Source organism: Dyadobacter chenhuakuii, assembly GCF_023821985.2.
Taxonomy (GTDB): Bacteria; Bacteroidota; Bacteroidia; order Cytophagales; family Spirosomataceae; genus Dyadobacter; species Dyadobacter chenhuakuii.
Genome location: NZ_CP098805.1, coordinates 230,685 through 288,355, shown reverse-complemented (window position 1 = coordinate 288,355; position 57,671 = coordinate 230,685). Strand labels below are relative to the sequence as shown.

Below are 57,671 nucleotides of genomic sequence, written 5' to 3'. Positions count from 1 at the left end.
ATCCTTGGCTTTTTCATAGAACTTATCATCGCTGATAATTCCGTATTTTACAAAAAGACCGATATCGTCAAATTTTTTCTCGAAACCTTCGCGGTCATTTTTGAAAATCTCTGACAGTTTATCAGCCACTTTACGCGTGATATAACCATTGATTTTCTTCACATTACCATCGGCTTGCAGGTAACTTCTTGAAACGTTCAAAGGAATATCCGGCGAGTCTATCACCCCGTGCAGCAGTTGAAGGAAATCCGGAACAATGTCTTTTACCTCATCGGTAATAAAGACCTGGCGGCTGTAAAGCTGGATTTTTTCTCGCTGACCCTGGAAATCGTTTTTAAGTTTTGGAAAATACAAAACGCCCGTCAGATTGAAGGGATAATCCACATTCAAATGGATCCAGAAAAGCGGATCTTCGCTGAACGGATAAAGCTCTTTGTAGAAGGCCAGATAATCCTCATCTTTCAGATCAGACGGATTTTTCGTCCAGATCGGGTTTGGATTATTGATGATCTTTTCTTCAAATTCGATCTCGATTGGCAGGAACTTACCATATTTTTCTAGAATGCCACGCAGACGGTGCTCATCGAGGAATTCCTCGGAATCAGCGGCAATGTGCAGGATAATGTCCGAACCGCGCTCTGCTTTTTCAGCCGGGCCCAGTTCAAATTCCGTAGAACCGTCACATTCCCAGCGAACCGCTTCGGAGCCTTCTTTGTAAGATTTTGTAATGATCTCTACGTTTTCTGCAACCATATAGGCCGAGTAAAAACCAAGACCGAAGTGTCCGATAATGCCTTTGTCACCTTTTCCGTCCTCGCCTTTGTCTTTGTATTTTTCTACAAACTCAGTGGCGCCGGAAAATGCGATCTGGTTAATATATTTTTTGATCTCATCGGCAGTCATACCAATCCCATTATCGCTGATGGTAATTGTTTTAGCCTCCTTATCAAGCTTTACAACAACTTTCAGCTCACCCAGCTCGCCATTGAACTCGCCATAGGAGGCCAGTTTTTTGATTTTCTGAGAAGCGTCTACTGCATTGGATACTAATTCACGTAAGAAGATTTCGTGGTCCGAATAAAGGAATTTTTTGATAATCGGAAATATGTTCTCGGTATGAATGCTGAGGTTTCCTTTTTCCTGAATCACTGATTCCATAGTTATGCCGTTTTTGTTTATAATATTGAAGAAATTGTTTTTTCTGCTCTGCAATACCGAATCCAAATATGCGTTCCAAATACAATTAAATCGCAGGTCGGCTGACAGATTGTCAGGATTGCTGAAATCAACCTCATTAATCAATCGGTTGGTAACTGACTAGCTTTTTTGTTAATATTGCGAACTGTAACCAACTCAACTAAAATTATTCAAACAGTTCATTCAGAACACCAATTAGTAACATGAATCTTATTAAAAAACTCTTCGCAGGCGTATTCTTATTGAGCGCAGTATCAGCTTGCACCACAATGAATTCCGTCCCTCTCTCTAATTATACCGTGTTTACGGAAGATCTTCGCCGCGACCTGGAAGCAGCCAACATTGAAATTGCCAAGGTTCAGTTTTTCAACGACAAGGCAATCAACATTCGCCGTGAAGTTTCTGATCCTAATGACATTAAAGTAAACCCGGAAGGGCAGATCACCATGAGCAACGGTAAGAGCATTCAGACCATCAATGTGCTGCCCTTTACGCCAGGTGTAGCTTTGAGCTCAGACAACGGTGTTATTCATGTTTCCTGGGACGATACCCAGCAAGATACCAAGGGGATGAAGTTTAATTTGAGCGGCCAGAATTATTTCCTGGATGTACTGCCCAACAATAAGTTTGATTATAAAGAAAGGACATTCGATCTGCAAGGCGGAAATGGCGCCCGGTTGTTCGTAAAGAAAGATCTTTTGAAGCAGGTTAAAAATTCAAGAGAAACACTGAAAGGCCGTAAAGTTGGTCAGTAAGAAATCAAGATAAACGAAGAAAGGTCAGGAAATCCTGACCTTTCTTTGTTTATAGCCTTCATTAGTTAAGATTAAAATACTGGTTTTTCTGTCCCGAAATTTTGGGCTTGTTAACAATAGACGAGTTCTGGATCAGCACCAGCAACATAAGCCCGATAACAACGGCGAGCGCGATTTGCAGAAATGAAATAATGCCAAAGCTGGCAATGTCACTTTTAGATTCCTTCATCAGATCCTTTCCAATGCTGGACTGAATGTTTGTCAGCTCGTTGAGATTGGTAATGGTGTTTTTGAAAGTGTTTGCTCCAACGCCAGCGAAAAGTCGCTTACCTTCCTCCTGGGCGCCTGCATTATACAAGCCAAGAATAGACTTTTCAAGGGCCGTGTATCTGTGCACCTCGTTCTTAAATGCAGTCAGACTTCTAGCCTCTTCATCAACCAGATATGTCTGCTCGAAAGCTTTGATCAGCGAGTCAATGTTCTTGTTGTGCGTGCTTAACTGCGCGCGGATCTCGTTTTTATTTCCTGTCCCGTTGGTCAGTAAATATTCTTCCAGGGAAAGCCGCTTTCCATACAGGTTTTCTGTCAGATAAATGATCGTTGTTGCAGGGATCAGCCGGTCCTGGTAAATGGATGAAAAGGACTTGTCAATCCCGTCCATATTGCGCCTGGACAGCAATGTGGCCAATATGATAAGTGCCATAATGCCTCCAAGAAGCATTGCAGCTTTCAGTTTTTGTTGAATTACAAAAGACCATTTCATGAAATAGCATTTAAAATTGTAAATACCGCGATCCGTATCCAGCATTAAAAAAATGCTAAAACTCCTCTGTATTATAACGTTTTATTCACTACAAATATATCGTCAATATAACTAATAATAAGAGATAAACCGGGAAATGTGCATTCATTCCAGAATCGTGGTATAATTTTGTTAGATTGATTATTTTAAAACACTCAGCCGTTCATGAATGAAGTTGCCATTGATTTCAGTAAGGTTCATCAGATCCAGGTTTTTGGAATTACCATTTTAGAACCTTCCACTGTAATCTCCAGTCTGATGATGACTGTGATCTGCATATATGCATTTGTCCACCTCGGGAAATTGGGAAGGGCCCACAGGATGTACAAACAAATCCAGTATTTTTTCTTTTTCATGGGCATTGCCACTGCGATCGGCGGTGTGCTAGGGCATGGATTTCTGTATTTAACGGGTCAGCCTGGCAAAATTCCCGGCTGGTTCGCCAGCATGATTGCCGTAGCGCTCTTTGAACGCGCAGCGATCTGGCACATCAAACCTCTGCTCCAAAAGCGCAGCGGCTTGATCCTGGGCTGGTTGAACTATGTAGAGCTGGCCGTGTTTTTTGCACTGACCTTCATCACCCTGAACTTTGTCGTTGTTGAAATTCACGCATTTTACGGTCTTTTCCTGATGCTATTTCTGATTGAGATTTATGTTTACAGACAGCGTAAAGATCCGGGAAGCATTAATATATTCATTGCAACAGCATTAGGCGCTGTTTCTGCCGGCTTGCATGCACTCAAGTTCAGTTTCGGGCCGTGGTTTAATTACAATGACATCAGCCACATCAGCATGGGCGCATCCATCTGGTTTTATTACCAGGGAGCAAGGCATATGATCTATTATGGAGAAGAAATGATCAAGCCCGAAGAAATACTTGAAAGCGAGAACGAAAGCTAATTTTAATAACAGCATTTGATAACAAAAAAATAGGATGCCGCTTGATGCGACATCCTATTTTTTTGAGCCAGGCTCACTTATTTATTTGGCTGCGGCGTATAACGCAGGTAAGGCTTGACAATGTTGAGACCTTTGGTAAATTTCTTTTCGGCATCCTCTGTGCTCACAGCCGGAACCACGATCACATCATCTCCATCTTTCCAGTCGGCAGGCGTTGCAACACTGTAATTGGCAGTGAGTTGAAGTGAGTCAACGACGCGCAAAATTTCATTGAAATTACGGCCTGTGGACGCCGGGTAAGTCAATGTAAGCTTGATTTTCTTATCAGGACCGATAATAAAAACAGATCTAACCGTAGATTTCTCGCTTGCATTGGGGTGGATCATATCGTAGAGTTCGGCAACCTTGCGGCCCTCATCGGCAATGATCGGAAAATTGACCTCTGTATTGTTAACCTCGTTAATATCGGGAATCCAGCGATTGTGTGAATCAATGTCGTCAACGCTCACGGCAAGCACTTTTACATTACGTTTTTGAAATTCACCTTGCAAAAGAGCCGTCTTGCCAAGTTCTGTGGTGCAAACCGGCGTAAAGTCAGCCGGGTGAGAGAATAGCAATCCCCAGCTATCTCCTAACCATTCGTGAAACTTAATCTGGCCTTGTGTGGTGTTTGCCTCAAAATCAGGGGCAATATCTCCTAGTCGAAGTGACATGATGTATGATGATTTAAGTGGACGATATAATCTATTAATATGATAGAGTTAACGCAAATTTAAATAATAAGTTTCAAAAAAGTGTTTCTCAGTTTGGGATGGTTTTTGTTTAATTTGAACTATAAACAAGGTTTTTGTTTTCTCCAATAAAGATTCACTGCTGTTGCCATGACCTTAAAATTGCCTGTTTACCTGGATAATAATGCAACCACTCCGATGGACCCGGCGGTTTTGGAGGAAATGCTTCCTTATTTCTCGGAAAAATTTGGCAATGCAGCCAGCCGCACGCATTCCTATGGCTGGGAAGCAGAAGAAGCCGTAGATATTGCGCGTGAAAATATTGCCAGCGTCATAGGCGCACATCCGCAGGAAATCGTTTTTACATCGGGCGCAACAGAAGCCGCCAACCTGGCTATAAAGGGTGTCTGGGAAAATAATCCTGATCAAAAAGGCCATATTATTACCGTGGTAAGCGAGCACAAAGCCGTGCTGGACACCTGCAAATACATTGAGCGTAAAGGCGGCTCGGTTACTTATCTGGAAATTCAGCCCAATGGTCTGGTTGACTTAAATGATCTCGAAAAAGCCATTACGGCCCAAACGCTGCTGATCGCTGTCATGTATGCCAACAATGAAACGGGCGTCATTCAGCCGATTAAAGCAATCAGCGCGATAGCCAAAGCGCATGGCGTTATCTTTTTTACGGATGCCACGCAGGCAGTTGGTAAAATTCCAGTGGACGTCCAGGAAGATGACATTGATCTGCTGGCTTTCAGCGCCCACAAATTGTACGGACCCAAGGGAGTCGGCGCCCTTTATGTACGCAAGAAAAACCCCACCGTTACACTCACTGCACAGATCGAGGGTGGCGGCCATGAGCGCAATATGCGCAGCGGCACCCTTAATGTGCCCGGCGTTGTGGCTTTTGGCAAGGCATGTGAGATTTGTGGTGAAAAAATGGCATCCGAAAGTCTTCGGCTCCGCTCGCTACGCGATCATTTTGAAAAGCAGTTACTGGCATTGCAACATATCGATATTAATGCGGTCACCGCCCCGCGCCTGCCGCATGCAACCAACATTTCTTTCCATGATATTGATGGGGAAAAAATGATTTTTGAAGCCGGCAGCGACATTGCTTTTTCCAGAAGCTCGGCCTGCACATCGGCTACATTGGAACCGAGCTATGTACTGAAAGCGATGGGACTTTCCAATGAATTAATCCATAACACATTCCGGTTCAGCTTCGGAAGGTTTTCTACGGAACAGCAAGTAGATCATGCTGTTGCAGTAATTTCTAAAATAGTAAAAGAACACAGGGGGTGAAAGAAATTACGGACATTATTAGATCATACGAATCTGCTGTCAGTGCTGGCAAGAAAACAGCGCTGGCGACCGTCGTACATGTAGAAGGCTCCTCTTACCGGCGGCCCGGCGCGCGTATGCTCGTCACCGACGATGGTCAGCTTACGGGAGCCATCAGCGGCGGATGCCTGGAAGGAGACGCATTAAGAAAGGCACTGCTGGCAATTTCGCAGCAGAAGAACAAACTGGTAACCTACGATACCACAGACGATAACGACACAACACTTGGCGTTCAGCTGGGCTGCAATGGCATTGTTCACATCCTATTCGAACCCATCCACTCCGACGACGAGCTTAATCCAATCGCATTACTTAAAAAAGCGCTTGAAAAACGGCAGAATGCGGTGGTAATCACGCTGTTTTCACTTTATTCCCGCACGGCCATTCAGCCTGGAACCTGTTTTCTGGATCTGGAAACGGATCGCGTAACCATGGATAACCTTTCGCAACCTGCGCTCTTGGAGCAGTTGCTTCCTGAGGCAGCACTCGTCAAAGAGCGTCAGGAGTCGTTTTTTAAAGAACTTGATTTTGAAGGCCAAAAGCTGACGAGTTTCGTAGAATATCTGCGTCCGGCCCCGGCGCTGATCATCGCTGGCGCTGGAAATGACACCATTCCCCTTTCGGAAATGGCTGGTATTTTGGGTTGGAACGTAACTGTTGTCGACGGCCGGAACGGGCATGCAACCAGGCAGCGATTTCCCAAAGCCAGTCAGGTAATCGTAGCAAAGGCATCAGAAGTTTTATCGCATATTCAAGCAGATGCGCGGACGTTTTTTGTGTTAATGACCCATAATTACAATTACGATCTGGCGCTGCTCAAAGAGCTCATTGAGCTTGAAGAATGCATTTATATAGGCGCGTTAGGCCCGAAAAAGAAGCTGGAAAAAATGTTTGGCGATCTCAGAAAAGAGGGCATTGAAGTCACAGAACAGCAAAAGAGCAAAATTTTCGGTCCTGTCGGACTCGACGTTGGCGCTGAAACCTCTGAGGAAATAGCATTGTCGGTGCTTGCCGAGATTAAAGCTGTTTTAAATGGAAGAACAGGTATTTCCCTGCGTGAAAAGCCCGAGCCGATCCACAGCCGAACAGATCAAAAAGTGGACTATCGCAAATCCACACGGGAGGATTTTCTCTGCGAAATACAAACGAGTCAATCCTGAAATGTATGGCCGAGACGTCTGGTTACGGAATCATTATTCTTGCCGCCGGCAATTCCTCACGCCTGGGCAAGCCTAAGCAACTGCTCCGCTATCAGGACAAAACGCTGATCCGCCATGTCACCCAAGCCGCTATTGCCGCAAAAAGCACAAGCGTGACCGTAGTGACTGGCTCAAATGCTGATCTGATTGCAAAAGAGCTTGATTCGCTTCCCTGTCATGCAGTTTACAACCCAGACTGGGAATCGGGCATGGCCTCTTCCCTTGTCACCGGAGTTCAGCATCAAATGGCATCGCAGCCAGGCATTTCAGGCGTTATTTTCGCTGTCAGCGATCAACCTTTTGTTACTGTTGATCTGTTTAATGCTTTGATAGATAGAGCATTGGAAGGCAATGCAGGCATTGTCGCTTCTGCCTATGAGAACACTTTTGGAACGCCTGTTCTTTTTTCCAGCAAATATTTCCCTGCCCTTTTAAAGCTTAGCGGAACCGAAGGCGCTAAAAAGCTCATCACCAAATTTGCCAGCGACGTGACGCCAGTCCCCTTCCCTTCCGGCGGCATCGACATTGATACGCAGGCAGACTACCAAAAACTGCTGGGCAACAGCTAGAATCAATCGCATCTCAAAATATTTTTTGACAAAACCTTGCTTACTCATTTCAGATGTTTACTTTTACAGTGTACTACTTAACTAGAACACTAAACGATTCTGAAATGATCCAGCTAGACCGCGTAACATTTGGATATAGTAAGAAGAAAAAGCTGTTTGAGAATCTGTCGATTAACCTGGAAGCCGGGCACATTTACGGTTTGCTCGGCAGAAACGGCGCCGGCAAATCCAGCCTGCTCAGAAACATGGTCGGTTTGCTTTTTCCCCAGCAAGGCCATATCAATGTGGTGGGTTATGAGCCTAAAAAGCGTCTTCCGGCATTTTTGCAGGATGTCTTCTTTCTTCCCGAAGAGATTTACCTGCCCTCGGTAACGATCCGCAAATATCTTGATATGATCGCTCCGTTTTATCCTAAATTCGATGAAGGACAATTTGACGGCTACATTGCAGAAATGGACATTCCCATGGGTAACAAGCTGACTGACATGTCCTATGGCCAGCGGAAAAAGTTTCTCATTGCGTTTGCGCTCTCTGCCAACACCAAAGTTCTGATCATGGATGAGCCCACCAATGGCCTGGACATTCCCTCGAAAAGTCAGTTCCGCAAATTGGTCTCAATAAATGTTGATAAAAACAGGCTGTTTCTGATTTCAACCCACCAGGTTCGTGACCTGGATAATCTGATTGACTCGATAATTATCCTGGAAGACAGCAAGATACTCATCCAGCACAGCCTGGAAACAGTAGCCGAAAAACTGTGCTTTGGAACGCTTCCCAGCATCGATTACGACAACCGCGTGCTTTACTCCGAGCCATCGCTCAAAGGCTATAAAGCGGTTTTTGAAAATTCGGAGCTGGAAGAAAGCCGTGTGGACCTGGAATATCTCTTCAACGCTGTGCTGGGAAACCCCGAGCGGATCAGACAAATTTTCGGCAAACAATGACCAGGCTCCTTATAACGATGCTGTTGCTTTTGCTGGCAATGCTCACCCGATCCATTCTTCCTATCCTATCTGAACTAATGCTATGAACCAAACATTTGATATCCACCGTTTTGCGCTTGTCTTGAAGCTGGATCTGGTTGAAAGAGGCAAAAATTATTTGTTGATTGCCACGCTGCTGACAATTCTGCTGCTTTCGATGATGCTTCCTATCATTACGTCCAGCAAGCCCGTGGGAACCTATGAAGCCTTGCACTACATGGCCATGTTTATGGTAATGCTTTTTGCGAGCTCCTTTTACACGAGCAATGCAATGACGCATTATGCTTCGCTGCCGACTTCTATCAGCAGCCTGATGTTACCGGCCTCACATTTGGAGAAGTTTCTGAGCGCAATGTTTTTCAATTTGCTCTTTATCGTCAGTTTCCTTATCCTTTATTTCCAATTGCATTACAAGACGATTGATATTGCCAATGCCAAGCTGCCCTCGTGGGGATATAAATATCCTTACATCAAATTCGATCTGGCAGTTTATTTCTGCTTTGCCTATTTCATATTACACAGCATTTTACTTTTAGGATCCATCTATTTCTCAAAACGATCTTATGTCAAAACAGCTGCCTTCATTGTCGCTTCGGTAATCATTGTATTTACGATCCATCTCAGTATGGCGCATTATCTGACGCATTATCCATCGAAACTGAACACATTACCCTTCACCAGCTGGCAAATGTGGTATTTTAAGGATGGTAACTTCACCGTTTTTCGCGGCCTGAACACGTTTCATATCCAATTCCCTAATAACATATATCGCGCCATCCAGGCCTTTATTACATTGTTTATACTGAGCATTTGGTATATCGCTTATTTACGCCTTAAAGAGAAGGAAGTTTAATCCCCGCATTCATGGAATTTAAAGATAAACAGTCCATTTACCTGCAAATCGCCGACTACATCTGCGAGCAGATCTTACTGGGCAAATGGCCTCCTACTGAGCGCATTCCGTCGGTAAGGGAGCTGGGAGGCATGCTGGAAGTGAACCCAAACACGGTGATGCGGACGTATGATTTCTTGCAGAACAAAGAAATTATATTCAATAAAAGGGGCATCGGCTATTCGGTAAGCGAGGATGCGCAAGCGCGCGTATTGGCTTATAAAAAAGAACGTTTCCTCGAATCCGAGCTGCCGGAAGTTTTCAAAACGCTTTACCTGCTTAACATTAGTCTGGAAGAATTACAAACGCGTTATAACCAGTTCGTCACCGACAATTTCCCTGTCAATAACTAGCATAACCTTATGAAAGTCAGTAACATACTACTCATTATCGTGCTATCATTGTTTCTGAGCGCAATGGTTGCCTCCAACCTTGTTTTAAAAAAACAGTTTGATAAAATAGATAGAAAAGACCCCTACTCGGGCTACCTCACACATAGTTTGGAGCCATTTCACTATGTCAGATTACAAGGCGTCGGCTTTGGTGTAACCGAGGTGTCGCAGGGCAAAGATTTTGAGATCAAATTTGTAGTTGATCAAAAATTCATCGACTGGAAAGTTGTCAATGATACATTGACCGTCAATTATAAAAAAGGCTTTCCCGAAGGCGGCCAGTCGCCGCAGCAAATTGTGCATACATTGCCCTCCGTCTACATTTTCGTTCCGACATTGCAGGGTTTGGAGTCAAACACGATCAACTGCAAGATTAAGAACATGAAGCAGCAAAGCCTGGATATAAAACAGATCGGCGGCGCGATGGTCCTGCTGGAAAATCAGGTCGGTGATCTTCGTGCAGATTTTCTTTCAGGCGCTATCGTTACAGCTTATCGTGAAAATGACTTTGGTAAGAGTAAGATAACAGTCCGGGATAGCAGCACTTTCCAGGTCGATAGCAACATTTTCAAATCACTTGATCTGGCAGTCGGCGACAGCGCGCATGTAAAAATGCCTGGAAGCTTGTTGAAGAAGCTCTAATTTTTTCTATGTCTCCGGGTTGAAACCCGGAGCAATGGTTGGGTCGTGCCTGACGGCACTTGTGCTTGCAAGTGCCGTCAGGCACGACCCATCAACTGGCCCCAGATTTCAATCTGGGAAAAGAGGGATTATTTTATTCCAAGCATTAAACTGGTGCTGCCACCGGCGTTGGTGGTGGGCAGAACGCCGTTCCATTTGGAAACCCATTCCTGCTGGATCAGTAGTGGCGTCAACGTTTTCTGGCGTAATTGGTTGGCTTCCGCTTCGGCGCGGGCCTTTATCAATGTCGCTTTCGCCTGTCCTTCCGCGCGGGCAATGATTACTTTTGCTTCCGCTTCGGCCTGTTTTGCCATATTTTCAGCTTTCAGACGAGCCTGGATCGATGTGTTTTTTTCATCGATCATTTGTCGCAGCGATGGCGGTGGCGTGATGGCCGAAGTCAGCTGGTCATAAATAAAGCCATCTTTGCCCAGTGTCTTGGTAAGCACATTCTGAACGCGGTCCTCGAATGCTTCCCGGTTGGACATAACGCTATCCGAACTGAATGAATTGGCAACGATCCGGTATGCATCGTAGATTGTATTTTTCATAAATCCCTGCTGAATTTCACCTAACGGTCGTCTGTATTGGCGGTAAATCTGAGGCACTTTTTCAGGGTTAATATGGTAGTTCAATTTTGGGTCTACCTTAAATTCAGCCGCATCTTTCGTTGTTATTACAAAAGAATCATAATCCACGCTTTGAGTGAATGTCGGGAACTCTATGATCTTGGTAGTCCAGCTGTTGTACCAAACACGGCCTGTAACCAATGTGATGTTATCAACGCCTTTGTCGGTTCCATAAAGGTTTATGCGGATTCCGACATTTCCTGCGTCAATGTTTTCAAAAGTAAAAGGCTGGACAAAAAGCGCGATCACAGCCACAAAGAAACTTACCGAACCTATTATAATTTTTCTAGCCAGCGTCATTATATTTCAGAATTAAGTGAGCTTAAAAAACGATCAAGATCCCGGGCAAGCAAATAGACCGAGCTGCCAACAATGGCCAAACCGCTTAGTACAAGCACATCGGATTGTGAATTGACAAGCCGGAGCGAATAAGTGATGACGATAATGACCGCCAGGATTTTTAGTAAGTATTTCATGTGAGCGAGGTTTGTTTAAATAAATGTAGCATGAACAAATCCGGGCACATAATATTTTTATCCAGTGGTGACTTTGGAATGTTAAACGTATCAAAAAGCCACACAAGCAAAAGAGACGCACCGGTCAGATGCGTCTCTTTATGCGATGAATAAAGCTTAATCTCAGAGCATAGCAGCTGCCGCCTGATCAACAAACCAGTGCAATTGTCCCTTGGTAGGATTTATAATCTGGGATGGATAAAGATCAATATTAGGCTCACCTTTCAAAACATGCTTTAATGTTTCGGCCTTACCGGCTCCGGCTGCCAGAAATGCAACACAGGCCGCATTGTTAACGATTGGCGCTGTTAATGTAATTCTGAACATTTGTTGAGCGGGCAGATAAAATGCTTTAACCCAAGCATCTTCCTCATGAATCACCTCCGTGCCGGGAAACAGCGATAAGGTATGTCCATCATCACCCATGCCTAAAAGAACAAAGTCGAAAGTCGTTTCGGAGTCTTTAAAATACTGTTTCAGAACCTTTTCGTATTCAAGGGCAGCTTCTTGCGGTTCAATATCCGTGCGCATGATGTGAATGTGATCGCCATGAACCGGCACTTTATTGAGCAGTTCATCATAACACATTTTGGCATTATTGCGCGAGTCTTCAAAAGGAACCGCGCGTTCATCTCCCCAGAAAAAATGTACTTTTTGCCAGTCAATCGCCTCTTTATAAGGTGATTCGGCAAGCAATGCATACAGTTGCTTGGGCGTGCTGCCTCCGGATAAGACAAAAGTAAAGCGGTCTTGTTTAGACATCACTTCCTTGATGTAATCACTCAGCCAGGCGGCCAGATCATGACTAAGCCGCCCCGTATCGTTTGCAATGTGAATTTCCATATGTTAAGGAGCCGGTGGAAGGTTAATCCAGGTATGACCGTCGCGTGCTAGCAGTGCGTCGGCGCCATCTGGCCCCCACGAATCGGGAGCATAATTAGGAAAATCCTGCGGTGTTCTGCTCTCCCAGGTTTCCAGAATCGGCATGATAACTTTCCAGGCAGCATCCACCTGATCATTACGCATAAACAATGTTGCATCGCCCTCCATTACATCCAGAAGCAATGTTTCATAAGCCTCCGGCGCATGCTCACCCGCCACTGCGTCGTAATCAAATGTCATATCCACGGGATCCAGCGTCATGGTCTGACCAGGACGTTTCGCCTGGAAGCGAATGCTAATGTCCATATTAGGCTGAATACTGATAGTCAACCTGTTAGAACGCCATGTTTCGGCAGCCTCCGAAGGGAAGGCGTAATGTGGAGCAGGTTTGAACTGCAATGTAATGTGCGTGGCTTTTTGATTTAAAAACTTACCCGTACGCACATAAAAAGGAACGCCCTGCCAGCGCCAGTTATCAATATAGAATTTGGCAGCAGCAAAGGTATCAATGTTGGACTGGGGATTAACTCCTTCTTCCTGACGATATCCAACCACTTTTTCACCCTTTTTCCATCCGCCGGAATACTGGCCGCGGACAGCAAAATCGTGAACCTGTTCCTTGGTAATGCGACGGATCGCATTCAAAACGTCCACTTTTTTATTACGGATCTCATTGGCATCAAAAGAAACAGGCGGCTCCATGGCAATCATGCAAAGGATTTGCAGAATATGGTTTTGCACCATATCGCGCAATGCGCCCGCATGTTCAAAATAGCCTCCTCTGCCCTCCAATCCAACGCTTTCAGCAGCTGTGATCTGAATGTGATCAATGTAGTGACGGTTCCAAAGCGGCTCGAAAAGCGCATTGGCAAAGCGCAATGCCAGAATGTTCTGAACCGTTTCTTTTCCTAAATAATGGTCGATACGGAAAATTTGCTCCTCAGCAAACATGCTTGAAAGCAGCTCATTAAGCTCATGGGCACTTTCCAGATCATGTCCGAAAGGTTTTTCAACAACAATTCTTGTCGTGCCTTTTTCCGAGCATATCTTCAACGCGCCTAATTTCTGGGCAATTGAAGGAACAAGCTGAGGGGCAACGGCCAGGTAAAATATCACATTGGGATGAACGCCCCACTCCTCTTCTTTTTGTTTGACCAGATCCGTGATCAAATGGTAGGCAGCCGCATCGTCGCCATCCATTTGCAGATACGACACGTGCTCGGTAAACTCTGTCCAATGACCGTTTTGCTTTCCCTTGCGGCGCGAAAACTTGGTAACACCGTCTAATAAATGCTCGTGGTATTTTTCATTGGAATAAGCACTGCGGCCAATGCCCGCTATGGCAAACTTCTCGGGCATCCAGTTATCTAAGAATAGATTGTAGAGCGCGGGAGTAAGTTTTCTGTAATTAAGGTCCCCGCTTCCTCCGAAAATAAAGACTACTGAGGCAGGTGGACGTTTAGTGGTTTGCATAAAATTTCAAATTTATTGTTGACCCCACTCTGTATGAAAAGTACCGGGGATATCGATACGTTGATAAGTATGCGCCCCAAAATAATCACGCTGGGCCTGGATCAGGTTGGTTGGCATTTTCTTGGATTTATATGCGTCAAAATAAGCCAGTGACGACATTAACCCTCCAACCGGAATCTCCGCTTTGGCCGCAAACGCAATAAGCGAACGCGTATTATCTTCTATCGATTTAACGACTTCGGCTACCTCTTGGTTCAACAGAATGTTGGATAATTCCGGGCTTTGCGTATATGCCTTGGTGAAGATTTCCAATAACGAGGAACGGATAATGCAGCCGCCTCTCCATACGCTCACAACTTTGGGAAGCGGAATGTCCATAGCCAGGTCTTTCGAAGCCTGAAACAACATGGCTAATCCTTGCGCATAAGCCAGTATTGTTCCAAAATACAACGCATCATGCACCTGCTGGATCAATTCATCCGAGGGAGCCGATGAGCCGTAACCATCTTTTGCATAAATTTCAGCTGCCTGGATACGCTCGTCTTTGTATCCGGACAGTGTCCGCATAGCCACCGCAGTATCAATAACGGGCACAGCCACAGGCAGTTCCATAGAATCCTGCGAGGTCCATTTGCCGGTTCCTTTTGAACCCGCTTTATCAGAAATCACATCCACAAGATGTGCATCACTCTGATCATCTTTTTGCAGGAAAATATCCGCTGTGATCTCAACTAAAAACGATTGCAGATCGCCCTCATTCCAGGTTTTGAACACCTCATGAAGCTGCTCATTGGTTAGTCCGGCGTGTTTTAAAATGGCGTAAGACTCACTGATCAACTGCATAATGGCATATTCAATGCCATTGTGCACCATTTTAACGTAATGGCCAGCCCCTTCTTTTCCAAGGTAAGCAACGCAGGGAGTTCCATCCACTTTGGCGGCAATCGCTTCAAGCATAGGCCTAACATGCTCATAGGCAGCCTGGTCGCCTCCCGGCATGATGCTCGGGCCCGTACGCGCGCCCTGCTCTCCACCGGAAACACCAATGCCCATAAAATGTATTTCTTTCTCGCGCAGATATTTCACGCGCCTTAAAGTATCGGTATAATGCGAGTTTCCACCATCAATGATCACATCGCCCTTTTCCAGTAAAGGAAGCAAAGAAGCGATCACGTCGTCAACAGGCTGACCTGCCGGAACAAGCATCATCACCTTGCGCGGGCGCTGCAAAATCTGGATCATTTCTGCAAGCTCGGCCACCCCTTTTACAGTGGTTCCAGGCGTTGCAGCAGATTCCAATGCTGCGTTTTTGGCTCCGTCCTTATCGAAACCGATAACAGAGAAGCCGTGATCGGCCATGTTCAGCAACAGGTTCCTACCCATTACTCCAAGCCCGATCATTCCAAAATCGAATACGTTATTTGACATAAATTAAGCGTCTTGAATAAAGAAGATGCAATAATAAAGGAATTTACGCTATGGGATTCGCTTTGTAGCTAATTTTATCTAGATAGCATTGCTGCATAGTTAGTATTGACCATACAGACCTTTGAACCTGTTTAATTACCAGAAATCATAGTCAATCTGCGGTGGGAAGCGTTGCTGTCCCCCAATTTGTGTTTGGTGTAGGCCCCATTTCCAGTATCAACGAGCCGCCTTTCAATAAGTCCGAGGCTTTGAACCAGAAGTTGGTCAGTGGCTTTCCATTCAGCTGCGCACTTTGCACGTAGACGTTTTTTCGGGAAGTATTTTTAGCCTCAATGGTAAAATTTTTGCCTCTGCCGAACTGCCCGCCCAAATCAATGACCGCTTTCTCAAACATCGGACTTCCGATTTCATAGATCGGATCTACGCGCGTTCCGCCGTCCGTTTGAAAAAGACCGAGCGTGCTCATCACAAACCACGCGCTCATCTGGCCCTGGTCTTCATCGCCCAGGTAAGCATTGGAAACTTCGTGTCCGTAATAACGGTCCACAACCGAGCGGCTCCATTTCTGGGTCAGCCAGGGCTTTTTCACCCAGTTGAAAAGAAATGCAAAATGCATGGACTGCTGATTTCCCTGAACCACAGGATAATCCCAATATTGATCATTCGGACCATTGTAGCGCCACTTGACGCTTTCATTAAAACCCCAGTCTAATCTTTTTACAAACTCGTTTTCTCCAATCGTTCTGGCCAGGCCTGCTACATCCTGGGGCACAAAAAAAGTGAGCTGCCAGGCATTCCCTTCCACATAATGATGGTTTGCCCCTGATTTGAAAGGATCAAAATCAGCCAGCCAGTTGCCTTTCGCATCTTTCATGCGTGCAAAGCCGGTTTTGGGGTCAATTACATTCTTCCACCATTTGCCTCTTTGGGAAAACTGCTGATAATCCTGCTTTTTATTTAATGCCTTTGCAAACTGGGAGACGCTGTAATCATCGAAACTATACTCCAAGGAGTTGGAAAACCGGCCTTCGTCATAAGGCACATAATGATGTTTGAGATAAGTCGTTAAATCCTCATTGCCGGCGCGCCCGCCTCCTACTGCCTCAGCGGTGGTTGTCTGCATTTTACGGACGGCTTCGTATGCTTTGTTGACATCATAACCGCGGATGCCCATTTGGTATGCGCCTACGATCAGCGGAACTTCGTGCTCGGCCACCATAACCGGAATGTACTCCATGCCTGCTGGCCCTTTTGCCAGCCAACCGCTGCGATCGTACATAGCCAGTTGGGATTTTACCCATCTGTTGGACCATTCCGGTGTAACCAGGTTCCAGAACTGGTTCAAATTCCAGAAAGTATTCCAAAACGCGTCGCAGCCCAATGCCACATCGTCTTTGTTTTCAAATTTGCTAACGACCTCATCCGCATCGCGCCAGCTGCCGTCCACGTCACTGAAAGCATTCCTGCTGGCCAGTGAGCGGTACATATTGGTATAAAACCGCTCTTTTTCGCGCTTATCATTACTGGTAATGGCTACACGTCCCAGCAGCTCATTCCAGACCGTCTCCTGATTGCTTCTTACCTTATTAAAATCCCAGCCGAAGGGCTCTGAAATTTCGGTTTTCAGATTGAGCGCCGCGTTTTCGACGCTTACATACGAAATTCCGGTCCTTACCTGAACAATGTGATTTGTTTTTGTATCAAATTCCAAAAACAGTCCCGCGTTTTTGGCGCTGTCTGCCAGAAGGTTGGCTTGCTGCTTTATCTGGTCATTAAGCCATATGCCGTGATTTTTAATTGGCTGGTCAAACTCTATAACGAAATGGACTTTATACTGCTGGTCAATGCCCCCAGACCAGACATCGGTTGATAGCTGATCACTAAATCCTTCAATGCGGTTTGCGCTGACTTTATCGACCTTGATATTTTTAAGTTTGTAACCGTATTCGGTGGGAATCTGCAAGTCGACCATAATGCGGCCGGTTTCACTGTTGTGATAAGTGTATTTCTGAAAAGATGCGCGTGTTGTAGCCGTCAGTTCTGCCGTAATGTTGTTGTCTGTCAGATTTACCTTGTAGTAACCCAAAGGCGCCTCTTCCGAGCGCTTATCCATGCGCGAACGGTAACCTTCGTCGGGCTTATTTTGATCGCCCATCTTAATTTGCAATGGTCCTGCGGTGGGGAAAATGCCCAGGCCCGTCATTGTCCATTCATGAATGTGACTGAATGTGCCTATGGATTCAAATGTCGGATCATATCCTGCCTGCCAGCCATTATCCTGGTTATCGGGACTCAGCTTCACCATGCTAAAAGGCATCCACGGACCGGGCGCAATCATCCACCGTGAATGTCCGGCGCCCAGCATCGTGTTGACATAACCGGCAGGTGTTTTGAGCTTTTGCTTATCGCGCTGGACTTTGCCCGAACTAATCAGCTGCTTATCAGCATAGACCTGGAATGTGGCCGATGCAGATCGGGTGACGGCAGGCATAGGCGCCTCCAGCATATAGCGATCCTTTTCGATTTTCTGATTCAAAATCGACTTTCCGTCGAGCTTGACCTCGATCACCGGCTCGCCGCTAAGCTGGGTAATGTCAACTAGCAGAGGCTGAACCTGTTTTCCGTTAACGTTTAGCTCATAATCAGCTGCGCTGACGCTTCTGAGCAGGGCTTTACCCGGAGCTGCAAGCATGGCCTGGGCGGGGCCGTCCAGCCTGAGCTGATCAAATGCAAGCCAGCCGCCTTGCAGGGTTGTCATGACAATTTCATTGACTCCGGCTTTGATCAGCTCCGCTGGGATCTCGATTTTGACCAGCTGTTCTTTTGAATGTGTGGGTATTTTATCTGGATCCTTCGAGCCGGATCCCTTCGCCAGCTGAAAACCCCAGGATCGGCCATTGACCATAACCTTAAAAAAAGGCGCAGAGAGCGAATCTGTTTCCAGAACATCTATCAACAACTCCCATTTGCCAGAAGCAGCTTTATTTTTAATGTCAAATAATACGGTCAGAAAGTGCGAGCGGATCCCGGAAGTTCCTCCTGTTCCACCCCAACCATTAACAGGCCCGGGCAAAACGTAAGGCCAGTCTTTCTGAGCGTCGGAGTGTCCTACCAGGAAAAAATTATCTTCATAACCAAAATCCTTTTCCAGAAAACGCTTAAACTGGTCGGGCGCCAGGGCCAGGCCGCCAGGCGAATTATCGGCCTCCCCAATTTTCCAGATCGTTTTTTGCTGGCCGTAAGTCTGGTGAAGACCAAGAAGCATCAGCAAAGACAATAGCTTTATAAAAGAACGGATTCCGGTCAGTTTGAACATCGCGATTTTTGATTTTACTAATTGACAAACACCTCATCGACAAACACCCACGCCTTGTTGCCTTTACCGGAATGCCATGCCGGAAGTTTAGGCAAATGTTTAGCTATCACCTTAATGCAGCTGAGTTGCTGCTGCTCAAATGGCGCTTCATACAGAATCGTTTCCACCCCAGGAATATCTTTGACCGGCATTTGCGGCGTGATGACTTTGAGTAATTTAAGCGAGTTTTCATCGGCGCCTCCCCACACCTCTATACGCGTAGGCGGAAAAATAGAGCCGTTCAAATTTCGGAGCATGCTAAGGGTAACGCGCCTGGCCTGGACAGGCTTTTTGAAATACAGATAACCCTGAAAATCCTCATTGTAGCCCAGCCACTTTCCACTGTTTTGCTCATCTTCACTTTTTACACCGTCTATGAGTGTCGCCCCGGCTTTCCCAGCATACCGCTGATCGGCCGGCTTGACCAATCTTACGCTGTCTATTTTCATACTGGCTTTGAAGAAACGTCTGCTGACGGGCTTGCTGCCATACCAGCCGTCTTTGTAGGCTCTGGCTTTTAAAAGCTTATTTTCAGATAGCTGAATGGGTTTTTTATAGACCAGCGACTGGGTGCTGTCGGGCTCAGAGCCGTCTAATGTATAGCGAATGGTGGTCTGAGGAATCTGGTGTTTGAGAGAGACCAACCCATCAGCTGCAAGGATCTGGCTTTCGTTGACAATGGTAGGCGGCGAGAGCGGAAGAATAACGGTATCGCTTCTAAAACCTGTTTCAAATGCTATTTTCTGACCTTTTCTTAATGCAGCAAGCTCATTGGTAGTCAGGCCGGTGCTCCATATGAAAACCTTTTTCAAAGAAGGAAAAGTTTCCAGCGACCTTACGTGCTGCATTTTCACGGCTGTTCCGCTCAGTGAAAGCTCTCTGAGCTTTTCGAGTTTTTTTAGCTCACCCAGCGTAGCGCCGGTAATGTCTGTGAAGTTCAGGATCAGCTTGCGCAGCTCGGTAAACTGTGTAAGAGATTTAAGATCAGCATCTTTCAATGGCATTTTACTTAAATCCATAGAAACAATCTGGTTCTTTAAGGGCGTCAGGCCTGCTATCTCTTCACTTGTAAAATTAGCGCTGTTGTAAAAGTTCACATACAATGCAGGGGATTCGGCAGAAAGCGACTTGATGAGCCGGTAAGTGGAATTTAGCTTCTTTACCTCGTCTGCATCTGCTGCACTGAAATCGTACTGCTCCTCGGTGCGGTCGCCCCCTAATGTATTCTGGGCATAAGCATAGATGGGATCCTGGCCTGATAATGTGCTGACCTTCTGATCAAAACGAGAACCAGCCTTCACCCAGGCCGCCAGCAAAACCACCTCTTCTTCGGTAAGCTGAACTTTCCCGCGTGGCGGCATGTGTTTTTTGTCGTCCAATGGCAAATGCAGCCTGCTGATCAGTAAACCCAGGTCTGCTTTGGTTGTATCCCATAGCGCGCCACTTTTACCTCCTTTTACAAGCAGTGCCTGCGTCTGCATTTGCAGATTGCCTTTTGACTTTTCTTGATTGTGACAGGAAATGCATTTCTGCTCCAAAACGGGCTTTACCAGGTGCTCATACACCTCTGCCTGCTCCAATGCAACTTTGGGACGCTCCTCAGCCGAAGGGCCAAGCGGCGAGATCAGAAAATCCTCCCCATGCGTTAAGTTTCCTCCCAGGTGTCCTCCTACAAATAGTACCAGCAAAAAGATGCCCGCAACTAGCTTTGATAGCAGCTTCCAGGGCATCAGATACTGCCGTAGTCCGTACCAGCCAACACTCATCAGCGAAATGGCAACGCCCAGCCATTTGTGCCACTGCAATGTATCCGACTCGTATCCATCCTCGCGCGAGAGCACAAAGCCCGAAAATGCTGCAACCGCCGCTGTAAATGCGCCAATAGCCAGCAGGGTATCGGCAATCTCGGCATTCCAGCGCGTAGAGTCCGGCCTTTCGATGGCTACGACCCAAATGCTGTACAAAATCAGCACCACCAGCGGAAAGTGCAGCACCAATGGGTGCATCCTTCCCACCGCCTGCATCCAAAACGGAACCGCAAAGCGGCTTTCGAAGATCAAAAGAAAAACGAGTAACCCATTCAGAAAAAGGGCTGCGTTGAAAATCAACCCTTTCCAATCTGATACAAATCGGCGCATTATAAGCTTTTATTTACGCAATAATACCTTTTACCAGTTTGCCTGCCACATCCGTCAGGCGGTACCGGCGTCCCTGGTGTTTATAAACCAGTTTTTCATGATCCAGTCCCAGCTGGTTGAGTATCGTAGCGTGAAAATCGTGCACGTGCACCGGGTCTTTGGCAATGTTGTAGCCAAATTCATCCGTTTCGCCGTAAACGATGCCGGGTTTTACGCCGCCGCCCGCCATCCACACGGTGAATGCCCTCGGGTGATGGTCGCGCCCGTAATTGTCTTTGGTCAACGTTCCCTGGCAATAGTTGGTCCGGCCAAATTCCCCTCCCCAAATTACCAGCGTTTCATCCAGCAGCCCGCGTTGTTTTAAGTCTGTCACCAGCGCTGCCGAGGCCTGGTCGACATCCATACACTGGCCTTTGATTTCATTCGGCAGTCCGCCATGGCTATCCCAGCCCTGATGATAGAGCTGCACAAAGCGTACGCCCTGCTCGGAGAGTTTTCTGGCCAGAAGGCAATTGGCTGCATAAGTGCCCGGCACGAGACATTCGGGGCCGTACATCTTAACAATAGACTCGGGCTCCTTGCTCATATCTGTGATTTGCGGAACGGCTGTCTGCATCCGGAAAGCCATTTCATACTGCTGGACTTTGGCCGTAATTTCAGGATCACCGAACTCGTTATACGTTCCCTGGTTGAGCTCCGAGAGCTTATCGAGCATCTTACGGCGCTGGGTCCTGTCCATGCCCTCAGGATCATTTAAATACAAAACCGGATTTTCACCACTGCTGAACTGCACGCCCTGGTGCACTGAATCCAGAAAGCCATTCGTCCACAACTTAGAATAAACGCCCTGCCCATTTCCTTTACCACGAGAAAGCAACACGCAAAAACCCGGAAGATTCTGATTTTCACTGCCCAGCCCGTAACTCAGCCAGGAGCCGAAGCTGGGCCGGTTACCTACCTGGGCGCCCGTCTGAAAAAACGTCAGGGCCGGATCATGGTTAATGGCCTCGGTATTTAATGTTTTAATAATGCAAAGATCGTCGACTATGCCAGACATATGCGGCAGCAGCTCGCTCATCCAGGCACCCGATTTTCCGTATTGTTTAAAATTGAAAACGGAACCTGCCAGCGGAAATTTGGCCTGATTGGCCGTCATCCCCGTTAAGCGCTGCGTGCCGCGAATGGATTCGGGCAGGTCCTGCCCGTGCATTTTATTAAGCATGGGTTTGTAATCAAACAAGTCCAGCTGCGAAGGCGCCCCGTTCTGAAAGAGGTAAATCACGCGTTTGGCCTTAGGCGCAAAATGCGGCAGGCCTGCCATGATCGCATCCGAATTAACTTCCCCGCCGCTTCCCTTAAAGAGGTCAGGAATCAGCAGCGAGCCCAAAGCAGCGCCTCCAAGGCCCAAACTCATTTTGGACAAAAAGTGTCTTCGTGTGGTATTGAGTCCGTAATCAAAAACTTGTTTTTCCATGATTTGAAGCTGTTAATCAGCCTTTTGTAATGGTTTCTTCCATGTTGTACAGTGTATTGATCACCCGCATCAGGGCGGCCGCCTGCACTTCATTTACCTTTTCATTCCTTGGGTACTCACCCACATTCAATACTTTGAAAGCATGCTTTTTGTCCTTTGCAAACATGGAAGCTTCACTGTTATAATACTCGGTAAGCAGCTTGACTTCCTTATCCGTAGGCTGGCGGCAGACGATTCTCTTGAACGATTCCTTAATGTTGGTTTCGATATTGGTTGATTTGGCTGTAAGCCTTTCTGCCAAAACCCGGGATGCTTCCAGGACCGTAGGATCATTGAGCATAACCAGGGCCTGCAAGGGTGTATTGGTCTTGGAGCGCTTGATCTCACAATGATCGCGGTTGCTGGCATCAAAAATAATCATGGATGGCGGCGGAACCGTCAGCTTGATGAACGTATACATTCCCCTTCGGTATAATGCTTGCTCTTTATCCTGCTGGTAGGTTTTCAATGTGCCCCTGCCCGAGGTAGCCGCTTCCCATAATCCTTTTGGCTGGTAAGGCTTTACGCTCGGCCCTCCTATTTTGGACACCAATAACCCGCTCGTAGAAAGCACCATATCCCTGACCAGTTCGGCAGGAAGCCTGTAACGTGGCCCGCGCGACAGGAAAATGTTGTCAGGATCCGCTTTGAGCTTCTGCTCGGTAATCTTGGCCGATTGGCGGTAGGTAGCCGATGTTACAATCTGTTTAACAAGCCTTTTTATATCCCAGCCATGGTTCATAAAGTCAACTGCGAGCCAATCCAGCAGCGCAGGATTAGTTGGCAAATCACCCTGCATTCCAAAATCGCCTGTGCTTTTTACAATGCCTCGTCCGATAAATTCCTGCCATATCTGGTTTACAAAAACGCGGGCAGTAAGCGGGTTGCTCTTGCTGGTGGTCCATTTGGCCAGACCCAATCTGTTTTGAGGAAGTCCGTTGGTATCAAATTTCATGACCGCAGGCAGCGCGGAGGCCGTAACCACGCGGCCAGGCGCATCATACACGCCGCGGTTCAGAATATGGGTGGGCCTGAGCGTATCGCGGTCTCCCATCACTGAGACCATCAGCAGGCTCGTATCAGGCTTGTTGATAAATGTCAAAAGGGATTTGGCCTCTTCGTCCGAAATACGCAAAATAGGGTTTTTGGCAGGCTTTGTGCGCGAGATATCCCCTTCAAAACCAAGCTCTTTGGAATTATTGAAAAATGCGAAAAGACGGTAATAATCTTCCTGCGAGATGGGGTCATACTTGTGATCGTGGCATTGGGCGCACTCGACAGTAAGCCCCAGCACACCTGTACTGTATGTTTTGGTTTTATCAATGTTGTATTCGATCCTGTACTCCTCGGGAATTACGCCACCCTCCTCGGTATATTTATGGTTTCGAAAAAATGCGGTTGCCAAAATCTGTTCTTTACTTGCATTAGGCAGCATATCGCCGGCAATCTGCCAGGTCAGAAACTGATCATAGCGCATGTTTTTATTGAACGCACTAATCAGCCAGTCGCGCCATGGCCACTGCGTGCGCACTTCATCATCCTGATAGCCGTAAGAATCGGCATAGCGCGCCACATCCAGCCAATAAATAGCCATTTTCTCTCCATAGGCTTTCTGGCTGAGCAGCTCATCAACGACCTTTTCATAGGCGTTGCCGCTTTCGTCAGCTGCGAACCGGTTCTGTAAATCCAGTGTCGGCGGCAGGCCCGTCAGATCCAGCGAAACCCTTTTGAGCAGGTGGCTTTTGTCTGCCTGTTCGTTGGGAGCAAGCCCGGCCCCTTCCATCTTTTGCAAAACAAAATGGTCAATCTCATTCTTGGGCCACTCTTTATCTGAAATTTCGGGCATAGCCGGCAAAACCGGCGCTGTAAATGCCCAGTGCTTTTCATACTTGGCACCTTGCTCGATCCATTTACGAACCAGGCCAATTTCAGTTTCACTCAGTAAGCCCAGGTGTGATTCCGGAGTGGGCATCTGATAGGCCGGATCCACCGAAGTGATCCTTTTGTAAACCTCTGATTGATCGGGCTTACCCGGAAAAATTGCAACTCCTTTTCCATCTTTCAGCCTGGCATAAGCATTTTCGGCTACATCGAGCCTGAGGCCCGCCTCGCGTTTGTTGGCATCCGGGCCATGGCAGGCGTAGCATTTGTCGGAGAGGATCGGACGAATGTCAAAATTGTAGCTCACAAGCCCTTCACTGCCGCCTTTTTGTAAAGTATTATTTTTTTGAAAGCAGGAGACGACCACAAAAAAGGCTACGCTACTCAATGCCAGGAAAAGGAAAAGCTTTTTTTTCATATCTAAAACAGGCTCACAAAGCCTGCCGTTACATACTATGTTTGTACAAACTACTAAGCTAACGCAACTTTATCAGCACAATATTGCTTTAAGCCAAATATTTAAATACAAAGTTAAATTATTTAATGGCAATCCAATGCTTAACCATATACTTTGTACATACAAAGTATCGCTACTTATCCGGGGATGCTTTAAAACAGAATACCATTAAAAAAAACAATGGCAGAGCAATGCCCGGCCATTGATAAAGTAGGTGAAAGGATTTATCTAACCTAACTAAAAGCTAGATGATCAGTAACCCGGGTTTTGTTTAAGCGCCCCGTTGCTTTTTCTGATCTCGGTGTTGGGGATCGGAAACAGATAGTAGTGATCCCCTTTCCATGGTTTTCTCACCTCAGCTTCGGGGATGACGCCATACGTGTAGGTAAGCTTTCCGAGCGCATCACCGGGCTTGGCCCCGGTCCAGTCCATGGTTACTTTGGTCAGTCCGCGTACGGCAATGTCCACATGTCCGGGCGCCGCCTTCCAGCGCATCAGATCAAAAAAGCGCGAATCTTCCAGATGCAGCTCGATGGCCCTTTCGTTGCGGTAATCCCTGACGAGTGCTGCTCCCGTGCTTTTGATATCGGGCATGTTCACAGAGGATCTTTTGCGGACCTTGCTGATGTACGCTCTGGCCATGGCCTCATTTCCCAAAGCCATTTGTATTTCGGCATAGTTCAGATAAAACTCGGTTAAGCGCATAAATACGATGACCTGGTTGTAATCATTATCGTAGCTTGCGCGCGGTCCTGCAAAGTCATCCGTTTTTTTGAATGTATAACCTGTCTGCACGCGCCAGTGAAAGGGAGTAAGCCCTTTCACCCAATAGGTTTTCGAATCCCTGCCAAAGTCAAAAAGGTTCTGTCCATTTTTGGGATCCACCTTATTGGGGTTAATGTAGGGAGCTGCATTGTCGGGGTTGGGATTGGCATCTTCCCAATATTCATAAGTGCGCACCGTGCTTTTTGATCCGTCGATAATGTTAAGCGGACCTGCTCCCGGATGAATGACGGCGTCATAAAAACGCGGGTCGCGGTTCTTTTCGGGCTTTTGAGGATCATACCCGGAGGCTGTATTTACGGTCACGCCGTCTGCCAGATATGGATATTCACCATTTTTGAGCTGGAACATATTGACAAAATTCTGGGTCGGAACCAGCCGTTGCTGGGCGTCAAAGCCACTGGGCCAGTAATCATAATTGTAGCCCCAGCCGGGTATCCTGGTTGCGGGCGTAAATGATTTGCCAAAGATCGTCTCGTCGGTTTTCAATGGTTTTTTAAATAGCTCGGCATACTGCGGGTGCAAGGTAAAACCCAGATCGAGGACGGCTTTGGTGGCAGCCTCGGCGGCCTTCCATTTGGCCAGGTCTTTGGTTGGGTTATTCAGCGGACTGGCCAGATATAGCAGCACCCGAGCCTTGAAGGCCAGTGCTGCTGCCTTGCTGATCTTCCCTGTATTTACCGGCAGGCCATCCAGAAAACCAATGGCAAGGTCCGTTTCACTGAGTATAAACTGGGCACATTCCTCAAAGCTGTTTCTGGGCACATCAAAGGTTTCCGAATTCAACTGAAAGCTGTTTGTAACAATGGGCACACCGCCAAATGTCCGCATGAGCTCAAAATACATCCAGGCGCGCAGAAAATGCACTTCTCCTTTCATGGGCGCCAGCTTGTCTTCGGCGATGGCGGAGCTTTCTATATTTTCAAAAAACACATTCGCCTTCCGGATGAAACCATACTCGTAGTCCCAGAGCGGGATAGGCACGGGCTGTTCCTTGGCAACTGACAGCAGATCATTGACATTGTCGGGTGTCAGGTTGCCTTCCAGATAATTGCGGATACCGGCTGAGCGCTCGTGGGTTTCGGGCTGATTGACAGCAATGTCGGTCAGAGCGTCAAAGCCTCCGGTACCAGGCGCCCAGGGCGGCTTGATGCCATTATAAATGTTGTAAACGTAGTTTTGCAAAAACACGGCATCATTGAAAACCGCTTCGTCGGATATGGCATCAAGCGGCTTTTTGTCCAGAACATTACAGGAGGTTGCCGTGGCAATGATGCCGATAAATGAGATACTCAGCGCCCTTTTTACCAATCTATTTTTAATGAAATATTTCATAGGTCGTTCTCAGATTAAAAGGTAAGATTAACTCCGAAGCTCAGCGTTTTCATGTTGGGATAAGCGCTGCCGTTCCCGCTCAGGAATTCAGGATCACCATTACCGTATTTTTTAAGGGAATTAAATACCATAAAGATGTTGTCGCCCGAAACATACACCCTGAATGCTGCGATCCGGACTTTTGAAAGCAGGCTTTTGGGGAGCGTGTAGCCCAGCTGAACGTTCTTCATCCGCATCCACGTGGCAGTGCGGTAATAGAAGTCGCTGTCTGAGCCTGCAAAACCTGTCGGCGAGATCATCGGAAGCTCCGCGTTTACATTGGCCAGTGTGTAGCTGTTCAGGGCCACATATTCCAGACCATTACCACCCGCGCCCGAGTTGAATCCATTGCTCAGGCGGAACTTTGCACCGCTTTGTCCTTGCAAAAGCATGGCCAAGTCAAAATTCTTGTAGTTCATCCCAATGCTCAGTCCATACTGCGTACTTGGGAAAACAGTTGTGACATTATTTGCGTCCGTATTATAGGTCGAGTTGAACATATACTGGTCATTGCTGTCTATGATCTTGTCCCCATTCAGATCGGCGAAAATCAAACCGCCCAATGATGCTCCTGGATAATTAACATTGTTATCCAGGTCCTGCTGGGTGCGGTATATGCCGATGGATTTGTATACCAGCCGGGACCCGAAAGGCTCACCTTCCAGCTTTTGATACTCTTCTGCCTGGGGCGTTTCGTCGAAGTAAATGATCTTGTTTTTGTTATAAGAAAAGTTTCCATTGACCCGCACGGTCAGGTCTGAGAAATTGTGCCGGTAACCTGCCTGAAGCTCGATGCCCTGGCTGTTCATTTTACCAATGTTTTCATCGGGCAGAAGCAGCCCGGTATAACTCGGAATCGAGGCCTGTCTTTTTCCCAGAATGTTTGAAGTTTTGTTCTGGAAAAGGTCCAGCTCGAAGGTCAGGCGGTTATTAAGGAAAGCTGCTTCCAGACCAATGTCCGTTTTCTCGCTTACTTCCCAGGTAATGTTGGGATTAGGCGTGGATTGCACGGCGATACCGCGCGCGTCTACGCCGTTGACAACCCATCCGTCGGTATATCCGTAAGCGGCAATGTATTGGAAAGGATTCACCCGGTCGTTACCCAGTTTTCCCCAGGAAGCCCTTAGTTTCAAAGTGCTAAGCACATTCTTTGGAATAAATGCCTCGTTGCTGATCACCCAGCCCGCTGAAACCTGCGGGAAAAACCCAAAACGTTTGTCCTTTGGAAAGATAGGCGAACCGTCGTAGCGGGCGCTGAAGCCGAACAGATATTTTTGCTTAAAATCATAGCTTAACCGTCCGAAAAAATTCTGACGGGCCGACTCCGTGGCAGAACCATCATTGTTCCAGTTCAGGCGGTTGGTAGTGCCGGCAAATAGCTGATCGATCAGCGGGGAATCGTAACCAAGGCGCTGGGCAAAGAAGGTGTTATCATCATAAGTCATCTGCTCATAAGCCACGAAGGCTGAGAGTTTGTGATCCTGAGCAAACGTCCTGTTGTAATTGAGCTTCACATTTCCGGTCGTGCGCAGGCTTTGTCTGAAATCTTCGCGCAAGCCGATGTCCTCTACGGATCTGGACTGCTTTTCCACAATGTTGCCATCCGGATCCTTTTCAAAATAAGGCCAGATGTAATTAAACTGCTTATCGTATCCCACGGTTTTAACAACAGACAAATAACCATCGATGCTGAATCCTTCCAGAAAGGAGATGTTGTACTTGAAGCGGACTGTTCCGCTGGCTACATCGGTTTTGTATTTGCGGTAACCCGGGCTTAGCAGGCGGGCGGCGGGGTTCAGATGCGACCATCCTTCTCCCGGATAACGGTAATCACCTCCTATATAGGCTTCCTGCAAAGGGCTGGTGGTGGCCAGAGAGCCCACTTCCCCACCCGGGCCGCCCTGAGGCGTTTGCGTTGCTTTTTCACGGATCGACAGGTCCAGGCCTACTTCCAGGTCTTTGGTTACGGTCACATCCACATTGCTTCTTACATTATATTGCCTGAGCTTGGATTTGTTGTCGCCGCGAAGAATTCCCCCCTGGCTGGCCGTACCCAGAGACACAAAATAGCGCACCTTATCCGATCCTCCGCGCATAGTCAGCGAGTATCTGGTCTGCCTGACGGGCGGACCGATCAATGCCTTCCACCAGTCCTCAGGCCTTCTTGTTCCGTTGCCGAATGATTCTACCAACGCGTCGGGAAAGTCGGCCGGTGTTCCTTCCAAGGCCCTGCGGTCATTGAGGGCCTGCATATATTGGAATGCATCGGCTGATTGGACCTTCATAGTCGGCGACTGCCAGGACTGCGTTGTGGAGAAATCAAATGCAGGTTTGCCCGTCACGCCTCTCTTGGTGGTAACCAGGATCACGCCGCCCGCCGACTGCGCCCCATATATTGCCGCCGAAGCATCTTTGAGCACCGAAATTGACTCTATATCATTGGGATCAAGCCTGTTTAAACCATCGGGATCTGCATTGGCAACGCCGTCGATTACAATCAGGGCGGAGGTGTTGCGGTAAGTACTGGCGCCCCTGACCAGGATCTGGGCGTCATCAAATCCCGGGGCAGCGCTCCTTTGGGTCACATACACGCCCGCCATCCTTCCGGCCAGCGAGTTGGATAGGGATGCTGCGCTAGATTTTTTGATCTCCGCACCCGTTGTTTGCACGACGGCATTGGTGAGCTCGGATCTTTTCTGGGTTCCGTAACCCACCACCACTACATCGCTCAGCTCCTGGGAGGAAACCTCCATTTTAATGTCCAAAGCGGCCTGCGATCCTGCCGTTAACTCTTTGGTAATGTAGCCAATGTAGGAAAATACCAGCACGCTGCCAGCACCTTTCACCTGTATCGAATACTTTCCATTGGCATCTGAAACCACACCATTGGTAGTTCCCTTTTCCAGCACGTTTACGCCTGGTATGCCCGCATTGTTTTCGTCCGTAACCGTTCCGGTTATGGTCTGTTCTGCCGCAGGGCGGGCCCCTTTGACATTTTTAATGGAGCCCGAGGCCTTGTGCAGGGGGATAGCGGCCTGCACGGCAGAAGCCAGAAAGATTCCCAGCGCCAAGCCCAGACAGGTGCTCAACGATCTCCGCCCGTTTTTTGCAAGTAGTTTTGGTTTCATAAAAGCAGTTAGTGGTTAAATGGCTTTTTTCCCACGAAGTGAGGATTTAGGATTTAATCAGTACGCAAAGCACTCTATCTCAATACATTTTACATATGTACAAACATATAAACATATTTTTGAAAAACAAGGACTCCTAATATATTTTAAAGAAATAATGACATTTTATACAGAAATGGTAAAGAGAGGTTGATAGGAAGATGATCGCGCAAGCTGCCACTACACTTAGGCCAGATACCTATATAGGCGCATTCATCGCAGACCGTAGCCTAACGCTTAGCTGTAAACGCAGCATAACTATTTAGATGGTATATTATTCCCGTACGCTTTCGACGGTGTAGACAAAACTGTCGGCGCGGTAATAGCCCAGGTTGTATTCAATGGGCCTGTCACCCTGATCAAAGACAAAACGTTTCCTGAACAAAATCGGGCTTCCTACCTCCACTTCCAGCTTTGCGGCAATAAATTTATCGGCAGCAATGGCGCCAACTTCTTCCTTGGAAAGCGTGGCTACAACCAGATGGTCTTTTTCTAAAATGTCGTAAAGCGGCCGCTTGAAATCTTCCTCCCCGGTCAGGCCCACCCGGGGATGGAAATAGGAAATGAAGTAAACAAAAGGCCCTTCAATTTTACCTCTGAGCCGTTCGAGTTTCAGGATCTTTTTGGAGGGATCTATGTCAAAAAAATTGGCGGTTTTCTCATCAGGCGTAACCCAGGTAACATGCAGCTCAAAATTTTTGACATTAATCCCCCTGGCATTCATTTCCTGGGTAAAGCTCAGCCAGTTCTTTGATTTTGAACTTATTACGGGCTCTGCTACTTTGGTGCCAATTCCTTTTTTTCTGATCAGTAATCCCTCGTAGACCAATTTGTTGAGCGCCTGACGCAGCGTAGACCTGGATATAGCCAACTGCTTGGCCAGCTCCACCTCGTTGGGAAGGAATTTACCATTTAAATGCTCGGGATCATTGATCATCGTCCGCAGCAGGTTTTCTGCCTGAATATGTAATGGAACCGGGCTTTTATGATCTATGCTAAATTTCATGGTCGACAAATTGAGTAGAGAATCACAAAAATAGCGATTTCAGATTCCTTTCAAGCAACCAGACCCGCTAAGTTCTCACGTATGCTTTCAGCGTGGCGCATTTTGTCCCTGCCGCATTGCCTGCTGGCGTAATGGTGTAAACAGCCACACTAGCCGGCACTATAAAGGTTTCAGCATAATGGATCACGTAAGGCTCAAACAGATTATCCGGACTTTCCACGAGCACCTGGCTGCCTTCCACCAGATTGACCACATTCAGTGTCCCGTGGGTATAGTGCGTTACTTTCGAATCAAACCAATGCCTGCGGGTCTCAATGAACTGCGTTTCATGCAGGCCGGTCGACTCCTCTTTGAGATGACCATTGAGCGAAATGCTGGTAATGTTATTCACCAGATGCTGCTTTACCCAATCCTCATCCCTGCTGTAATCGATCACATTTTTGCCGTGCTCAATGTTGATGGGCCGCGGCTTGCCATCCATGCCCAGGCGGCCCCAATCCCACAATTTGAAAGTAAAGATGTAGGGTGTGGCTGAAATTTCCAGCACCACAGCATTTTTGCCAGAGCAGTGGATCGTTCCCGCAGGGATCAGAATGTGGTCGTGCTTTTTTACAGGCAGTTTGTTGACATATTTCTCTGCATCAAAATCAGTTAATTCTTTCTGGGCTTTTTCCAGGTCGGCAATCATAGCCGCCGCATCTACTTTATTACGTGTTCCCAGATATACGCAGGCATCCTGGTCTGCTTCCAGGAAATAATAACTCTCATCCTGGGTATAGCTCATGCCGAAATGCTCCTGGATATATGCCCGCGTGGGATGCACCTGCAAGCTCAGATTACCGCCCTGCATGGTGTCCAGAAAATCAAAGCGGATCGGAAATTCGGCACCAAACTCATTGTAGACTGCCTGCCCAAGCAGCTGCTGCGGCCGGGTGAGAACCAGGTTGATCGAGGGAAGCTCGAAGATGTGCTCACCAATCCTAAAATGCAGACTGTTCTCTTCGGGAACACAGTCAAAACCCCAGGCATAGTTAATTTCATCCCGGTCCAGATCGGCGACTTCTTTCAGCCATTGTCCTCCCCACGGGCCTGGATCAAAGAAAGGCACAACCCGGAAGGGACGACCGACGGTCTGATCCAAACCGCTGCGGTATATCTCAGCGCCCAGCATTTTGGGCTGGCCGGCAATGTTGGCATCCATGAAAAAGTCTATCTGATCGAAAAAAGCGAGCTTATGCTTGTCAAAAACCCGCCAGTCCAGAAAATATCCCTGTTTGTATTTTGCTGCAAAGCTCTCATCAAGATTATTGACTCCAAAATTGCCTACCTGTCCGCGCTTCATTCTCTTCTGGATTTCCCAGCGCGCCAAATCTGCATAAATTAAAATGTCCGCGTCAGCAAACAGCGCCGCTCCTTCTCCGAAAACCACCACTGTGCCTGAGGCTAAATCTCGAATCTGGTCTTTTTGTTTTTCCAGCTTGGGCCCATCAAAAAAGTCATGGATTTGAAGATTATTGATTCTGCCAAAAATAGCATCATCGGTTACATACGGAAACACCATTTGCTGGATCTGAGCTGCATCTTTCAGGCAAGCATTTGTTTGGATAACTGTGGCTGCTGGCAGATGCGCCTTTATGGCATCCAGCATTTCTGCTGCGTCCACGCCATGATACACGTCCATGCAGATCACGGTTTTGCTTTGGCCTTTCAGCTCAGCGAGCCGCATTATTTCATCGAAAATATGCTGCCAGCCAGCAAAACACAGCTCCGAGGATTCACTAATTTCAACGTATGGATACTTATCGTAATTCGATTGCATTATCAGTAATTTTTTGTTTCAATAATTCATATACACCCAATATCCCCGCATGTTCAGGACGGGCAGCCACAACCAGATCCACATCGCCAGAGCCGATCCAGCTGTGCTTATCGAGCATTTCTTTGATATAGGGCAAAATAATGTGACTGCTTTTGATGATCCCTCCGCCAAAAATAACTTTCTGGGGATCATAGGCATGGATCAGGTTAATCACGCATAACGACCAGACTTTCAGGCAGCGCTCCTGCAATGTTATGGCCAGCGCGTCGCCCTGAGCTGCCAGCTCAAACAAGTTTTTAAAATCAATGATCTGTAACTCTGCCAGTTTGCTTGAAGCAAATTCGGCAGATGCTTTTGCAATCTGGGTCAGCGCCCAGGTGGAGCTTTCACTTTCCACGCAGCCCACATTGCCGCAGTTGCAGATGCTTCCCTCAAAGTTGATGGTGGAATGCCCTCCCAGGTTGCCGCCTATAAAGTTCTTTCCCCGCAGCGGCGCGCCATTGACCAGGGCGCCTGTGCCTACGCCGGTTCCCAATGTTACCAGCACCAGATCGGTGCTCATCATGCCTGCGCCATGTTTCCATTCCCCTATGAGTGCGGCCCGGGCATCATTTTCAACGGCTATGGGAACGCCAAAATTCACTTTTGCCCACGCCTGCAGATCTACATTTTCAGCGCCCGGATATTTTACATATTTGGATAAAATCCTGCCTGTATAAAAATTGACAATGCCGGGAAAGGCAAAACCGATCCCTATCAGCCTGTACGCGCCTTGCGATAGCAAATGCTTCATCTCCAAAGCAATATCGGCGAGCCTTTGCTCAAAGCTCAGCTCGGAGGCCGCTTCAATGTTGGCGTCGGCAATGATCTGCCCCTGAAAAACAATCCCTAATTTGATGCGGGTGCCGCCAAAATCAACTCCTATAAAAATGTCTTTCATTTCAGATTCTGCAATAGCCTTTCCCAGTTTATTCTTTGATCCCTACCAGCTTCTTTCAATTTCTTCCAGGGACCTGTTTTTGGTTTCCGGGATTTTTTTAATTGTAAAAATCCATATAATGACTGCATTCAGCATGAAAATCCAGAATGTAACCGCCCCGCCGAATGTTCCCAAAAAATAGGGCGTAAGCTGCGTGATGGCCACAACACCCATCCATAATATCAATGTAGCCACCGACATAGCAATCCCCCTGATCTTGGTGGGGAATATCTCAGACATCAGCACCCAAGGAATGGGCCCCAGCGATACGGCAAAACTGGCAATGTAGCCCAGGATAAATATAAGCACCCAAGGTCCTTTGTCGAAATGAAAATAAAAGCAGATTCCTGTGGCAAAAAGGCAGATGATCATGCCGGCCACACCCCAGATCAGAAGACTTCGCCTGCCGGCCCGATCGATAAGCCAGATGGCCACCAACGTAAAGAGCATGTTGACTACGCCGATAATGATGGTCTGTGTAAAAGCCGATTCGGCGCCAAAACCAATGCTTTTGAATATTTCGGGTGCATAATAAATGACTGCATTGATGCCGGTAATCTGTGAAAAAAGTGCCAGCACAATACCGATCAAAAGTGGCTTACGAAGCTTTGGGTCCAATAAATCGCTTAGCCTGCCTTTTTCGTCGCGCAGACTTTTGGAGATCTCTGTAAATATCTGCTGGGCAACGGCTTTACCGTTGATCTTTTCGAGGATCTTCTTAGCGGCTTCATCTTTGGCTTGTGCTGCCAGCCACCGTGGACTTTCGGGCACAAAGAACAATAATATAAAGAACACTACGGCCGGAATCACCTCCGAGCCCAGCATATACCGCCAGCCGTATTCAATGTTCCAGGCCTGGTCACCCGCCTGGCTTATTTTCAGATTAATGACGTATATAATGTTAATTCCCAGCACGATGGCAAGCTGATAGAGCGTCACCAGACGGCCCCGCAGGCGCGAAGGGGCAATCTCAGAAATGTACATGGGGCACAGCATGGAAGCCGCCCCTACCCCAATGCCCCCAAGCAGCCGCATGATAATGAAGCTCGTCAGATCATTAACAACCGCTGAGCCGTAGGCGGGCAGCGCAAAAAGAACCGCAGTGGCGATCAGAACGGCCTTGCGGCCGTAGCGATCGCTGAGATAACCCGCCGACATGGCTCCCAGCACACAACCCCATATGGCGCTGCTGGCAGCCCAGCCCACCATCAGCGGAGACAAATTGAATTTGACTTGCAGGTAACCAATCGCCCCGGCGATCACGGCTGTATCGTAGCCAAATAGAAAGCCTCCGAATGCAGCAACGCTGGTAATGAGCATGATGTAGGGCAGCCGGTTTTTAGCTGGTAATGTATCGGTCTCTTCGCTTATCATACTCAATGGTTTGTTTGGGAAGATTGTTGGCTGAACTTAACCCTTACAAACCGCGGGCGATACAGGTTAGGCTTTTTTGTGATAATCTCAAAAAATTTAAAACTATTCACATTATAGGAAATCAGTAGCTCGCCCGGCGCTGACAATGCCGGGTGCGCTTTGGCATTATAAGTAAACAAATCCGGGTCCTGGATATCATTTGTGGTTTTATAAAGCACAATCCTGGGGCCGAACGGGCCTACGGGCGTGGGGCCGAGCTGCATGCAAATCTGAGGAAAAATACTGCCCAGCTGATAAACCAATGCGTATTTGCCTTTGGCCAGCCGGCTTACGCTCATTTCATTGGAGACTGAATCGCTCAATGCTTTCACGGACTTGACATCCTTAGACCAGCCCTGGCCATTCCAAAACTCCCATTCGCTGAAGGCATCGATCTGTCCGGGCTTAACCCGGGCCGAAACGAGCTGCTTGCTTTTGCCTTTTATCCCATAAACATATGCAAGACCATCCGGCTCGGCCTCTCCCGCAGACGCAGTGTTGTTAAAAATGCCTGCTCCAAAAGATATGGTCTCCCCTTCACTTTTGTAGTCATTGAATGGAAGCGGTTTTTGCTGCTGGTCGGCATAAGGAAAAGGACTTCCGGCTGGCACGCGGATCAATACATTACCCGTTTCCTTGAAAGGAAAAGGCGATTTATCGTGCGTATTGGTGATTTGATAAGCAAAAATAAAAAGGTCTTTACCTGCATCGGGATTAACAAACCCATCGCCCAGCCAAAAGTAGGTGTCTTTGTCCGGCTTGTTTGTCTTGGGGCTGAAAATGGCTTTATAGGTTCCGTTTTGGCTGGCTATTTTGAATGCCATCTTGGAGGAATCAGCCGTTTTACCTTTTAGTAGCGACACGGAGTTATTGACCATGACAAAGCGTGGCTGCAAGGAATCTCTCTGAATTTCTCCCACCATTGTATCACTGAACAGAAACAGCAGACTGTCATTTTTCTCACTATCGCGGCCCGACAGCGGAATAGCAAATATCCCGTCACCGCCGAACCATCCTGATTTTCTAAGGAACATGTTGGTCCACTCCGAATCAGCTTCTGCCGTAAATTCCTTTTCATTGATATGGACCTCATCCTGCACCTTTTGTCCGCCACAGGAAGATAGTGCCGTCAGCAGAGTCAGCATGCTGTAAATAAAGAAGGGTTGCAGTTTCATTCGTTTGCGATAAATGTCAGCGCTAAAGAATATGTTCGTATGTATGAACATTTAAATGTATAGAAATTATGGTGAAACAAAAATAGTTTAGGTAAATTTTGCCTGAATCTGTGATCGGCATGTTGACACATTGAAAAATACAAACAAAAGATCATAAGTTTATAAACAAGATCCAAAAGCGATTACTAAATCTACCTTTATGAAAGCCAAATTCCGTGTTGTTATTGCCTGGCTGTTGTTCTTATCAGCATATCATCATGCTAAGGCGCAAAGTTTTCTTAAATATGTCGATCCAAACATTGGTACTGCACATAGCCGCTGGTTTTTTTATACACCTGCTGCGGTTCCTTACGGCATGGCTAAACTTGCTCCTTCTACAAACGGACATTATGGCAATCCGTCGGGATGGGAAGCCGTTGGCTATGATACGCGCCAAAATTCGATAGAAGGTTTTGTTCATTTTCATGAGTGGCAGGTAGGCGGTGTAAGCTATATGCCGGCGACCGGACCGCTCAAAACCAAGCCGGGTGATCTGGATTCTGCCCATACAGGTTATCGTTCCGGCTTTGACCGAAAAAGCCAGGTGGCGCAGCCCGGTTACTACAAGGTTTTACTGGAAGATTATAACATTACCGCTGAGCTTACGGCCACCAAAAGGGTTGGTTTTCAGCGCTATACATTCCCAGAGCACAAGCAATCCCACATTATCCTTGATATTGGAAACAAGCAGGGCGAAAGCGACATTGTAACAGATGCCCGCATTGAAATGCTTGATGATACGCACTTTGAAGGCTACGTGATCACCTATCCCAAATATGTGAAAATATATGATCCCAAGGGAAAAATTGCCATGTTCTTCTATGGTGAGCTCAGCAAAAAGCCAGCCTCCGTTACAGCTTTCACTGCTGATAAGGTGACAGCAAACCAGCGTAGCTCGGCAGGCAAGGGTGCGGGCCTGGCGCTTCATTACCAGACAAAAAATAAGGAAATCATTGAAGTTAAAACCGGCCTGTCCTACACCTCTATTCAGAACGCAAAACAAAATTTTCTTGCTGAGGCAAAGGGTTTGTCTTTTGAGAAGGCCAAAGCGCAGGCCCAGGCCATCTGGCAGCAGCAGTTGGGGAAAATTGCAGTTGAAGACGGCGATGAGCAAAACAAAATCAAATTCTACACCGGTCTGTATCACGCCTTACTGGGAAGAGGCATTGCCAGCGATGTCAACGGCGCCTACCCCATGCACGGCGGAAAGACGGGGCAGCTTCCGGTACAAAACAGTAAGAACCTGCCGTACGAATTCATCAATACAGATGCTATATGGGGCGCCTTTTGGAACATTACCCAGCTGTGGGCCCTGTCCTACCCCGAGTGGTATGGCAGTTTTGTCAATACACATTTGCAGATTTTCAAGGATAAAGGCTGGTTTGGTGATGGCATTGCCAACAGTGAATTTGTATCAGGCGTAGGAACCAACTTTGTGGGGCTGGCCATCGCAGGCGCCTACAATGCAGGTATCCGCAATTACGATGTGGAATTTGCCTATAATGCGATCAAGGCAAACGAGCTAAATTATAAAAATCGGCCCGTCGGCGCTGGTAAGCTGGATACCAAAGCCTTTACAGCGCATGGCTACGTGCCATTTTTAGAGCGGACAGGACAGGATTTCATCACCGATTCCACCGGATCTAATTTTTCAGGATCACATACATTGGAATACAGTTTCGGCGCATTTGCTGCCGCGCAGATGGCCAAAGCATTGGGTAAAACCCAGGATTATGGTCAGCTCATTAAACTATCAAACGGCTGGCGGCATATTTTCAACCCGCAAAACAAGCTGATGCAGCCCAAGAAGATAGATGGCACTTTTGTAGGTAAGTTTGATCCGTATCAGCCATGGCGCGGCTTTCAGGAAGGAAACTCGGTACAATACACATTCTATGTCCCGCATAACCCGGCCGGCCTCATCGATGCCATTAGCAAAGACAATTTCAATAGCAGGCTCGACAGCATTTTTACTGTTTCTGAAAAACTGGGTTTTGGCGGCGGTAAAACCATTGATGCATTTGCCGGGGTTAATTCCATTTATAACCACGGAAACCAGCCAAACCTGCATACCAGCTGGTTATTTAATTTCTCAGGAAAACCGTGGTTGACCCAGAAATGGACCCGGGCCATCGGGCGCGAATTTTACGGAACCGAGCCCATACATGGCTATGGTTACGGACAGGATGAGGACCAGGGACAGCTCGGATCCTGGTATGTAATGAATGCACTGGGACTCTTTGATGTAAAAGGCTTTACAGATCAAAGGCCGGTGATAGAACTGGGCAGTCCCTTATTTGATAAGGTTACCATTACTTTGGGCAATGGTAAAACCCTTGTGATTGAAACAAAAAATAACGGCAAGGATCATGTATATGTCCAATCGGCAACATTCAACGGAGCTGCTCTGGATAACTGCTGGCTGTATCGTGATGAGCTGATGAAAGGCGGCACCCTAAGCTTTGTCATGGGCGATAAGCCCAACGAGCAATGGGGAACAAAGACGCCGCCTCCATCAGAACAGTAGACTACCCGGCAGTTATCATCATGCTGAATGCGCTGCTAATACCTGATTCTGAACGCCTTTCAGGATTTCATAGCTGTGGATGCGCGCATCAGGATCATAGATGTGGCTGGTAACCATTAGCTCGTCAAGCTGCGTATGCCGCTGGAAATAAGCCAGGTCAGCACTAATCTTCTTCTGATCACCGATAAAAGTATATTTCATCATTTGTCTGACGGCCGCTTCTTCGTAGTCGCCCCAGAGTCCGTCCATGCTTTCCACGGGTGGCTGCAAAGGCCGGCGTTTGCCCGTAATAATGCCCGTAGCCAGCTGAAAGAAAGAGGTAGCAATCCGCTCAGCTTCCTGATTGGTGTCTGCTGCAATTACATTTACGCACGCCATTACATATGGCTGGGCAAGATACTGAGAGGGCCTGAAATTGCGGCGGTAAAGCTCAATAGCAGTCAGGAAATGAGTCGGTGCAAAATGGCTCGCGAATGCATAAGGTAATCCCAGGTGGGCAGCCAGCTGCGCACTGTCGGTACTCGAACCCAATATCCAGATTGGTATGTCTGCTCCTTCACCGGGAATAGCGCGGACTTTGGCGTTTTTATTGTCCGGCGAAAAATAGTTTTGCAATGCAATCACATCATCGGGAAAATCCTGAGCAGATTCCATGTAGTTGCGCCTGAGCGCGCGAGCAGTAACCTGGTCGGTTCCCGGGGCGCGTCCGAGTCCCAGATCTATACGCCCCGGGTAAAGCGAGTCAAGCGTGCCAAACTGCTCGGCAACGACCAGCGGGGCGTGATTGGGCAACATAATGCCTCCACTGCCTACACGGATTTTCTTTGTGCCACCGGCAATGTAGCCGATCAAAACCGAAGTTGCCGAGCTGGCAACACTTTCCATATTATGATGCTCGGCAAGCCAGTACCGGTTATAGCCCAGCTCTTCGACACGCTGTGCGAGTCGTAGGCTGTTTTTAAATGTTACGGATGCATTATTCCCTTCGGTGATTGGTGCAAGATCAAGAATGGAAAAAGGTATATCTTCAATAAGTTTGTCTGCCATATCTGTTTTTACTAACAATAATAATACTGTTAGTAAAAAACATTTAGCTGGCCACAGAGTTCCCTCTTAGCGATCATTGCTCAAATAAAAGGCGGGCTTCTGAGCTACTCGGTAAAATTGTCGTAGTAGGTAAAATCCTGTGTAATCTTCCCGTCTACTATTGTAAAAATGGTGCAGATGGGCATCGTAAATTTTGACTTGTCAGGCGCGGTGCCCGTCGAGATAAACTCGACGATCATGTGTTTATCGCCCGAAGGATACATATTGACAAGACTATCGCGAACATCCGGGATCATTTGCTGCAACTCGCCATACTTCTTGATGATCTGCTCGTGGGACTGTTTGACAATACCCTGCCCCAGCGATGGATCTTTAAATTCTGCCGTATCTGAATACATGGCTGCCATCTCCTTCCAATTGTGCTGATTGAACTTGTCAAAGTAATCTTTGAGAAGTTTTTCATTGTCAGAACTGGCCGTTACCGGGCTATTCTGATCCGTTTTCTTGGACTGGCAGGATGCAAATATTAACAGGCTTGCAACTAAAATGTGGAGGGTTTTCATTGGTTTGTAGAGCGTAATTATTAAGAAACAAATTTAGGGGTTTTCTTAAATGTACTAAGTATTTTTAGCACGCTACCGACCTACCTCATCGTCAGCAGCGTCGGCATGCGTTTCGGCTTCGTAGCTATCAGCATATTTGATTTCATCGAGCCAGTATGATGAGCTGACGATTTCATAGGTAACCGATGTCTCACTTTGGGAAACCTGCTTTAATTGCCAGATGATATCCTTGGCCTCTTCAAAGTGGCTGCTTTCAATCTGCTCAGAAAACAGACGATGGATCAGGCTCCTGTCGGACATGCCGGCAGCAAGTATACGGACGATGGGTGCCTCGGGATTTTCATTGAAAATACTGATGTCTCCGCTTATTTGAATCGTAAACTGGACTGCTTCGACGCGTGGGAACTTTCCGTTAAAAGCCTCGTATAGCAGCTGCGTGGAGCGGTAAAGATCCGGATGCAAGGCTAGCTCCGGGTATTCTTCCCAAAGTTTTTCAGTTAAGATCTCATGGGATAGATTTTGTATCTGGCCCTCTGTCAAGCGCCCGGCGATGGTGTAATCCAAAACGATTTTTGCCGCCTCTTCCGGTTCAAAATCAGTCAGCGACATCATGCACATTTCCTTCAACTCAGCTTCCTTTATTTCGTTGGGATTTTGGTAATCCATTGCCTCCAAGAGGTTTACCAAATTATTTTTTTCCCAGGATCCAGGCAATTCCTGAATGTGCTCAAAAGACAAAACTTCTACTTTAAATTTACTCATCCCGTTATTTAGATTAATACGAAAGCACTACTGTTACGCTATATTCGATATAGACGCCACTATCATGTATACTAAACTCGCGCCAATGCCATGAGATTCCTTAAAGATTGGTCAGTGAAGCAATATCGATAATACATCCATATTGCTTGCATTCGTTCTATTTGGAATGATCGTTCAAATCTAAAAACCGCTCAAATACCTGCCAGATTGCATTTTGCACAAATGGTTTGGCCACGAAATCGTCCATACCGGCTTCAAGACATCGTTCTTTTTCTCCCATTACATTTCCGGCAGTCAAGGCGACAATGGGCACTTTATCAGCACCCGGCAGCTTCCTGATCTGCGAAGTTGCCTCATGACCATTCATCAGCGGCATCTGAATGTCCATAAAAATCAAATCCGGTAACTGCTTCTGACACAGCGCCAACGCTTCCAGGCCGTTGGCCGCTTCCCATATCGTTGCATTCACTGCAAGCTTTTTAATGACGGTTTTGGCAAGGATCATATTAATGAGATGATCCTCGGCAACAAGAATAGTAAGTGCTTTGGAAGTAAAACCCTGTTCCTCAGCCGCAGCGGGAGTTTGCTGCTGGGGTTCAACAGGCGACAAATTGGCAAGTGAAAGCGCTATATTCCCCAATTTAATTGGTTTCATCAACCGCGAGTTAATATGCAGCTCCTGGGATGCGCGAAGAACGACAGCGTCATCTGCCGAGCTGTTAAGTAAGATAATAGGAAGCTGAGCGGCCGAAAGTGTCTGCCGGATACGGCGAACCGTTTCCAGTCCATCCATATGGAGCATGTGATAATCTATTAACGCAACATTATAAGCCATGTCAGCCGAAAGTATATCCAATGCCTGCGCCCCATTTTCAGCCTGATCTGATTTGATTCCCAGCTGGGCCAGCATTCGTTCTATCAGCTGGCGGCTTTTGGTATTATCGTCAACGATCAGCACCCGGTCAATGTTGGTGATAGCCTGGTTTGGATTTATATCGCCGGCTTCTGACTTCATGGTCAGATCAAAGTATAGCGTGCTGCCAACCCCAACGGCACTATCCAGATGAAGGCTGCTACCCATAAGGGCCAGAAGCTGATTGGAGATCGTCAGCCCTAGCCCGGTTCCTCCATACCGCTTCGTTGTTGAACCGTCTTCCTGCAGGAAAGCTTCAAATATTTTGGCTTTCTTCTCTTTACGGATGCCGATGCCTGTATCACGCACAATAAAGCGGCAAGTAATCATATCGTCATTTTCCGGTCGGTAGTCCAGAATTTCAATTTTTAACTCAATCTCTCCGCACTCGGTAAATTTGGCTGCATTGCTTAATAAATTTATTAACACCTGTTTCAGCCTGATATCATCCACCCAGACATACTGCGGCAGACAGGCTGGGATGTCCAGCAGCATTTCCAGTCCTTTGTTTTGTACCTGAAACGAAATAATGTCGGCCGTTTGCGCTGCTATCTCATAGATATCATATTTGTCAATATCCAGTTCGAGCTTACCCGCTTCAATTTTGGAAAAATCCAGAATATCATTGATAATGCTCAGCAATGTGTTGGCAGACTGGTGAACGAAGCTCAGATATTGCTTCTGCGTATCGCTCATATGCGTTTTAAGAACCAGGTCCGTAAAGCCGATTACGCCATTCAAGGGCGTTCGTATCTCATGGCTCATGTTGGCCAAAAACTCTGACTTGGCCATATTGGCTTGTTCAGCCAGATGACGGGCCGTTTTTAGTTCCTGGCGGTGCAGCTCAATTTCCGTTACATCCTGAATGAGCGTTATAATGCCCCCAATGGCGCCATCAAACTGAAACCAGGGCCAGACTTCCCAGGTCAGATACCGGTCATGGCTCCATCCATCCGGTCGGGATACTTGTTCTCCACGCAGCATGCGTTTGCCTGCAAGGGCCTGTCGGTGTATATCCTTCCATTCCTGATCTGTATCTGTAAAGACATCGTAATGGCTTATGCCAATAATATCTTGGCTACGCAATCCATATTCCTGTTCCCACTTGCGGCTTACAGCCAGATACCGGATATCATTGTCGAGCATGGCCACAACGGCAGGAATGTGCTCGACAAATGCCAGCAGGCGCGCCTGCTGCATGCTAAGCTGCTCTTTGGTATGCTCAACCTGCAACGCTGTTTTTTTCTTCTCATCAATGTCCTGAACCGTCCCGTAAAGTTTTTTACATTTCCCTTTTCTGAACTCGGCATTGACAACGAGTCGCACCCAGCGCTCTTCGTGCTTACCTGTTAAAATCTGAACTTCTATGTCATGAGCCGTGCCATAATTGGTGGCATCCGCTATGGCTTTTATCACTTTTTCCCTACTCTCACCGTCCTTGTATAGGTTCAGCACATTATCTAGATTGAGCTTCAAATCAGGATCCTGCTGGTAAATTTTACTAGCCAGATCAGACCAGTAGAGTTCTTTTTCGTTCAAATTGTATTCCCAACCTCCTATGCCTGCAATAAGGCTGGTTTGCATGAGCATTTGCTGAGTTCGGAGCAGTTCCTTGGCCTGATTATGCATTTGGGTAATGTCTATGCAGTTACCCACAACATAACCGTGTCCATTTCCGTCCATAACCAGTGCATTGCGGTAACTCCAAATGACCTGACGCCCGTCCTTATGCACGGTCGTCATCAAACCGCTGGATTTGCCCGAATTCGTAATCTGCTGGAAGTAATCCCGTAAGCCTTGCCGGTGTTTTTGAGGGGTCACATCCAGCAAATTCATTTTCAAAAATTCCTCTACGGTATATCCCAAAAGATCCGCCCCAACAGAGTTAACGGCGGTAAAGTTGCCATCCAGATCATGGGTGCACATGAGCCCCTGTGAGCTCTCAAAAAATGATTTGAGTTTTTCCTCGCTGCTCGTTTTTTCTTTAATGAAGGCGTTATCATTGCCCTGCCGCTGTATGCCAGCATGCATGCGTTCTTTGTGATATGTGACCAGGGCCATAACCTGGGAAGCAATCAGTTGCAGCGACTTGCTTTGAACCTCGGTAAGTTTTCGGACTTTATTGTCCAGCACACAGATCGCGCCCAGCGGGTAGCCTGCGGGATCCGTAAGTGGGTAGCCTGCGTAAAAACGAAGGTCAGGTTGTTCATTCAGTAAGTCGTTGCCCCGGAAGCGATCATCCAGGCTGACATCCTCGATTTCAAAAACCGAACCTTGCAGGATGGTATACTGACAAAAAGAGGTTCTGCGATCGATTTCGCTTAGCTGGGTTCCGCGGCTGGACTTAATCCAAAGCCTTTTTTGATCAATAAATGTAATGATGCATACTGGCGCCTCGCACGCCAGGCAGGCCAGATCTGCAAGACCATCAAACTCTTCCTGCCCTGCCGTATCCAGAATTGAATAGCTTAGCAGTGTCTTCAATCTTTTTTGTTCCAAAACAGAAAGCGGAACGGCGTCGTTTTTTTCGACGTCAACATCATGTACCTCTTCATTCATCTATAAAAATACAATTAGTTTTAGTTTCAATACAATTATTTTGATTCAACTATTAGTAACTGATCGTAGAAATGTTGGCAAGCAAGTTGTATGCTTACAGCACCAAGCACTATTGATCGTGTGCTTCCTGGGATATTAACTGCAAAAAATTCGTGTAATTCTGTGATTTAATTACCGGTGTTGCGAATAATTGTCTGAACCCACGTTGTTTCCCAAGCGAAAAAAAATAAGAATCCTCATGCAGCCCTCTGACAAAGACAACTTCCTGAATATGATTGAGGACAATAAGGGGATCATTTTTAAAGTGGCCAATGCGTATTGTAAGGACAGAGAAAACAGGAAGGACCTTTTGCAGGAAATTATCATACAGCTCTGGCAAGCTTATCCCAAATACAATGATCAGTTTAGGATAACCACCTGGATATACCGCATTGCATTGAACGTGTCAATTTCTTTTTACCGGAAACAGTCGAGCCGCGACAAACGAAATCAGGCTCTAACTGAGGATATTATCAGCTTGATCGCCACGGACGAACAGGTGGATCCGGATTCGGAATTCTCCATGCTTCACCGCTTTATCCGGCAGCTGAATGACTTTGACCGTGCGCTTATCCTGCTCTATCTGGAAGATCGGAGCCATCAGGAGATTGCCGATATTCTGGGCATAAGCGTTTCAAATGTTTCGACCAAAGTTTTCCGCATTAAAGAGCAGCTCAAACAAAAATTTGCAACATTAAAACCCTAAGCATATGCAGGAGTCAGAATTGATCGCCTTGTGGCGTTCCTATGATCAGAAACTTGAAGAAAACCTGGTTTTGAACCGGCAGAATGCCAGTGCCATTACGCTTATCAAAATCAAGTCGTTGGTGAGCTCGATGGTTCCCATGAAGCTTTTTATAGTCATGGGCAGCTTGTTATGGATCGCTTTCCTGAGCTCTGTGCTGTATCAAACCTACGCCTACGCCAGCCCGTTTTTCTGGTTTTCGATCGCTACGCATGCCGTGCTCTTGACAATTGTCATCGCAATCTATATTTACCAGCTTGCATTGATCTATCAAACAGACCTGGGCGAGCCACTGCTAACAACACAGTTCCGATTGGCGAAGTTAAAAAGCTCTACGCTATGGATATACAAGCTGATGTTTCTGCATGCACCTGTCTGGACGACTTTCAGCATCCAGCAAAAAATGTTTGCCAACCAAGGATGGTTAACCGCCCAGGTGATTGTAACATTAATCTTTTTGGTGGCGGCTCTATGGCTTTTCTTCAACATTAAGTATGAAAACCGGGATAGGAAGTGGTTTAAACTGCTTTTCAGGGGTAAGGATTGGGATCCTGTAATCAAGTCTTTGCAGATGCTTAGGGAAATTGAGGGGTTTAATGTTGGCAAGTGAAGTTTAAGTTGGCGCCCAGCTTCTAAAAATTATCCGGTCCTTCGATGAGCTGGCTCCGGAATGAAAGCTTTTGGCAAACTTCAAGAAAATCTGGCTGGAAGTTGGCACGTATTTGCATCTCCCCGGTTTTGTTTGGCACCTGAAATGCTATTTCTAACGCATGCAGCATCATTGTACTCATCCCTAACTCCTCCTTAAAATAACGGTTCTGCTTGTTACATCCATGCGGCCTATCGCCGATGATGGGATGGAAAATGTGGGCCATGTGTTTGCGCAGCTGGTGCATGCGGCCGGTGGTGGGTTTTAGCTCTACCAGCGAGTAGCGGGACGTCGGGTGCTTTCCGATGGCGAAATTCACTTCTGTTCTTTCAAGGGTGCGCAGTGAGGTGAAGGCTTCCTGGATCGTGCCGTCTTCTCTTTTTAATGGGTAATCAATGTCAAGCTGATCGGGCGTGTAGCCTCTGACAATGGCGTGATAGGTTTTTTCAACTTTTCCTTCCTGAAACTGTTGCTGCATCAGGCTGTTCATTTCTTCGTTCAATGCAAAGAGCAGTACGCCGGAAGTTTTTCGGTCGAGACGGTGAACGGGATATACTTTTTGGCCGAGCTGGTCCCGGAGTATCTGGACTGCGAAGACGTCTGCATCTGCTGCAATCGGTGAGCGGTGGACGAGCAGTCCGTTTGGTTTATTGATTGCTACGAGATCCGTGTCCTGATAAAGGATTTGAAGGGGTGAATGTGTCGGCGCTGTCACTTAAAATATGGAGAGATCCTTCTCTGTTTTCTCTGTCAGCACCGCATAAGCATTCGGCTTGATGCCCATCAGATATGGAAAGAGCCGCAAAACGAAATGCTTGATTTTTGTTAGATAAAAACCTGAGGGATTGTTTTTAAAAAGCGGCTTGATCACTTCGTCATCATAAAGATGGCAAATGTCCTTTTTGATCTGAAAGTTCTCAGACATCAGCAGGAACCGGAGTAATGCAGGCGTGTAAATGTTAATGTGCCCGTAGGATAGGAAATGCTTGACTTTTTTATCTACATAAAAAGAAAAATCAATGGGCACTTCGAAAATCTGATATTTAGAGACCCGTTTGATTTCCCTTAAAAGGATGCGCTCATGCTCGACGTGCTCCAAGACATGCGAACAGATAACCAGATCAAAATGGTTATCCGGATAAGGGATTTGGTATCCGTCAAAAAGCAGGACGTCGTTCAGGTGCTTGATTTGCTTTGACTTGATTAAGCCAATGCCGCTTTCCGAAATTTCAACGCAATTAAGGTCCTGGCAAAAATCCCACTGAGAAAGCCAGTTCAGGATACTTCCCTCCCCTGCGCCTACTTCGAGCACATTTTTGAATTTAATGTGTCTGGAAAGTGCTACAATGTTACGCGCCTTGTATTTGGCACCGGTGTTGCGCCAGGAAACGGAGTCATCATTATATTGTGAAGAATAAGAGTCCTTAACGTTATCGGATATCTGCATATCAAAGTGACATTGATTTCATGACTAAATCCCTACTCCACTGCCTGATTCTTCTTGCTATACCTGATCCTGAAACGAACGATAACCCACAGCACCAGATATAAAATCCCTAGCAACATGCCAATTTCCATACTGAAAACCCAGGCGGTCCGGTCCATCGCGCTTTCAATCAGGTTGTTCAGGATAGCCCTTGGATCATGGATAATGTCCCAGCTGTTCATGCGCCTGACCCTTCCCAGGTAAACGCCAAAGCCGGCCAGCGGAAGGCTTAATAAAAGGAATGTAATGCTGACACGCCTGGAAAAAACACGGCGCCACGAACGGTGAATCCAGTATAGCGACACCAAACCATTGAAAAGGCTTACTTCTGCGTAAAAGAAGAGCATAATTACATCATGCCAGGTCAGATCTCGGTGGTAGTCAACGGTTAGGTGAGCCAGATCCGTGATCATATAAGGCGCATTCGGAAAAAATGCGAGCCAGAGCGTGGTTAAAATGATCAGCGTTAATGGAATGCTGCCGAAACGTTTTGTGAAATTATCGGCCAGGAAAGCAGTAATCAGCGGAATCCAGCTTAAAAATAAATTCCAGTCCATTGAAAAGTCAACGGGGGAATTAAAGAAAATACGAATAAGGTGAAAAAATACAGCAACCAGACTCAACAGCAAAAGCAACAGCAGTGAGAACAAACCTTCCATTGAAACAATGGGCGGATCTGTGACGCTGAACCTATGGTTCCTTATCCAATCTATCAAACGGTCCAATAGTACGGTATTTTAGTTTAATCATGACGACTTAAAAATTAAGCAAATGAAAAGCAAAAAAGGCATAACACATTTATATCATTCTTATCCTTAAAATAAAAATTGATATAGTTATATCCTTTGTCGCTTTTGCTGCGTCATTTTCGACAAACGCTGACAGGCTAGGCCTGAGTAGGATTTTTGGTTTCTTTATTAGGTTTACGTCTTTTAGGTCTTCCCGAAGGTTTATGAGCAGGCTTGCTGCCTGGCCCCGGCTTGCGACCACCCGAGGGCCTTGCCCGCCGCGGCTCAAATACAGGTGCATCGCCAAGGCCCAAATCCTGGGTTATGGATTGCTTTTCAAGTTCCTTTTCGAAAAGCCTTTCAATCTTCAATACGTATTTCTGATCTTGCTCATTGATAAACGTGATCGCCGTGCCCTTCGTTTCTGCGCGGGCTGTCCGGCCGATACGGTGAACGTAATCTTCCGGATCCCGGGGCACATCGTAATTAACGACATGGCTCAGGTTATCAATATCAATCCCGCGTGAAAGCACGTCTGTTGCTACAAGCACCGGAAATTGTCTGTTCTTGAAATCTCTTAATACGATTTCACGGTCTGCCTGCTCGGAATCAGATGAGATCCCTCTTGCCGCCAGCCCGAGCTTTCGCAACGCCCGTACGATCGGCTCAACCGTAGATTTGCGCGAAGTAAACAGCACCATACTCGTATTTTCAACCTGACTAAGCAAGTGCAATAATAACGGCAGTTTCTGTTCGTCCTTTGCCATATAGAACTGCTGATCGATCCGGTCAACTGGACGCGAAACGGCAAGTCTTATTTCCTCAGGGTTTTGCAGGATCCGTTTTGCCAGATCACCGATTTTTGGTGGCATTGTTGCTGAGAACATGAGAGTTTGTCTTTTTGCAGGCAAAAAGCTCATAATCTTCAAAATATCACTCAGAAAACCCATGTCGAGCATCCTGTCTGCTTCGTCCAGGACCAGGTGTTTTACATTTCCAAAGGTCACGTATCCCAACTGCAAATGTGCGATAAGCCTTCCCGGAGTTGCTATAATGATATCTGCTCCCTGCGTTAATGCTTTTTTCTGCTGGTCCCATTCCGGACCCTTGTTACCGCCATAAACTGCAATACTGGTTGCGCCAACGAAATAACCCAGTCCCTGTATCTGCTGATCAATCTGCACAGCGAGCTCGCGCGTCGGCACGAGGATCAATGCGCCGGTGTTCCCATTATTTTCGTGGGCAACCTTATCAAGGATCGGGATCAGATATGCGGCTGTTTTACCTGTACCCGTCTGGGCGCAGGCGAGCAGGTCTTTGCCGCCAAGAATGTAAGGGATCGCTTGTTCCTGAATAGGTGTTGCCTGCTGGTAGTTCATGGAATCCACGGCGTTGAGCACGTCCTCGTGGAGTTCAAATTCATTGAAATTCAAAATTCAGCTTGTAAAGTCCATAGGTTTAAGTGTCTACGGACGCGTTAAAAAAAGAGCTGACTTCAATATTTCCCAGTCAGCAAACCGCTTGATTTGAACAAATATAAAAATATCCGGCTGAAAATGAAAACATGGTGTGAGATAGGGGCTGTTATCGAATTATCAGCAGCAAAGAAAATGGAAAGGCTACTTCACTTTTAACCGGTTGATCATCATTATCGCCCGGTCGATACGAACCTGCACCGATTTCGCGCCTGCAACATAATAAATGATGGCGCGCTGGTGGCTGGGCAGGGACCCATCAAAGAGCCGTTTTCCCTCCTGGTCCATTTCCAGCAGCTCCTGCAATTCTTCCGGCACATCCCGGCCAAACTCACTGTCGTCCGGCTTGACCTCCGCATGCAACTTCTGTCCCAGCACCAATTTCCCCTGTTGCCTGAGCGGGGTTCCTATATTAATGTAGAAACCTCCCCCACCCTTCGGCCGGATCGCACATTGAAAATCGACATGACCATTCAATAAGCACCTGACCCGGGCAGGCTTGCGCCCCTGTACAAACAGCACAGCCACTTCATCAGGTACGACCATATAAAATTCGCCTCCCTTTCGAGGGAGGCGATCCAATATTGATTCAAAACGGACAACATTTTCCATGTTGCAATGTGGAATTTTACAGGATTTATTCTGTCAATGGACGCACCATTATGTCCTTATAAAGCACAACACTTTTAGGATCATGTGCCTGCAAAGCAAATGTTCCGGCTTTAAGGAATTTGTTTTTCACATCCCCCTCTCTCTTGTCCACATCAGTTTCTTCGTAATCCACAACCACCTTATCATTGATTTTAATGGTAATATGCTTGCCCTCCACCTTGATGTATTCCGTATACCACTCGTTATCCTTCACATATGTTTCCTTCACATCGACCACATTATACAAACTGCCTGTACGCTTGTAATCTGTATGCGACTGGTTCACCTGCACTTCATAACCCTGAGCAGGCCAGCCATCTTCCTGGTAAGAAGTATGAATAAAAATCCCAGAATTCGCACCCGGTTTAGTCATCACCGTTGCTTTGAATTCGAAATTCTTGAACATATGGTTTTTGACCGGGCCGTCGTAGAACAAGTGAGCTCTGGGGCCGGCTACCTGAATGTTGCCATCCACTATCGTGAAAGAGGAAGCATTTGCTCCTATTTTCCAGCCATCAAAATTTTTTCCATTATAAAGTGAGATCCAGCCGTCCTGGGCGGAGGCGGATAATTGGAGGCTGAGGCTCAGAGCTAGTGTTAGAAGTAGTGTTGTTAATGTTTTTTTCATAGAAAGGTAAAATGGTTTGGATGCAGGTGATGTTTGGTCTTTTTATCTAAATCAGTTTTTGGGGGAAAACTACTCGTATTTATGGCCGTTAGAATACGCTGAAGTGAGGCTTGATGGCCCCGACTTATCGAGGCATTTAAGCATCGCGGAAAAGAATAAATATTTCTTACATGTAATACAAAGAATCGTACAAAAGAATAATACAATTTTACATTTCTATAATTTCGTAAAATTTTTCAGCTTATGATTCTATATAGTGTCATTTTTTTTAACTTAAATTTGTCCTAATTTCAAACAAACAAAAATTCCGATCGGCGGGCTTAGTTGATCTTTTAACAGCACCAAGTCACGGATCGAAATTGATATGCTCAACTGGTTATTCGACAAAAAGAAAAATAAGGAGGTAGGTTTAGCTCATATCGGTATAGACATACATTCCCATATCATACCCGGAATTGATGACGGCGTCGAAACAGTTGATGAAGCTGTTGCGATGGCTGCTAAAATGCAATCTCTTGGTTATTCTAAAATCGTTACAAGTCCTCATGTTATGTGGGACTGCTACCGCAATACACCAGAGATTATTCAGGCAGGACTGGAAGATGTTCGACAAGGTGCTAAAAAGGCGGGACTATCAATCCAGATTGATGCCGCTGCCGAATACTTCATTGATGAGCATTTCAACGAAATGCTTGCGTCGGGGCAACGTTTAATGACACTTCCCGGGAATCGTTTGCTTGTAGAGTTACCCTACTCTACGCCGCTGATGAATACATCAGAGAATCTGTTCTCCATCATCAGCAAGGGCTATCAACCCGTTCTAGCTCACCCGGAGCGCTATACCTATTTCTACTCAGACCCTTCCGTTTACAAGAAACTGGCAGATGGCGGCTGTGAGCTACAAGTGAACATTTTATCACTAACTGGTTACTACGGAGAGAATATTTTGAAGATGGCAGAATGGCTGTTGAAAAACAATCTCGTTACTTTTTTGGGGACTGATGCTCACAAAATTCAGCACTTAGAGCTAATTCAGAAGAGCAACAAACACAATTGGGTCACGGATTATCCTTTTCAGAATGAAAAACTTATAAATATTTAATGATGACAATTGAATTTATTCTATATTTGTCATTAATACTGATTTCGCATTTTTTGCACAATAGAAAGAAATACCTTCCCTACGCATTTGTACTTTAAGCCCGTATAATAAAGTAATAGAGATTAAGAGTAGCAATTATGATTCTTGAACGACTGTCTTCCCAAGGACAATCAGCTGAATAACAACAAATTAATTTAGTAATTTAATATACTCACGTTAACTCATGATCTTACGCACTAAGCGATTCTCTCAAATCACATTCATTTTACTTTTTGCTTTTATTGCGATGATCGCAGGAACAACATCCTGTGTGTCTCCCAAGTCGATTGTATATTTCCAAGGCGATACGTTGCGCTACTCAGCGTCGAAAATTCAGCAGAATTACGTCCCCAAAATTGCTTCAAGTGACATGCTCTCAATTATTGTCGGAAGCTTGAGCCCTGAGGCTAACTCAATATTTAATGCGGCAAATGAGTTTTCTACAACATCTATCAGCTATGGAACCGGAAGTAATAATGCGAGACAACCTTTCGGCTATCTTGTCGACAGTGAGGGTAATATCGAGCTTCCCTTGGTGGGCAAAATTCATGTAGAAGGATTAAAAATGCAGGCCGCTGCTGATACCATCCGTAACAGATTGTTGGTTTATCTGAAGGAACCTTCAGTCAACATTAAAAATATAAATTTCAAAGTTTCAGTTTTGGGAGAGGTCAACCGCCCTGCGGTTTATGTGATTCCTGATGAAAAAATTACATTACCAGAGGTTCTGAGTTTGGCAGGTGATCTCACGATCTATGGGAGACGCAATAATATAATGATCATCCGAGAGGAAATGGGTGAGCGTCAATATGCGAGAATTGACTTAACATCTCGGGATATATTTGAATCCCCTTTTTATAATTTGCATAAGAACGATGTAATTTATGTTGAGCCGATAAAAGCTCGTATGAATACGACCGATAGGACAATTCAGTTGGCCCCTTTGTTCCTCAGTGTGATAACCGCACTAACACTTGTTATTTATAGATTAAGATAATCGCCAATTGCCAGTATTCCGGAAGCGTGTTATCACTAGAAAACTCAACAAAGAATTAATTTACTTAGTATGAATAATCAAAGTAGCGAATTCCATCAAGATCAAATTGATGAGCAAGGGAAGAAATTTGACCTTCATTCCTATATCAGAGGCTATGTTAGATATTGGTTTTTGTTCCCGATTTGCTTAGCACTAGCGCTTATATCAGCATTCTTTTTTCTTCAAATCACACAGCCAGTCTATTTAGCTAAAGCTAAACTCCTCATCAAAGACGATCAAAAGGGAATTTCTGGAAGCGGAAATGATATCATAGAGGAAATGGCTCAATTTGGTGGAAACAAATTGGTAGAAAATGAGATTGAAATCCTTAAATCTCAATCATTAATGGAACAGACCATCAGGGAATTATCTCTGGACATTAATTACGAGACTACCGACGGCCTAAAAACGATTGATTTATACAAACAAAGTCCAATCATTATAAAGCCTGAGCTGATTTCGGAATTTGCTTATGAAAATCCATTGGTAATTCATGTTATAGACAATGAATCGTTTTCTATAAATGATGAGACAAACAAATATAAATTCGGTCAAAAATTTCGCAATCCGTGGGGTTTGTTCTCAATACAAAAGGGAGCAGAGTCCACTTTTAAAGATGTCGATGTTACCTTCAAAGATGTTAAAACCCTGACTGGCATCCTTTTGAAAAGGCTTGAAATATTAAAACCTAATCAAAAAAGTACCGTTCTGGAGCTAAGTTTTGAGGACACCTCCATACAGCGCGGCAAGGACGTCTTGAACAAGTTATTGGATGTATATGTACAATCGTCCCTTAATGATAAGAATAGCGAAGCTAGCAACACCTTGAAATTTATTGAAAGCAGATTAGGTCTGATAACCGGGGAATTAGGAGATGTTGAAAAGGATGTTGAATCCTATAAAAAAAATCAAGGACTCACAGACATAAGTGCTGAGTCTAATCTTTATCTGCAAAACATTAAAGAAAACGACGCGCAACTTAATGATGTAAATATTAAGATTAGCGTTTTAGAAAGTGTTGATAATTATATAAAAAATGCTGGTGACGGTTCGCCTGCTCCTGCTACCTATATGATTAACGATCCTATACTTGTCTCACTTTTGACGAGATATAACGACTTGCAAATTCAGAGAGAAAAATATGCTCAGACAACTCAGGCAAGCAATCCGCTACTAGGTACAATTAATACTCAAATTGCAAATACCCGGCAAGCTATAAGAGAAAATGTTCAGAACCTGAAACGCGGATTGGATGTAACTAAGAGCAGTTTAGAGGGTGTTAACGCCCGCTTCTCTGCAGGACTTCGTAGTATTCCGCAAAAAGAACGTGAGTATGTTGGCATTAAGCGTCAACAAAGTATTAAAGAGGGTCTATATCTCTACCTCCTTCAAAAGAGAGAGGAGACTGCATTGGGATATGCTGCAACTGTAACGGATAGCAGATTAGTTGATGCGCCAATCGCGTCTTTTGTTCCGATAAAACCAAAAAGACTAATTGTGTGGGCTGGTGCTACTGCGGCGGGTATACTTGTTCCCTTGTTGCTCATCAATTTACTCTTACTACTAAACAATACAGTACAGAATCGGGAAGAAGTAGAAAGCACAACAAAAACTTCTGTGCTGGGGGAAATAGGTCTGATGAAGACTACCAAGGATCAACCTGGCGAGGATGCGATTATTAAAATGACAAGCCGAAGTGCTGTTGCAGAACAATTCAGGGCTCTCCGCACCAACTTGCAATATTTGGGGGATGGAAATTGCAGAACTATCATGTTCACATCATCCATTGGCGGTGAGGGTAAAAGCTTCGTTAGTATAAATCTTGCCGCGAGTTTAGCTTATTCTGACAAACGAGTTCTCTTGATTGGATTAGATTTAAGAAAACCTACCCTTCACGAGCGTCTGCTGGTTTCAAATAAAACTGGGGCCTCCAATTGCCTAATTGGCCAGGGAACGCCGCAGGACTTCATTCAACCAAGTGGAGTTCATCCAAAGTTCGATGTTCTGACAAGTGGTCCGATCCCTCCTAATCCGTCTGAGCTTATCAGTAACGGCCGACTTCCGATTCTGTTGAAAGAGCTTCGTGAGCAGTACGATTACATTTTGATCGATTCGCCTCCTTTCGGTCTTGTAACAGATTCGTCTCTGATTGAGAAATACGTAGATGCCACATTATATCTGGTGCGTTTTAATTACACTCTGCTGGATCATTTAAAGCGAATTGGCGATTTGCAAAGAGCCCAACGATTTACCAATCTTTCTATAATCTTTAACGGTGTTAAATACGGTGGTGGATATGGATACGGATATGGATATGGTGGATATGGATATGGATATTATGGCGATGAGCCAGAAAGCAAAATCCAGACCATTGAAACAAAATTGAGGAAAATGATCACAAGGAGTTAGTGATCATAGTTAAAAATTAAACTACACAAATTTAAAGTTGTATTTAAGTACAAAATACAATTTTAAATTTGCACCATATTGAAGATTGAATTATTTTCAGAAAAGCAAAACGAAATGTATTATTATACAAATCGATTTGATATAAAATCGTCACATTCTCTCAACGTTATATGAACAGAACATTCTTACACCTAAGCGGGTATCGATATTCGCAGAGTCTTGCTACTCTTTTCCGGAGGCCCCCCGGATGTCATCCAGCCTAATTTCTAATAATCATTTATTTCTTCAGACATGACATTGGCAGTAGTCGAACTTGCTATGTCGGCTTGTTCACGTGCGTCGGTTTTGAAAAAAGGAATTAAGTGATTGTATCAATATATAGCCAGAAAAGTATCTGACCTTCAAATGCCAAACAGATTGAGTGACCTGTCAACATTGTGAGTGCACCCTCGAAACTTCAATCATGGCTTTACTTATCAGGCTTTTTGAGTCATCAAGAATCGAATATCAGAAAACTATTGAATCTGTAAACGAATGGACAAATTATCTAAAATATATGTAGCTGGCCATAGAGGCATGGTTGGGTCAGCCATTACGAGAGCATTACGGAAAAATGGATTTGAGAATATTCTAACCCGTACCTCTTCGGAGTTAGATTTGCGTAGCCAAGCAGCGGTTGCAGATTTTTTCTCCCAAGAGAAGCCTGATTACGTGTTTTTGGCAGCGGCAAAAGTTGGTGGAATTGTGGCGAACAACACCTATAGAGCTGACTTCATTTATGAAAACTTAATGATCGAGGCTAACATCATTCATCAAGCTCATTTGAATAATGTTATTAAGCTTATGTTTTTGGGTTCTTCCTGCATTTATCCCAAAATGGCTCCTCAACCTTTAAAAGAAGAGTATCTGCTTACAGGAGTTTTGGAAGAAACGAATGAACCTTATGCAATCGCTAAGATTGCGGGAATAAAACTATGTGAAGCGTATCGAGATCAATATAACTGTGACTTTATTAGTGTAATGCCTACAAATTTGTACGGCTATGGTGATAATTATCATTTAAATAATTCGCATGTATTACCGGCTTTAATCCGGAAATTTCATACAGCGAAAGAAGAAAACCAACCTTTTGTGACAGCGTGGGGTACAGGTTCGCCTATGAGGGAGTTTTTATTTGCCGATGATCTTGCAGACGCTTGCTTATTTTTGATGCGGACTTACAGCGGCAAAGAATTTGTAAACATTGGTACCGGGCAAGACCTTTCAATAAAGGACCTAACTACACTAGTTGCACAAGCTGTGGGTTATGAAGGAGAAATAAGATGGGATACATCGAAACCTGATGGTACGCCTAGAAAATTGATGGATGTATCTACCCTACATGGGCTAGGTTGGCAACACACAATCCAACTAAAAGAAGGAATAGATCTGGCATACAATGATTTTTTACAGAATCAAGAGTTGTACGCTGTTAACTGAGCCTTATGCTCATTGTTTAAAATATATTAAATCAATAGTCATTAAACTTAAAAAAGATGTCAAAAATAGCGTTGATCACTGGTGTAACCGGACAGGATGGTGCATATCTTACTGAGCTTTTGTTAAGCAAAGGATATACCGTGCATGGCATTAAGAGACGGAGTTCTCTTTTCAATACTGATCGTATCGATCACCTTTATGAAGATCCACACGTCACTGACGCTAGATTCAAATTGCATTATGGTGATTTGACAGACTCCATGAACTTGACACGCATAATCCAGGAAGTGCAACCGGACGAAATTTATAATTTGGCGGCAATGAGCCACGTGCAGGTAAGTTTTGAAATACCAGAATATACAG

46 protein-coding genes (2 of these 46 cut by a window edge) are annotated in these 57,671 nt (G+C 46.0%); 17 read left to right on the top strand and 29 right to left on the bottom strand.

Going from position 1 to position 57,671, the window contains the following annotated elements; translation table 11 throughout:
* Nucleotides 1-1,158 carry the 5' portion of a molecular chaperone HtpG gene (gene htpG / locus NFI80_RS01240; RefSeq protein ID WP_235164418.1) on the bottom strand. 681 nt of this gene lie to the left of the window's left edge, so only the first 1,158 of its 1,839 coding nucleotides appear in the window; the start codon lies at nucleotides 1,156-1,158; its stop codon lies off the left edge, out of view.
* A 308-nt stretch (nucleotides 1,159-1,466) separates the two neighbouring features.
* On the opposite strand from htpG, the gene NFI80_RS01235 reads away from it, so the two are divergent.
* Nucleotides 1,467-1,952: a hypothetical protein gene (locus NFI80_RS01235; RefSeq protein WP_229208269.1), complete on the top strand. Its 486-nt coding sequence runs from the start codon at nucleotides 1,467-1,469 to the stop codon at nucleotides 1,950-1,952.
* A gap of 61 nt (nucleotides 1,953-2,013) precedes the next feature.
* Here NFI80_RS01235 and NFI80_RS01230 read toward each other — a convergent pair whose 3' ends face one another.
* Nucleotides 2,014-2,715: an MCP four helix bundle domain-containing protein gene (locus tag NFI80_RS01230; protein WP_235164417.1), complete on the bottom strand. Its 702-nt coding sequence runs from the start codon at nucleotides 2,713-2,715 to the stop codon at nucleotides 2,014-2,016.
* A gap of 204 nt (nucleotides 2,716-2,919) precedes the next feature.
* Between NFI80_RS01230 and NFI80_RS01225 the strand changes: the two genes are divergently transcribed.
* Nucleotides 2,920-3,654 carry a DUF6962 family protein gene (locus tag NFI80_RS01225; RefSeq protein WP_235164416.1) on the top strand — a complete coding sequence of 245 codons (735 nt, stop codon included), beginning with the start codon at nucleotides 2,920-2,922 and terminating at the stop codon, nucleotides 3,652-3,654.
* A gap of 77 nt (nucleotides 3,655-3,731) precedes the next feature.
* Here the strand turns inward: NFI80_RS01225 and NFI80_RS01220 are convergent, their stop codons facing one another.
* Nucleotides 3,732-4,367 (bottom strand): peroxiredoxin, encoded by a 636-nt coding sequence (locus NFI80_RS01220; protein ID WP_026632219.1) that lies wholly within the window; start codon nucleotides 4,365-4,367, stop codon nucleotides 3,732-3,734.
* Between the two features lie 168 nt (nucleotides 4,368-4,535).
* Between NFI80_RS01220 and NFI80_RS01215 the strand changes: the two genes are divergently transcribed.
* From NFI80_RS01215 to NFI80_RS01185, 7 genes are all read left to right on the top strand, one after another.
* The gene (locus NFI80_RS01215) at nucleotides 4,536-5,690 is read left to right on the top strand and encodes a cysteine desulfurase family protein (RefSeq protein ID WP_235164415.1); all 1,155 of its coding nucleotides are present in this window, start codon (nucleotides 4,536-4,538) and stop codon (nucleotides 5,688-5,690) included.
* Entirely contained in the window at nucleotides 5,687-6,889 is a 1,203-nt protein-coding gene (locus NFI80_RS01210) for an XdhC family protein (RefSeq protein WP_235164414.1), read from the top strand. The genes NFI80_RS01215 and NFI80_RS01210 overlap by 4 nt, the downstream gene beginning before the upstream one ends.
* Before the next feature lie 5 nt (nucleotides 6,890-6,894).
* The gene (locus NFI80_RS01205) at nucleotides 6,895-7,497 is read left to right on the top strand and encodes a nucleotidyltransferase family protein (protein WP_235164413.1); all 603 of its coding nucleotides are present in this window, start codon (nucleotides 6,895-6,897) and stop codon (nucleotides 7,495-7,497) included.
* A 104-nt stretch (nucleotides 7,498-7,601) separates the two neighbouring features.
* Complete coding sequence (locus NFI80_RS01200; protein ID WP_235164412.1) at nucleotides 7,602-8,441, top strand: ABC transporter ATP-binding protein; 840 nt, start codon at nucleotides 7,602-7,604, stop codon at nucleotides 8,439-8,441.
* Between the two features lie 82 nt (nucleotides 8,442-8,523).
* Nucleotides 8,524-9,333 carry a hypothetical protein gene (locus NFI80_RS01195; RefSeq protein ID WP_235164411.1) on the top strand — a complete coding sequence of 270 codons (810 nt, stop codon included), beginning with the start codon at nucleotides 8,524-8,526 and terminating at the stop codon, nucleotides 9,331-9,333.
* Between the two features lie 11 nt (nucleotides 9,334-9,344).
* Entirely contained in the window at nucleotides 9,345-9,725 is a 381-nt protein-coding gene (locus NFI80_RS01190) for a GntR family transcriptional regulator (protein ID WP_233796764.1), read from the top strand.
* Between the two features lie 9 nt (nucleotides 9,726-9,734).
* Nucleotides 9,735-10,406, top strand: coding sequence for a hypothetical protein (locus tag NFI80_RS01185; protein ID WP_235164410.1), 672 nt, complete (start codon nucleotides 9,735-9,737; stop codon nucleotides 10,404-10,406).
* Between the two features lie 128 nt (nucleotides 10,407-10,534).
* Here NFI80_RS01185 and NFI80_RS01180 read toward each other — a convergent pair whose 3' ends face one another.
* From NFI80_RS01180 to NFI80_RS01105, 16 genes are all read right to left on the bottom strand, one after another.
* On the bottom strand, nucleotides 10,535-11,374 hold the full coding sequence (locus NFI80_RS01180) for an SPFH domain-containing protein (protein WP_233796770.1): 840 nt from the start codon (nucleotides 11,372-11,374) through the stop codon (nucleotides 10,535-10,537).
* Nucleotides 11,374-11,550 carry a hypothetical protein gene (locus NFI80_RS01175; protein WP_235164409.1) on the bottom strand — a complete coding sequence of 59 codons (177 nt, stop codon included), beginning with the start codon at nucleotides 11,548-11,550 and terminating at the stop codon, nucleotides 11,374-11,376. Before NFI80_RS01175 ends, NFI80_RS01180 begins: the two co-directional genes overlap by 1 nt.
* Before the next feature lie 162 nt (nucleotides 11,551-11,712).
* Entirely contained in the window at nucleotides 11,713-12,432 is a 720-nt protein-coding gene (gene pgl, locus NFI80_RS01170) for a 6-phosphogluconolactonase (RefSeq protein WP_235164408.1), read from the bottom strand.
* Between the two features lie 3 nt (nucleotides 12,433-12,435).
* A complete protein-coding gene (zwf, locus tag NFI80_RS01165) occupies nucleotides 12,436-13,944 on the bottom strand; it encodes a glucose-6-phosphate dehydrogenase (protein WP_233796772.1) in 1,509 nt (502 codons plus the stop codon).
* A gap of 12 nt (nucleotides 13,945-13,956) precedes the next feature.
* Nucleotides 13,957-15,372: an NADP-dependent phosphogluconate dehydrogenase gene (gene gnd / locus NFI80_RS01160; RefSeq protein WP_235164407.1), complete on the bottom strand. Its 1,416-nt coding sequence runs from the start codon at nucleotides 15,370-15,372 to the stop codon at nucleotides 13,957-13,959.
* A gap of 151 nt (nucleotides 15,373-15,523) precedes the next feature.
* Nucleotides 15,524-18,688, bottom strand: coding sequence for a glycoside hydrolase family 92 protein (locus NFI80_RS01155; RefSeq protein ID WP_235164406.1), 3,165 nt, complete (start codon nucleotides 18,686-18,688; stop codon nucleotides 15,524-15,526).
* Nucleotides 18,689-18,705: 17 nt separating this feature from the next.
* Complete coding sequence (locus NFI80_RS01150; RefSeq protein WP_235164405.1) at nucleotides 18,706-20,865, bottom strand: FN3 associated domain-containing protein; 2,160 nt, start codon at nucleotides 20,863-20,865, stop codon at nucleotides 18,706-18,708.
* A 13-nt stretch (nucleotides 20,866-20,878) separates the two neighbouring features.
* Nucleotides 20,879-22,339, bottom strand: a complete 1,461-nt coding sequence (locus tag NFI80_RS01145; RefSeq protein ID WP_026632232.1) for a DUF1501 domain-containing protein — start codon at nucleotides 22,337-22,339, stop codon at nucleotides 20,879-20,881.
* Between the two features lie 16 nt (nucleotides 22,340-22,355).
* A complete protein-coding gene (locus NFI80_RS01140; protein WP_235164404.1) occupies nucleotides 22,356-24,677 on the bottom strand; it encodes a PSD1 and planctomycete cytochrome C domain-containing protein in 2,322 nt (773 codons plus the stop codon).
* A gap of 291 nt (nucleotides 24,678-24,968) precedes the next feature.
* A complete protein-coding gene (locus NFI80_RS01135) occupies nucleotides 24,969-26,834 on the bottom strand; it encodes a RagB/SusD family nutrient uptake outer membrane protein (protein ID WP_235164403.1) in 1,866 nt (621 codons plus the stop codon).
* 14 nt (nucleotides 26,835-26,848) lie between these two features.
* Nucleotides 26,849-30,001, bottom strand: coding sequence for a SusC/RagA family TonB-linked outer membrane protein (locus NFI80_RS01130; protein ID WP_235164402.1), 3,153 nt, complete (start codon nucleotides 29,999-30,001; stop codon nucleotides 26,849-26,851).
* 313 nt (nucleotides 30,002-30,314) lie between these two features.
* Nucleotides 30,315-31,046 carry a GntR family transcriptional regulator gene (locus NFI80_RS01125; RefSeq protein ID WP_235164401.1) on the bottom strand — a complete coding sequence of 244 codons (732 nt, stop codon included), beginning with the start codon at nucleotides 31,044-31,046 and terminating at the stop codon, nucleotides 30,315-30,317.
* A 67-nt stretch (nucleotides 31,047-31,113) separates the two neighbouring features.
* Nucleotides 31,114-32,865, bottom strand: coding sequence for a class I mannose-6-phosphate isomerase (locus NFI80_RS01120; protein WP_235164400.1), 1,752 nt, complete (start codon nucleotides 32,863-32,865; stop codon nucleotides 31,114-31,116).
* Entirely contained in the window at nucleotides 32,846-33,805 is a 960-nt protein-coding gene (locus NFI80_RS01115; RefSeq protein ID WP_235164399.1) for an ROK family protein, read from the bottom strand. Before NFI80_RS01115 ends, NFI80_RS01120 begins: the two co-directional genes overlap by 20 nt.
* Before the next feature lie 42 nt (nucleotides 33,806-33,847).
* Nucleotides 33,848-35,218 (bottom strand): sugar porter family MFS transporter, encoded by a 1,371-nt coding sequence (locus tag NFI80_RS01110; protein WP_235164398.1) that lies wholly within the window; start codon nucleotides 35,216-35,218, stop codon nucleotides 33,848-33,850.
* Nucleotides 35,219-35,220: 2 nt separating this feature from the next.
* A complete protein-coding gene (locus tag NFI80_RS01105) occupies nucleotides 35,221-36,432 on the bottom strand; it encodes a DUF5005 domain-containing protein (protein ID WP_235164397.1) in 1,212 nt (403 codons plus the stop codon).
* 199 nt (nucleotides 36,433-36,631) lie between these two features.
* On the opposite strand from NFI80_RS01105, the gene NFI80_RS01100 reads away from it, so the two are divergent.
* The gene (locus NFI80_RS01100) at nucleotides 36,632-38,998 is read left to right on the top strand and encodes a GH92 family glycosyl hydrolase (RefSeq protein ID WP_235164396.1); all 2,367 of its coding nucleotides are present in this window, start codon (nucleotides 36,632-36,634) and stop codon (nucleotides 38,996-38,998) included.
* Nucleotides 38,999-39,016: 18 nt separating this feature from the next.
* Here NFI80_RS01100 and NFI80_RS01095 read toward each other — a convergent pair whose 3' ends face one another.
* The 4 genes from NFI80_RS01095 to NFI80_RS01080 all read right to left on the bottom strand — a co-directional run bounded on the left by NFI80_RS01095 (nucleotide 39,017) and on the right by NFI80_RS01080 (nucleotide 44,842).
* On the bottom strand, nucleotides 39,017-40,045 hold the full coding sequence (locus NFI80_RS01095) for an LLM class flavin-dependent oxidoreductase (protein WP_235164395.1): 1,029 nt from the start codon (nucleotides 40,043-40,045) through the stop codon (nucleotides 39,017-39,019).
* 104 nt (nucleotides 40,046-40,149) lie between these two features.
* Nucleotides 40,150-40,608: a nuclear transport factor 2 family protein gene (locus NFI80_RS01090; RefSeq protein WP_235164394.1), complete on the bottom strand. Its 459-nt coding sequence runs from the start codon at nucleotides 40,606-40,608 to the stop codon at nucleotides 40,150-40,152.
* A gap of 72 nt (nucleotides 40,609-40,680) precedes the next feature.
* Nucleotides 40,681-41,370 (bottom strand): hypothetical protein, encoded by a 690-nt coding sequence (locus NFI80_RS01085; RefSeq protein ID WP_235164393.1) that lies wholly within the window; start codon nucleotides 41,368-41,370, stop codon nucleotides 40,681-40,683.
* A gap of 157 nt (nucleotides 41,371-41,527) precedes the next feature.
* Nucleotides 41,528-44,842 (bottom strand): response regulator, encoded by a 3,315-nt coding sequence (locus NFI80_RS01080; RefSeq protein ID WP_235164392.1) that lies wholly within the window; start codon nucleotides 44,840-44,842, stop codon nucleotides 41,528-41,530.
* A gap of 238 nt (nucleotides 44,843-45,080) precedes the next feature.
* Here NFI80_RS01080 and NFI80_RS01075 point away from each other — a divergent pair, with 238 nt between their 5' ends.
* Both NFI80_RS01075 and NFI80_RS01070 read left to right on the top strand, forming a co-directional pair.
* Nucleotides 45,081-45,587: an RNA polymerase sigma factor gene (locus NFI80_RS01075; RefSeq protein WP_235164391.1), complete on the top strand. Its 507-nt coding sequence runs from the start codon at nucleotides 45,081-45,083 to the stop codon at nucleotides 45,585-45,587.
* 4 nt (nucleotides 45,588-45,591) lie between these two features.
* A complete protein-coding gene (locus NFI80_RS01070) occupies nucleotides 45,592-46,236 on the top strand; it encodes a hypothetical protein (RefSeq protein ID WP_235164390.1) in 645 nt (214 codons plus the stop codon).
* Nucleotides 46,237-46,258: 22 nt separating this feature from the next.
* Here the strand turns inward: NFI80_RS01070 and NFI80_RS01065 are convergent, their stop codons facing one another.
* From NFI80_RS01065 to NFI80_RS01040, 6 genes are all read right to left on the bottom strand, one after another.
* On the bottom strand, nucleotides 46,259-46,990 hold the full coding sequence (locus tag NFI80_RS01065; protein WP_235164389.1) for a pseudouridine synthase: 732 nt from the start codon (nucleotides 46,988-46,990) through the stop codon (nucleotides 46,259-46,261).
* A complete protein-coding gene (locus tag NFI80_RS01060; RefSeq protein ID WP_235164388.1) occupies nucleotides 46,991-47,722 on the bottom strand; it encodes a class I SAM-dependent methyltransferase in 732 nt (243 codons plus the stop codon).
* A 32-nt stretch (nucleotides 47,723-47,754) separates the two neighbouring features.
* The gene (locus NFI80_RS01055) at nucleotides 47,755-48,486 is read right to left on the bottom strand and encodes a DUF1361 domain-containing protein (protein WP_235164387.1); all 732 of its coding nucleotides are present in this window, start codon (nucleotides 48,484-48,486) and stop codon (nucleotides 47,755-47,757) included.
* A 161-nt stretch (nucleotides 48,487-48,647) separates the two neighbouring features.
* Nucleotides 48,648-49,922 (bottom strand): DEAD/DEAH box helicase, encoded by a 1,275-nt coding sequence (locus tag NFI80_RS01050; protein ID WP_233796796.1) that lies wholly within the window; start codon nucleotides 49,920-49,922, stop codon nucleotides 48,648-48,650.
* 186 nt (nucleotides 49,923-50,108) lie between these two features.
* A complete protein-coding gene (locus tag NFI80_RS01045; RefSeq protein WP_255703549.1) occupies nucleotides 50,109-50,576 on the bottom strand; it encodes a YdeI/OmpD-associated family protein in 468 nt (155 codons plus the stop codon).
* Nucleotides 50,577-50,601: 25 nt separating this feature from the next.
* A complete protein-coding gene (locus NFI80_RS01040; protein ID WP_235164385.1) occupies nucleotides 50,602-51,243 on the bottom strand; it encodes a 3-keto-disaccharide hydrolase in 642 nt (213 codons plus the stop codon).
* A 364-nt stretch (nucleotides 51,244-51,607) separates the two neighbouring features.
* Here NFI80_RS01040 and NFI80_RS01035 point away from each other — a divergent pair, with 364 nt between their 5' ends.
* The 5 genes from NFI80_RS01035 to gmd form a co-directional block, all read left to right on the top strand.
* Nucleotides 51,608-52,345 carry a tyrosine-protein phosphatase gene (locus tag NFI80_RS01035; RefSeq protein ID WP_235164384.1) on the top strand — a complete coding sequence of 246 codons (738 nt, stop codon included), beginning with the start codon at nucleotides 51,608-51,610 and terminating at the stop codon, nucleotides 52,343-52,345.
* A gap of 223 nt (nucleotides 52,346-52,568) precedes the next feature.
* Entirely contained in the window at nucleotides 52,569-53,381 is an 813-nt protein-coding gene (locus tag NFI80_RS01030; RefSeq protein ID WP_235164383.1) for a polysaccharide biosynthesis/export family protein, read from the top strand.
* Nucleotides 53,382-53,450: 69 nt separating this feature from the next.
* Entirely contained in the window at nucleotides 53,451-55,829 is a 2,379-nt protein-coding gene (locus NFI80_RS01025) for a GumC family protein (RefSeq protein WP_235164382.1), read from the top strand.
* A 534-nt stretch (nucleotides 55,830-56,363) separates the two neighbouring features.
* Nucleotides 56,364-57,308 (top strand): GDP-L-fucose synthase, encoded by a 945-nt coding sequence (gene fcl / locus NFI80_RS01020; RefSeq protein ID WP_235164381.1) that lies wholly within the window; start codon nucleotides 56,364-56,366, stop codon nucleotides 57,306-57,308.
* 56 nt (nucleotides 57,309-57,364) lie between these two features.
* Nucleotides 57,365-57,671 carry the start of a GDP-mannose 4,6-dehydratase gene (gmd, locus tag NFI80_RS01015; RefSeq protein ID WP_235164380.1) on the top strand. Its footprint extends 836 nt past the window's final position, so only the first 307 of its 1,143 coding nucleotides appear in the window; the start codon lies at nucleotides 57,365-57,367; its stop codon lies beyond the right edge, outside the window.

Bases quoted from the DNA above. Each gene is read 5' to 3' on its own strand.
- NFI80_RS01040 (WP_235164385.1), bottom strand. From the start codon at position 51,243: ATGAAAAAAACATTAACAACACTACTTCTAACACTAGCTCTGAGCCTC.
- NFI80_RS01105 (WP_235164397.1), bottom strand. From the start codon at position 36,432: ATGAAACTGCAACCCTTCTTTATTTACAGCATGCTGACTCTGCTGACG.
- NFI80_RS01110 (WP_235164398.1), bottom strand. From the start codon at position 35,218: ATGATAAGCGAAGAGACCGATACATTACCAGCTAAAAACCGGCTGCCC.
- NFI80_RS01135 (WP_235164403.1), bottom strand. From the start codon at position 26,834: ATGAAATATTTCATTAAAAATAGATTGGTAAAAAGGGCGCTGAGTATC.
- NFI80_RS01145 (WP_026632232.1), bottom strand. From the start codon at position 22,339: ATGGAAAAACAAGTTTTTGATTACGGACTCAATACCACACGAAGACAC.
- NFI80_RS01225 (WP_235164416.1), top strand. From the start codon at position 2,920: ATGAATGAAGTTGCCATTGATTTCAGTAAGGTTCATCAGATCCAGGTT.
- NFI80_RS01155 (WP_235164406.1), bottom strand. From the start codon at position 18,688: ATGTTCAAACTGACCGGAATCCGTTCTTTTATAAAGCTATTGTCTTTG.
- NFI80_RS01035 (WP_235164384.1), top strand. From the start codon at position 51,608: ATGCTCAACTGGTTATTCGACAAAAAGAAAAATAAGGAGGTAGGTTTA.
- NFI80_RS01235 (WP_229208269.1), top strand. From the start codon at position 1,467: ATGAATTCCGTCCCTCTCTCTAATTATACCGTGTTTACGGAAGATCTT.
- pgl (WP_235164408.1), bottom strand. From the start codon at position 12,432: ATGGAAATTCACATTGCAAACGATACGGGGCGGCTTAGTCATGATCTG.
- NFI80_RS01175 (WP_235164409.1), bottom strand. From the start codon at position 11,550: ATGAAATACTTACTAAAAATCCTGGCGGTCATTATCGTCATCACTTAT.
- NFI80_RS01130 (WP_235164402.1), bottom strand. From the start codon at position 30,001: ATGAAACCAAAACTACTTGCAAAAAACGGGCGGAGATCGTTGAGCACC.
- NFI80_RS01045 (WP_255703549.1), bottom strand. From the start codon at position 50,576: ATGGAAAATGTTGTCCGTTTTGAATCAATATTGGATCGCCTCCCTCGA.
- NFI80_RS01095 (WP_235164395.1), bottom strand. From the start codon at position 40,045: ATGGCAGACAAACTTATTGAAGATATACCTTTTTCCATTCTTGATCTT.
- NFI80_RS01100 (WP_235164396.1), top strand. From the start codon at position 36,632: ATGAAAGCCAAATTCCGTGTTGTTATTGCCTGGCTGTTGTTCTTATCA.
- NFI80_RS01220 (WP_026632219.1), bottom strand. From the start codon at position 4,367: ATGTCACTTCGACTAGGAGATATTGCCCCTGATTTTGAGGCAAACACC.
- NFI80_RS01140 (WP_235164404.1), bottom strand. From the start codon at position 24,677: ATGAAAAAAAAGCTTTTCCTTTTCCTGGCATTGAGTAGCGTAGCCTTT.
- NFI80_RS01075 (WP_235164391.1), top strand. From the start codon at position 45,081: ATGCAGCCCTCTGACAAAGACAACTTCCTGAATATGATTGAGGACAAT.
- NFI80_RS01195 (WP_235164411.1), top strand. From the start codon at position 8,524: ATGAACCAAACATTTGATATCCACCGTTTTGCGCTTGTCTTGAAGCTG.
- NFI80_RS01060 (WP_235164388.1), bottom strand. From the start codon at position 47,722: ATGCAGATATCCGATAACGTTAAGGACTCTTATTCTTCACAATATAAT.
- fcl (WP_235164381.1), top strand. From the start codon at position 56,364: ATGGACAAATTATCTAAAATATATGTAGCTGGCCATAGAGGCATGGTT.
- NFI80_RS01125 (WP_235164401.1), bottom strand. From the start codon at position 31,046: ATGAAATTTAGCATAGATCATAAAAGCCCGGTTCCATTACATATTCAG.
- NFI80_RS01190 (WP_233796764.1), top strand. From the start codon at position 9,345: ATGGAATTTAAAGATAAACAGTCCATTTACCTGCAAATCGCCGACTAC.
- NFI80_RS01150 (WP_235164405.1), bottom strand. From the start codon at position 20,865: ATGCGCCGATTTGTATCAGATTGGAAAGGGTTGATTTTCAACGCAGCC.
- zwf (WP_233796772.1), bottom strand. From the start codon at position 13,944: ATGCAAACCACTAAACGTCCACCTGCCTCAGTAGTCTTTATTTTCGGA.
- NFI80_RS01070 (WP_235164390.1), top strand. From the start codon at position 45,592: ATGCAGGAGTCAGAATTGATCGCCTTGTGGCGTTCCTATGATCAGAAA.
- NFI80_RS01030 (WP_235164383.1), top strand. From the start codon at position 52,569: ATGATCTTACGCACTAAGCGATTCTCTCAAATCACATTCATTTTACTT.
- NFI80_RS01205 (WP_235164413.1), top strand. From the start codon at position 6,895: ATGGCCGAGACGTCTGGTTACGGAATCATTATTCTTGCCGCCGGCAAT.
- NFI80_RS01230 (WP_235164417.1), bottom strand. From the start codon at position 2,715: ATGAAATGGTCTTTTGTAATTCAACAAAAACTGAAAGCTGCAATGCTT.
- NFI80_RS01200 (WP_235164412.1), top strand. From the start codon at position 7,602: ATGATCCAGCTAGACCGCGTAACATTTGGATATAGTAAGAAGAAAAAG.
- NFI80_RS01215 (WP_235164415.1), top strand. From the start codon at position 4,536: ATGACCTTAAAATTGCCTGTTTACCTGGATAATAATGCAACCACTCCG.
- NFI80_RS01085 (WP_235164393.1), bottom strand. From the start codon at position 41,370: ATGAGTAAATTTAAAGTAGAAGTTTTGTCTTTTGAGCACATTCAGGAA.
- NFI80_RS01090 (WP_235164394.1), bottom strand. From the start codon at position 40,608: ATGAAAACCCTCCACATTTTAGTTGCAAGCCTGTTAATATTTGCATCC.
- NFI80_RS01185 (WP_235164410.1), top strand. From the start codon at position 9,735: ATGAAAGTCAGTAACATACTACTCATTATCGTGCTATCATTGTTTCTG.
- gnd (WP_235164407.1), bottom strand. From the start codon at position 15,372: ATGTCAAATAACGTATTCGATTTTGGAATGATCGGGCTTGGAGTAATG.
- NFI80_RS01180 (WP_233796770.1), bottom strand. From the start codon at position 11,374: ATGACGCTGGCTAGAAAAATTATAATAGGTTCGGTAAGTTTCTTTGTG.
- NFI80_RS01080 (WP_235164392.1), bottom strand. From the start codon at position 44,842: ATGAATGAAGAGGTACATGATGTTGACGTCGAAAAAAACGACGCCGTT.
- NFI80_RS01025 (WP_235164382.1), top strand. From the start codon at position 53,451: ATGAATAATCAAAGTAGCGAATTCCATCAAGATCAAATTGATGAGCAA.
- NFI80_RS01115 (WP_235164399.1), bottom strand. From the start codon at position 33,805: ATGAAAGACATTTTTATAGGAGTTGATTTTGGCGGCACCCGCATCAAA.
- NFI80_RS01120 (WP_235164400.1), bottom strand. From the start codon at position 32,865: ATGCAATCGAATTACGATAAGTATCCATACGTTGAAATTAGTGAATCC.